Annotated in this window: 48 protein-coding genes, 3 pseudogenes and 1 other annotated feature (2 of these 52 running past the window's edge); of the genes and pseudogenes, 30 read left to right on the plus strand and 21 right to left on the minus strand. The window is 62.1% G+C overall.

The window, feature by feature from the left end; translation table 11 throughout:
• From P9292_RS00830 to P9292_RS00850, 5 genes are all read right to left on the minus strand, one after another.
• Nucleotides 1-1,545 carry the 5' portion of an AIDA repeat-containing protein gene (locus tag P9292_RS00830; RefSeq protein WP_409015113.1) on the minus strand. It extends 2,442 nt beyond the left edge of the window, so the window shows 1,545 of its 3,987 coding nt (coding positions 1-1,545); its start codon is at nt 1,543-1,545; its stop codon lies beyond the left edge, outside the window.
• Nucleotides 1,436-7,228, minus strand: coding sequence for an AIDA repeat-containing protein (locus tag P9292_RS00835; protein ID WP_309957799.1), 5,793 nt, complete (start codon nt 7,226-7,228; stop codon nt 1,436-1,438). Before P9292_RS00835 ends, P9292_RS00830 begins: the two co-directional genes overlap by 110 nt.
• Nucleotides 7,229-7,309: 81 nt before the next feature.
• Nucleotides 7,310-8,653 (minus strand): autotransporter strand-loop-strand O-heptosyltransferase, encoded by a 1,344-nt coding sequence (locus P9292_RS00840; protein ID WP_309852529.1) that lies wholly within the window; start codon nt 8,651-8,653, stop codon nt 7,310-7,312.
• Between the two features lie 1,166 nt (nt 8,654-9,819).
• Nucleotides 9,820-11,007, minus strand: a complete 1,188-nt coding sequence (locus P9292_RS00845) for an IS91 family transposase (RefSeq protein WP_309851504.1) — start codon at nt 11,005-11,007, stop codon at nt 9,820-9,822.
• Nucleotides 11,008-11,015: 8 nt separating this feature from the next.
• The gene (locus P9292_RS00850; protein WP_309957801.1) at nt 11,016-11,891 is read right to left on the minus strand and encodes a tyrosine-type recombinase/integrase; all 876 of its coding nucleotides are present in this window, start codon (nt 11,889-11,891) and stop codon (nt 11,016-11,018) included.
• A gap of 378 nt (nt 11,892-12,269) precedes the next feature.
• On the opposite strand from P9292_RS00850, the gene P9292_RS00855 reads away from it, so the two are divergent.
• Genes P9292_RS00855 through P9292_RS00870 form a run of 4 tightly spaced genes read left to right on the plus strand, consistent with a single transcriptional unit; the run spans nt 12,270 to nt 16,305 of the window.
• On the plus strand, nt 12,270-13,253 hold the full coding sequence (locus P9292_RS00855) for an acetoacetate decarboxylase (ADC) (protein ID WP_309854080.1): 984 nt from the start codon (nt 12,270-12,272) through the stop codon (nt 13,251-13,253).
• A 31-nt stretch (nt 13,254-13,284) separates the two neighbouring features.
• Nucleotides 13,285-14,718, plus strand: a complete 1,434-nt coding sequence (locus tag P9292_RS00860; protein ID WP_309957804.1) for a coniferyl aldehyde dehydrogenase — start codon at nt 13,285-13,287, stop codon at nt 14,716-14,718.
• Nucleotides 14,715-15,245 (plus strand): MerR family transcriptional regulator, encoded by a 531-nt coding sequence (locus P9292_RS00865; protein ID WP_309854086.1) that lies wholly within the window; start codon nt 14,715-14,717, stop codon nt 15,243-15,245. The genes P9292_RS00860 and P9292_RS00865 overlap by 4 nt, the downstream gene beginning before the upstream one ends.
• Nucleotides 15,226-16,305, plus strand: a complete 1,080-nt coding sequence (locus P9292_RS00870; RefSeq protein ID WP_309957805.1) for a saccharopine dehydrogenase NADP-binding domain-containing protein — start codon at nt 15,226-15,228, stop codon at nt 16,303-16,305. The genes P9292_RS00865 and P9292_RS00870 overlap by 20 nt, the downstream gene beginning before the upstream one ends.
• Before the next feature lie 67 nt (nt 16,306-16,372).
• On the opposite strand, the gene P9292_RS00875 is transcribed toward P9292_RS00870, so the two are convergent.
• Entirely contained in the window at nt 16,373-17,209 is an 837-nt protein-coding gene (locus P9292_RS00875; protein WP_309854092.1) for an alpha/beta hydrolase, read from the minus strand.
• A gap of 157 nt (nt 17,210-17,366) precedes the next feature.
• A pseudogene (locus P9292_RS00880) lies at nt 17,367-18,304 on the minus strand (SDR family oxidoreductase).
• 105 nt (nt 18,305-18,409) lie between these two features.
• Between P9292_RS00880 and P9292_RS00885 the strand changes: the two are divergent.
• Nucleotides 18,410-18,859: a MerR family transcriptional regulator gene (locus P9292_RS00885; RefSeq protein ID WP_309854095.1), complete on the plus strand. Its 450-nt coding sequence runs from the start codon at nt 18,410-18,412 to the stop codon at nt 18,857-18,859.
• Nucleotides 18,860-19,006: 147 nt separating this feature from the next.
• Nucleotides 19,007-19,699 carry a type 1 glutamine amidotransferase domain-containing protein gene (locus P9292_RS00890; RefSeq protein ID WP_309854098.1) on the plus strand — a complete coding sequence of 231 codons (693 nt, stop codon included), beginning with the start codon at nt 19,007-19,009 and terminating at the stop codon, nt 19,697-19,699.
• Nucleotides 19,700-20,066: 367 nt separating this feature from the next.
• On the opposite strand, the gene P9292_RS00895 is transcribed toward P9292_RS00890, so the two are convergent.
• Nucleotides 20,067-20,231: a MerR family transcriptional regulator gene (locus tag P9292_RS00895; RefSeq protein WP_309854101.1), complete on the minus strand. Its 165-nt coding sequence runs from the start codon at nt 20,229-20,231 to the stop codon at nt 20,067-20,069.
• A 228-nt stretch (nt 20,232-20,459) separates the two neighbouring features.
• Between P9292_RS00895 and P9292_RS00900 the strand changes: the two genes are divergently transcribed.
• The 4 genes from P9292_RS00900 (at nt 20,460) to P9292_RS00915 (ending at nt 24,135) form a co-directional block, all read left to right on the plus strand.
• The gene (locus P9292_RS00900; RefSeq protein WP_250466559.1) at nt 20,460-21,236 is read left to right on the plus strand and encodes an alpha/beta hydrolase; all 777 of its coding nucleotides are present in this window, start codon (nt 20,460-20,462) and stop codon (nt 21,234-21,236) included.
• A 35-nt stretch (nt 21,237-21,271) separates the two neighbouring features.
• Nucleotides 21,272-21,649, plus strand: coding sequence for a hypothetical protein (locus P9292_RS00905; RefSeq protein WP_309854106.1), 378 nt, complete (start codon nt 21,272-21,274; stop codon nt 21,647-21,649).
• Nucleotides 21,650-22,063: 414 nt separating this feature from the next.
• Complete coding sequence (locus P9292_RS00910) at nt 22,064-22,939, plus strand: tyrosine-type recombinase/integrase (RefSeq protein ID WP_309957801.1); 876 nt, start codon at nt 22,064-22,066, stop codon at nt 22,937-22,939.
• Nucleotides 22,940-22,947: 8 nt separating this feature from the next.
• Nucleotides 22,948-24,135 (plus strand): IS91 family transposase, encoded by a 1,188-nt coding sequence (locus P9292_RS00915; RefSeq protein ID WP_309851504.1) that lies wholly within the window; start codon nt 22,948-22,950, stop codon nt 24,133-24,135.
• Between the two features lie 705 nt (nt 24,136-24,840).
• Here the strand turns inward: P9292_RS00915 and P9292_RS00920 are convergent.
• Nucleotides 24,841-26,733, minus strand: coding sequence for a methyl-accepting chemotaxis protein (locus tag P9292_RS00920; protein WP_309851896.1), 1,893 nt, complete (start codon nt 26,731-26,733; stop codon nt 24,841-24,843).
• A gap of 314 nt (nt 26,734-27,047) precedes the next feature.
• Here P9292_RS00920 and P9292_RS00925 point away from each other — a divergent pair, with 314 nt between their 5' ends.
• The 9 genes and pseudogenes from P9292_RS00925 (at nt 27,048) to P9292_RS00960 (ending at nt 35,824) form a co-directional block, all read left to right on the plus strand.
• Entirely contained in the window at nt 27,048-28,514 is a 1,467-nt protein-coding gene (locus P9292_RS00925; RefSeq protein ID WP_309851899.1) for a diguanylate cyclase domain-containing protein, read from the plus strand.
• A 21-nt stretch (nt 28,515-28,535) separates the two neighbouring features.
• Nucleotides 28,536-30,299 (plus strand): sensor domain-containing phosphodiesterase, encoded by a 1,764-nt coding sequence (locus tag P9292_RS00930; protein ID WP_309851902.1) that lies wholly within the window; start codon nt 28,536-28,538, stop codon nt 30,297-30,299.
• Between the two features lie 523 nt (nt 30,300-30,822).
• Nucleotides 30,823-31,056, plus strand: a complete 234-nt coding sequence (locus P9292_RS00935) for a hypothetical protein (protein WP_309851905.1) — start codon at nt 30,823-30,825, stop codon at nt 31,054-31,056.
• A gap of 413 nt (nt 31,057-31,469) precedes the next feature.
• Complete coding sequence (locus tag P9292_RS00940; protein ID WP_309851908.1) at nt 31,470-32,558, plus strand: hypothetical protein; 1,089 nt, start codon at nt 31,470-31,472, stop codon at nt 32,556-32,558.
• Between the two features lie 389 nt (nt 32,559-32,947).
• A complete protein-coding gene (locus P9292_RS00945; protein WP_309851911.1) occupies nt 32,948-33,577 on the plus strand; it encodes a hypothetical protein in 630 nt (209 codons plus the stop codon).
• Nucleotides 33,578-33,592: 15 nt separating this feature from the next.
• Nucleotides 33,593-34,833: pseudogene (locus P9292_RS00950) on the plus strand (IS3 family transposase).
• Nucleotides 33,895-34,011: a sequence feature (AL1L pseudoknot), on the plus strand. It overlaps the preceding pseudogene by 117 nt.
• Before the next feature lie 185 nt (nt 34,834-35,018).
• The gene (locus P9292_RS43050; RefSeq protein WP_409015107.1) at nt 35,019-35,243 is read left to right on the plus strand and encodes a hypothetical protein; all 225 of its coding nucleotides are present in this window, start codon (nt 35,019-35,021) and stop codon (nt 35,241-35,243) included.
• 19 nt (nt 35,244-35,262) lie between these two features.
• A complete protein-coding gene (locus P9292_RS43055) occupies nt 35,263-35,421 on the plus strand; it encodes a hypothetical protein (RefSeq protein WP_409015108.1) in 159 nt (52 codons plus the stop codon).
• Between the two features lie 202 nt (nt 35,422-35,623).
• Nucleotides 35,624-35,824, plus strand: coding sequence for a hypothetical protein (locus P9292_RS00960; RefSeq protein WP_309851913.1), 201 nt, complete (start codon nt 35,624-35,626; stop codon nt 35,822-35,824).
• Nucleotides 35,825-35,857: 33 nt separating this feature from the next.
• Here P9292_RS00960 and P9292_RS00965 read toward each other — a convergent pair whose 3' ends face one another.
• Nucleotides 35,858-36,166, minus strand: coding sequence for an HU family DNA-binding protein (locus P9292_RS00965; RefSeq protein WP_309851217.1), 309 nt, complete (start codon nt 36,164-36,166; stop codon nt 35,858-35,860).
• 630 nt (nt 36,167-36,796) lie between these two features.
• Here P9292_RS00965 and P9292_RS00970 point away from each other — a divergent pair.
• The 4 genes and pseudogenes from P9292_RS00970 to P9292_RS00985 all read left to right on the plus strand — a co-directional run bounded on the left by P9292_RS00970 (nt 36,797) and on the right by P9292_RS00985 (nt 40,318).
• Nucleotides 36,797-37,678, plus strand: coding sequence for a site-specific integrase (locus tag P9292_RS00970; RefSeq protein ID WP_309851916.1), 882 nt, complete (start codon nt 36,797-36,799; stop codon nt 37,676-37,678).
• A 5-nt stretch (nt 37,679-37,683) separates the two neighbouring features.
• Nucleotides 37,684-38,886 (plus strand): annotated as a pseudogene (locus P9292_RS00975) (IS91 family transposase).
• 878 nt (nt 38,887-39,764) lie between these two features.
• Nucleotides 39,765-40,022: a type II toxin-antitoxin system ParD family antitoxin gene (locus P9292_RS00980; protein ID WP_053572633.1), complete on the plus strand. Its 258-nt coding sequence runs from the start codon at nt 39,765-39,767 to the stop codon at nt 40,020-40,022.
• On the plus strand, nt 40,019-40,318 hold the full coding sequence (locus P9292_RS00985; RefSeq protein ID WP_309851919.1) for a type II toxin-antitoxin system RelE/ParE family toxin: 300 nt from the start codon (nt 40,019-40,021) through the stop codon (nt 40,316-40,318). The genes P9292_RS00980 and P9292_RS00985 overlap by 4 nt, the downstream gene beginning before the upstream one ends.
• Nucleotides 40,319-40,367: 49 nt before the next feature.
• Here P9292_RS00985 and P9292_RS43060 read toward each other — a convergent pair whose 3' ends face one another.
• Entirely contained in the window at nt 40,368-40,793 is a 426-nt protein-coding gene (locus P9292_RS43060) for a DUF4148 domain-containing protein (RefSeq protein ID WP_404989480.1), read from the minus strand.
• 587 nt (nt 40,794-41,380) lie between these two features.
• On the opposite strand from P9292_RS43060, the gene P9292_RS00995 reads away from it, so the two are divergent.
• Both P9292_RS00995 and P9292_RS01000 read left to right on the plus strand, forming a co-directional pair.
• Nucleotides 41,381-42,175 carry a hypothetical protein gene (locus tag P9292_RS00995; protein ID WP_309851921.1) on the plus strand — a complete coding sequence of 265 codons (795 nt, stop codon included), beginning with the start codon at nt 41,381-41,383 and terminating at the stop codon, nt 42,173-42,175.
• Nucleotides 42,176-42,350: 175 nt separating this feature from the next.
• Nucleotides 42,351-42,596, plus strand: a complete 246-nt coding sequence (locus P9292_RS01000; protein ID WP_309852014.1) for a hypothetical protein — start codon at nt 42,351-42,353, stop codon at nt 42,594-42,596.
• Between the two features lie 167 nt (nt 42,597-42,763).
• On the opposite strand, the gene P9292_RS01005 is transcribed toward P9292_RS01000, so the two are convergent.
• The 3 genes from P9292_RS01005 to P9292_RS01015 form a co-directional block, all read right to left on the minus strand.
• The gene (locus tag P9292_RS01005) at nt 42,764-43,087 is read right to left on the minus strand and encodes a hypothetical protein (RefSeq protein ID WP_309851923.1); all 324 of its coding nucleotides are present in this window, start codon (nt 43,085-43,087) and stop codon (nt 42,764-42,766) included.
• Nucleotides 43,088-43,247: 160 nt separating this feature from the next.
• Nucleotides 43,248-44,486: a hypothetical protein gene (locus P9292_RS01010; RefSeq protein WP_309852009.1), complete on the minus strand. Its 1,239-nt coding sequence runs from the start codon at nt 44,484-44,486 to the stop codon at nt 43,248-43,250.
• Nucleotides 44,487-44,611: 125 nt separating this feature from the next.
• A complete protein-coding gene (locus P9292_RS01015) occupies nt 44,612-45,052 on the minus strand; it encodes an SET domain-containing protein (protein ID WP_309851926.1) in 441 nt (146 codons plus the stop codon).
• A gap of 153 nt (nt 45,053-45,205) precedes the next feature.
• Here P9292_RS01015 and P9292_RS01020 point away from each other — a divergent pair, with 153 nt between their 5' ends.
• The gene (locus tag P9292_RS01020) at nt 45,206-45,352 is read left to right on the plus strand and encodes a hypothetical protein (protein ID WP_309957808.1); all 147 of its coding nucleotides are present in this window, start codon (nt 45,206-45,208) and stop codon (nt 45,350-45,352) included.
• A gap of 29 nt (nt 45,353-45,381) precedes the next feature.
• Here P9292_RS01020 and P9292_RS01025 read toward each other — a convergent pair whose 3' ends face one another.
• The 3 genes from P9292_RS01025 to P9292_RS01035 form a co-directional block, all read right to left on the minus strand.
• Complete coding sequence (locus tag P9292_RS01025; protein WP_309851932.1) at nt 45,382-45,660, minus strand: HU family DNA-binding protein; 279 nt, start codon at nt 45,658-45,660, stop codon at nt 45,382-45,384.
• Between the two features lie 80 nt (nt 45,661-45,740).
• On the minus strand, nt 45,741-46,016 hold the full coding sequence (locus P9292_RS01030) for a hypothetical protein (protein WP_309839577.1): 276 nt from the start codon (nt 46,014-46,016) through the stop codon (nt 45,741-45,743).
• Between the two features lie 84 nt (nt 46,017-46,100).
• Nucleotides 46,101-47,111, minus strand: a complete 1,011-nt coding sequence (locus P9292_RS01035) for a DNA-binding protein (protein ID WP_309957810.1) — start codon at nt 47,109-47,111, stop codon at nt 46,101-46,103.
• Nucleotides 47,112-47,245: 134 nt separating this feature from the next.
• Between P9292_RS01035 and P9292_RS01040 the strand changes: the two genes are divergently transcribed.
• The 4 genes from P9292_RS01040 (at nt 47,246) to P9292_RS01055 (ending at nt 49,998) form a co-directional block, all read left to right on the plus strand.
• On the plus strand, nt 47,246-48,472 hold the full coding sequence (locus P9292_RS01040; RefSeq protein WP_309851938.1) for a tyrosine-type recombinase/integrase: 1,227 nt from the start codon (nt 47,246-47,248) through the stop codon (nt 48,470-48,472).
• Nucleotides 48,473-48,514: 42 nt separating this feature from the next.
• Nucleotides 48,515-48,784 carry a DUF1488 family protein gene (locus P9292_RS01045; RefSeq protein WP_309851941.1) on the plus strand — a complete coding sequence of 90 codons (270 nt, stop codon included), beginning with the start codon at nt 48,515-48,517 and terminating at the stop codon, nt 48,782-48,784.
• A 225-nt stretch (nt 48,785-49,009) separates the two neighbouring features.
• The gene (locus tag P9292_RS01050; RefSeq protein ID WP_309851945.1) at nt 49,010-49,306 is read left to right on the plus strand and encodes a hypothetical protein; all 297 of its coding nucleotides are present in this window, start codon (nt 49,010-49,012) and stop codon (nt 49,304-49,306) included.
• Nucleotides 49,303-49,998 carry a 4'-phosphopantetheinyl transferase superfamily protein gene (locus tag P9292_RS01055; RefSeq protein ID WP_309851948.1) on the plus strand — a complete coding sequence of 232 codons (696 nt, stop codon included), beginning with the start codon at nt 49,303-49,305 and terminating at the stop codon, nt 49,996-49,998. Before P9292_RS01050 ends, P9292_RS01055 begins: the two co-directional genes overlap by 4 nt.
• Before the next feature lie 137 nt (nt 49,999-50,135).
• On the opposite strand, the gene P9292_RS01060 is transcribed toward P9292_RS01055, so the two are convergent.
• The 4 genes from P9292_RS01060 to P9292_RS01075 all read right to left on the minus strand — a co-directional run.
• Nucleotides 50,136-51,173: an acyltransferase gene (locus tag P9292_RS01060; protein ID WP_309851952.1), complete on the minus strand. Its 1,038-nt coding sequence runs from the start codon at nt 51,171-51,173 to the stop codon at nt 50,136-50,138.
• A gap of 47 nt (nt 51,174-51,220) precedes the next feature.
• The gene (locus P9292_RS01065) at nt 51,221-53,722 is read right to left on the minus strand and encodes a penicillin acylase family protein (protein ID WP_309851955.1); all 2,502 of its coding nucleotides are present in this window, start codon (nt 53,720-53,722) and stop codon (nt 51,221-51,223) included.
• A gap of 84 nt (nt 53,723-53,806) precedes the next feature.
• Nucleotides 53,807-55,453, minus strand: coding sequence for a cyclic peptide export ABC transporter (locus P9292_RS01070; RefSeq protein ID WP_309851958.1), 1,647 nt, complete (start codon nt 55,451-55,453; stop codon nt 53,807-53,809).
• 58 nt (nt 55,454-55,511) lie between these two features.
• Nucleotides 55,512-57,671 carry the final stretch of a non-ribosomal peptide synthetase gene (locus P9292_RS01075; RefSeq protein ID WP_309936340.1) on the minus strand. 5,784 nt of this gene lie beyond the right edge of the window, so 2,160 of the gene's 7,944 nt are visible here — the last part of the coding sequence; the start codon falls outside the window, past its right edge; the stop codon is at nt 55,512-55,514.

The raw sequence follows: 57,671 nt of genomic DNA on the forward strand, positions 1-57,671 counted from the left end.
GCCCGCCAACACGCTGAACACGCCGCCGTTCTCGATCAGCATGTTCGAGCCGACGTTGCCCGCCACGTTGAACATGCCGCCGGTGTTCGTGCCGCTGACCGTCGCCGACGTGTCGGTGACAAGCGCCGCGCCGCTTTGCTGGCTGATCGTCGCGCTGCCCGCCCCGGTCACGGTCGTCAGGCCGCCGTTCTGCACGGTGACTTGCCCCGCCGCTCCACCGCTGGATACAGTCAGCGCACCGCCGCTCTGCACTAGCGTGCCGCTCGTCACGCCGCCCGTCGTCACTGTCTGCCGGCCGCCGCTAGATACGACCGCGCCGGTAGAGCGGCCGCCCGACGACACCGCCTGCGCGCCACCACTGGATACCATCGTGCCGCTCGCGGTCCCGCCCGCGAGCACGGTCTGCGTGCCACCGTTGGTCACGGAGACACCATTGGCCACCCCGCCCGATGAAACATACTGATTGCCTCCGCTGCCGAGCGTGACCGCGCCTGCGTTGCCACCGGACGACACACGCTGCGCGCCGCCTGCGCTCACCAACGTGCCGGTGGCGGTGCCTCCGGAAGCGACCTCCTGCACGCCGCCGCTCGCCACGGTCGTGTCGATGGCGGTCCCGCCGGTCTGCACGGTCTGCGCGCCGCCATTGGCCACTAGCGTCGCCACCGCGCTGCCTCCCGCCGTGACGTTTTGCTGGCCGCCCGACAGCACGCGGGACGCCGAGGCGACGCCGCCCGAGAGCACGGCCTGCAAGCCGCCAGCAAACACCGCCGTGCCGCTCGCCGATCCGCCCGATGCGACGCTTTGCATGCCGCCGCTCGACACGCTTGCGTCTCTCGACACGCCGCCCGATGCGACCGTCTCCACGCCGCCCGCGGCAATGGCTGTCGCGCTCGCCAGGCCGCCGGAACGCACGGTCTGCGAAGCGCCGTTGTTCAACACGGTGTCGCTCGCCAGACCGGCCGAAGCGACCGTCACCGCGCCGCCGCTGCCAACGTGGGTCGCGAACGCACTGCCGCCCGAGCCGATGGATATCACGCCCGCACTGCGCACTTGCGTGCCGCTCGCGATGCCATCCACCGCGATATGGCCGCCAGTGCCGATGATGCTGCCCACCTCGCTCCCCCCCGACGCGACTGTCTGCAAACCACCCGCAAGCACCGACGCGCCGGTCGCCGTGCCGCTGACGGTTTGCACGCCGCCCGACACGATCGAACCGGAAGCAATGCCGCCGACCGCAACAGTCTCCACCCCGCCGATACCGACTTGCGTCCCCGAAGCCTGCCCGCCGGAAAGCACTGTGAAGCTGCCGCCACGCTCGACGAGTACGCTGGATGCAACGTTGTTCAGGACCGAGAATGCGCCCGATGCGTTGTGGCCGTTTGTAATCGTGGCCGACGTATTGGCGATCAGCGCCGCGCCCGCTTGCTGATCGACGTCATCGAGTGCCGCGCCTGCCGACACGAACAGTGTGCCGCCTGACATAACGGTCGACGAAGTCGCACTGCCGGAAGCGCCGATGGTTTGAACGCCGCCCGCGCCGATCACGCTCGAACTCGCATGTCCGCCGCTGAGCACCATCTGCGTCGTACCTGCACCAATGTTCGACGATGCTGCCGTGCCGCCCGATCCCACGCTTTGTTGACCGCCGGAAACGAGCGTCGTGCCGAGCGCGAGCGCGCCAGCACCCGAGACATTCTGCACGCCGCCGGCGACGATCATGCCGTCGGCCTCGCCCGCCACGTTTTGTGTTCCGCTCACGCCGATCGTCGTGCCGCTCGCGTAGCCGCCGGACGCGACCGTCTGAACCGCGCCATTGCCGATGGCGCCGCCGATCGCCACGCCGCCGGATGCGACCAACTGCGTCGCGCCCGACGCCGGCGAGCATAGTGTTATCGACATTGCCGTACACCATCTGCGTACCCGACACGACCGTATCGAACGCACTGCCAGACACAACCTGCGCCGCGTCGACCTCGACCGTGGTGCCAGACGCCGTGCCCCCCAACTGCACGAGCTGCGAAGCGCCCGCGCCGATCTCGCTACCGGATGCAATGCCGCCGAAGCTCACGGTCTGCGTGCCGCCCGACTGCACGACAGTCCCGATGGCAACGCCGCCAATGTTCACTGCTTGCGATCCGCCCTGAAGCAGGGTGCCGCTTGCAACGCCATTGAAGACTTGCTGCGATCCGCCTGCGATCACCGCCTCAAAGGACGCGCCGCCGTTGATGACCTGCACGCCGCCCGAGGCCACGGTCGCGTTGCTCGCAATGCCACCGAGCACTTGCTGCGATGCGCCGGATCCGACGCTCGTGCTGGTCGCCACGCCGCCACCGCCGATGCTCTGCGTGCCGCCCGTGAGTACGGTGTCGGTTGCGCTGCCCATGACGGACTGGATGCCGTCGGTTACCTGTGTGCCGCTCACAAAACCGCCGGCCATGACGTACTGCGCGCCGCCTTGCAGCAACGCGCCGCTGGCGCTCGCGCCCGACGACACGGACTGCTGGCCGCCAGCGATGACGGCGTCCAGCGACACGCCGCCGGACTGCACGTTCTCCGTGCCGCGATCACCGATATATGTGCCGCTGGCGGCGCCGTTCGACGTCACGGTGAGCCGTCCGCTGTTTTCAACGACGACGTTGGTCGCCACATTATTCGCGATCGAAAATGCCCCGTTGGCATTCACGCCCGCGACGTTCGCGCCTGTATCCGTGATGAGTGCGGCGCCCGCGCGCTGATCGACATCGCTTGCGTTCGCGCCCGCGGAGACGACCATCAGCGCACCGTTCATCAAGGTCGATGACGACGCGCTCGCACCGGCGAGCAATTGAATCTGACCACCGTAGCCGACGTTCGTCGCGCTCGCCATGCCGCCCGACGTAAGCAGCACCGCGCCGCCATTGATGGCCGAAGTGTTCGCCGCAACACCGCCGCCGCCCACGAGGACCACGCCACCCGACGCGTACGCCGAGTTCAGCGTGCCGCCCGAAGAGATGGTCACCATGCCGCCCGAACCGACCACGGTCGTGTTCCCAACGCCGTTGCCGGAGATGGTTTGCCTGCCGCCCGAGAAGACGGTCGTGCCGTCGGTCGTACCGCCCGCCACGTTCTGCACGCCTGTGCCCGTGGCCAGCGTGTTGCTGGCCGAACCGCCCGCGACGATGGTCTGCACGCCACCGGAGATGACCGTACCTGTGGCCGTTCCCTGCACGTTCTGCTGCCCCGACAGTATCGTGGTGCCCGCAGCTGTTCCGCCCGCGAGCACGGTCTGCGCGCCGCCACGGATGCTTGCGTTCGTAGCGAGCGCGCCGCTCGCCACGGTCATTACGCCGAGGGCCTGCACGATGGTCCCTGAAGCCTGAGCATCACTATTCAAGTTTTGCGTGCCGTTTGCGAGGACGATGGTCCCGGACGCCACGCCATCGACGTTCTGTACACCGCCGATCGTCGCCGATACGGCGCTCGCCCCAGACGCGACCGATTGCACGCCGCCCAGATCGACGCGCGTCCCCGTGGCGACACCGCCCGCCGCTACGATCTCGCCGCCTGCGCTGGCCACGCGCGTCGCAACCGACGAGCCGCCCGACTGCACGGTCAACTGTCCGCCGTTGGCCAGATAAACGTTCGATGCAACGTGATTGGAGATGCTGAATATGCCGTTCGGTCCGCTTCCGCCGATCACCGTGTCGGTATCCACGACGAGCGCGCCACCCAGGTTTTGCACGATGCCGAGCGCCGAGCCGCCCGCCTGCACGGTGAGCTTGCCCAACGCGTTGAGCGTCGTGCCCGAGGCGACGCCGCCCGCATCGACTTCTTGCGTGGCGCCAGCGACGATGGTGCTGCCGGAGGCATGCGCACCCGCGAGAACCTGCTGTACGCCGCCGCGCAGCGTCGCACCGTTCGCGGCGCCACCAGCGCTCACGATCTGCGAACCGGACCACACCACGGTGCTGCTCGCCACGCCGCCGCCCTGGATCGATTGCACGCCGCCCCGCACGGCGCCGCCATAGGCCAGGCCGCCATTCTGCACCGTTTGCGTACCGCCCGACGATATGATCGTTGCGCTGGCGACGCCGTTCGCCTGCACGCTCTGGACGCCGCCCGAGATAACCGTCGCGCCTTGCGCCACGCCGCCGCTCGCGATGGTCTGCGTGCCACCGGAGACGACATCGTTGTATGAGGTGCCACCCGAAACAATGCTTTGCGCGCCGCTGCTGCCGATGCGGTTGCTATACGCGGCCCCGCCGGACGAAATGGTCAGACTGCCGCCGCTCAGCACATCGGTGCTGGTTGCAGTCGACCCGGACGAAACAGTAAGCGAGCCGCCCTGCAGACTTGCGCCAGCGGTCGTTGCGCCGTCGCGCACCGTGACCGCGCCACCCGCGAGCACCGTCGCGCTGGTTGTACGTGCGTTCACGCCGGTGACCGTTTGATTGCCGCCTGCCGAGACTGTCGCACCGATGCTCGAACCGCTCACCACTTCGTTGCCGCCGGCCTTGATCTGCGTCGCCGAAGCATACCCATACACGCCGACGGTTTGCGATGCGCCGCTGCCGACGAACGTCAGGTTCGCGCGTCCGCTCGTCACGACTTCCGACGCGCCGCCCGCCAGCACGGTGCCGACGGTCGTACCGCCTTGTACATCGACGAGCGTTCCCGCCGCAGCCGCAGTGCCCGACGCCACCCCGCCGCTCACGATCAACGTGCCGTTGTTGAACTGCGTGCCGTAGGTCGTCCCTGCCGAAACGAGTTGCGTGCCGCCTGCGACGACGACGCCGCTGGTCGTGCCGCCTTGAACCGTTTCGGTCGCGCCTGCGGAGATGACCGTGCCGCTCGCAGTACCGCCGTACACTTGCTCCCGTGCGCCGCTCTGCAATTGCGTGTTGGTCGTCACGCCCGTGCCCGTCACGGTAACGACGCCGCCCGAGTTGACGGTCGTGTTGCTCGTCAGCCCGCCCGAGGCGACCAGCGAGCCGCTGTTGTTGACCACCGCGTCGTTCATCACGCCGCTGGCGGTCGTTATACCGATGCCCGCCGAGTTGATCGTCACGCCCTGGGCCACGCCGCCCGACACCGTGACGAGTCCGCCGCTGCCCGCGGTCGTCGCGTAGGCCGTGCCGCCGTCGAGCACGGTCATCGCGCCGCCGTTTTCTGCCACCACGTTCGAGGCGACATTGCCGTTGATCGAGAACGCGCCCAGCCGGTTCGTGCCGTTGGTGATCGTCGCCGATGTGTTGGTGACGAGCGCGCCACCCGACGCGACGTTGACGGTATCGGCCGCGGCGCTGGCATCGACTTCGAGGCGGCCGGAATTGGCCACCGTCGTCGAGACTGCGTAGCCGCCGCCCTGTACGGTGGTGTTGCCGCCTGTGCCGATGGTCGTCGACGTCGCCGAGCCGCCGTTAAACACCGTCAGACTGCCGCGATTCTCCAGCACGAGATTCGATGCGACGTTGCCGACCACCGAGAACGCACCCATGCGGTCCGTGCCGTTCGTGATGACCGCCGAGGTATTGGTGATGAGCGCCCCGCCCGAGCTCTGCGCGACCTGGTTCGCTGAACCGCCCGCATCGACCTGGAAGATGCCTGCCGAATGCAGCGTGTTGCTCGCCACGCCGCCGCTCATCACTTCGAGATTCGCGGCGCTGCCGTCGAGCATGACGCCCGATGCATAGTTGTTCGAAACGAAGAAGGTGCGGCCTGAATCCGTGAGGCCGTTCGTGATCGTCGCCGATGTGTTCGTGACGATCTGACCACCCGCGCCCTGATGCACGGTATCGGCGGCGCCGGCCGTATTGACCTGAAAGATGCCGCCCGCGGAGTAGACCGTGTCTTGCGCCGCGCCGCCCGACAGTACCGTCAGATGACCCGTGCCGACGATCTGCGTATGCGAGGCGACGCCGCCTGAAATGGAAAAGCCTGTGCCGTCGGCACGCGTGTTGACGCCCGCGAGCACCGTCGAGGACGTGGTCGCAACCAGTCCGCCGCTCGCCGCTTGCGTCACGCCGACTGCGGTTGCGCCGGAATCGATCGTGAGCGTGCTGCCCGAACTGACCACGGCTGCCGTTGTGCTCGCGCCGGACTGCACACGGACCTGACCGCCGTTGATCGCGACGACGCCATTGGTCTGCCCGCCCGAACTCACCAGCTGCGATGCATTCGTGCCGTTGACCGTCGTGTTGTTGGCGACGCCTCCGGCCAGCACGGTGTCGGTAGAATAGGCGCCGACATTCGTGCCGGTTTCGATGCCCGCGACGCTCTGCTGTGCGTAATACGAGCCATTGCCCGACAGGATCGAACCGCTTGCTGCGCCGCCGGCGGCGACGCTCACCGTTGCGCCGCCCAGCACGCTCGCCGCCGCGACCGACCCGCCGCTCGCCACCGACACACTGCCCGCCGAGTTCACCGTCACGCCGGATACCGCGCCCGCCGTCGACAGCGAAGTGCCGCTGTTCACGGTCGTGGCGGCTGCCGACCCGCCCGCCGCCACGGACTGCCGCCCGCCCGACGTCAGGGTCGTGTTGCTGGCTACGCCGCCCGTCTGGACGTTTTGCATCGCGTTGCTCGTGACGGTTGCGTAGTAGGCCGATCCGGCTACGTTTTGCGTGCCGCCGCTCGTCGCCAGCGTATTGACCGCGCGCCCGCCTGCATCCACGTTCAACGTGCCGCCCAGCACTTGCGTGGTGCTTGCCACACCGCCCGCCAGCACTTCCAGCTGACTTTGACTACCGAGCTTGATTCCGCTGGCCACGTTGCCGCCGACATTGAACGTCGAGCCGTCCATGTTCGTGCCGTTGATCGTGCCCGAGGTCGTCGCCACCAGCACCGAGCCGGATGTCATCGCAAGACCCGTCACCGTCGCACCCGCGGCAATCGTCTCGCGGCCGCCAGCGGAAACGGTTACGCCCGTCGAGCGTCCGCCCGAGGCGACGTTCTGCGCGCCATACACGGTCGTGGTCGATGCGGAGCCGCCGTCGAGAACATTCTGCGTCCCATAAACGGTCGATGCGTTCGCATAGCCGCCGCCCGAGACGTTCTGCGTGCCGGCGACCGATTCGCCAGTGACGGTCGTGCCGCTCGCGACATCCGCGGTATAGGCCTGCGCGGCAGGCATCAGCGCGGCCTGAAGTCCCAGCAATGCGAACATGCCCGAGAGGAGACGCGACAACCCGCGTCGGCGGCTACCGAACACATGCAGACAGAACTTGCGGCGATAAGTAAGCGGCTTCATTTCTTCGTGTCGGTATGAGTGCGCCCTTCACGCTCTTCATCGAAGGCGCGATGGCAAAAAATTTTGATTAACGCGGGTTGATCAGGAACGGGTAGCGGCTTGCTTCAGACCTTCGCCGAAACCGGGAATGCGCTGCAACGTGCGCTTCACCTGCTCGGGCGTGATAAGTCGCGTGCATTCGAATTGACGCGATGTGTCCTTATGCCTTGGACACCAGAAGAAGTCCTGATGATCGAAGCGATGACGCACATCGTTCCAGCAGCCCGTGCAGGCGTGATAATTGATGACGCGATACGGCGTCGCGAACTCGTTGTTCTCTGCGGTGAAGCCACTGATCATCGCGACCGGCGTGTTGCACGCCCACGCGAGCCATGCGAGCCCGCTCGACAGTCCGACGAAGAAGTCGGCATGCTTGAGCCAGCGTGCACGTTCCTCCAGAGGCCGGTCGCCGGTTTCGTCTTCCGCGCCATGCGGGATATGGTTCCAGACGATGCCCGAGCCATGCGTCGCCTTCTGATCGATGCAGATCACGCGATAACCAGCATTCTTCAGAAACGCGACGATCTCGCGCCAGCCGGTCGGATGATTCCAGTACTTGCATTGCGTCGAGCTTTGCACCGCGATGACGACATAACGCTCGGCGATGGGCCGGGTGTCGTCCGCGAGCACGATGTTGGGGCGCATCTCTTCCGGATCCACGCCGAGAATGTGACCCGCGGTGCGATGCAGCCCGACATGACGGAAATCGGCGGGTTGATACGTGTGCGCTTCATCGTCGAAGAACAGGCCAATGTTGTAGGTCGCGTAATAGCGCTCCGGCTTCACGTCCTCGTGCGTGATGAACTCGATGTCCGGATAGGCCCGGCGAAACAGCGGCGCGATCAGCGCGGACATCGCGCACGTCAGCCTACAGTTGTGCTTGCGCTGAAACTTGACTGCGTAAGGGAACCAGCCCATCAGATCGCCCAGCGTGCCGACCGGAAACTGGATCAGCACCTCGCGATCGTTTGCGTCGAAGCGGTGAATGAACGCGGCATCGGCGTGCTTGCCGCGGCTCTGGACTTGCAGCTCGAACGGGACGAAATACTTCTTGCCGCTCGCAACCGCGCCCACGCCGATATCCGTCTGGAACAGCAGGTTGTCCGTCTCGTAGTCGCGCAGCACGACTTGCCATTCACCTTCGGGCAGGACGACGCGGCACCCATCGTTGAAGTCGAAGCGCACGCCGTGCAAGGCTTCTTGCGTCGGCACTGCCGCAGGTGTGGGAAACGGCGGTTTCGCTGCCCCATTCGTCGAGACGGGGCGAGGCATAAGCGCGATCGGCGCGACAGACGCAGCCGTCTGCCCGGCAGGAGCGGCAAGGATGTCGTGAGGAATCGAAGCGGTCATCGTGAAAGCGAGGTCGAGCTTTGAACCGGCAACCATGTCGAGTCGGGCCGGGCTGATAGTTGAGCTCCAGCCCTGTTAGGTAAGGGTCGAAAGCTCTATTACTTCCTGCTTAACGACACCTGCTTGCTCTACTGAACCGTAAGCTCCGGAAAAATTTTGTAATATGGGTGATAATCAGTAATACTTTCCGCAAAATGATGAAGTGATCGAGATGTCGTGCGCCTGGGTCGCCGACATCAGTGGCTATACCCCCGTCCGCCGTATGCGCCGCCCTTTGAGTTCAGGGATCAGCTCAGGTGCCCGCGCGTTGTTTGTATCTATGCGGCGGTAGAGGACGCCCTAGCAACGAACGAATAATTCTCTGATGCTATGTGTCCACGTGGGCGGCTGGGATCAGAGCCCATAGATGAAAATCGAAACGTGCGCAGTCGCCTGTTAGTCGGCGCCACGCGTGATGGCCGCAGAGAACGCGACCCGCAAGTTCGCAAGGTAATGAATTCAGCTGGGCATGAAGCCGCGCGTTTCGATCACGCGTACGGCGATGGAATTTGGCTTGAACCCGAACCTTCTACGTGGATGGATCACGCGCCACCAGTAAGCACATGCTGGTGTGAGTTCCGAATAGAGCGGGTTCGAACGATCACGCATCGTACCGAACGATGTCACGCTGCCAGTAATGCGGACTTACGCACCAAAGATCCCGTCACCATTCGTGCCTGTCGTTCGGGAACTGATAACCGATGGCTGACATCAACAGGAGCTCTGACTTTTCCGGAAGAGCGACGTCGATTCGTCCAGCAGCAGTCACACCCAATGACCATGGTTCAGCAAAGCCAATGTCCGATAGTGTTTAGGGTTGTAGGACGCCTGCCCCGATCCATCGGCACGTCAACTCGCCCAGACGCCCGCGGGCAGGCGTCCTACAAGCCCCAAGGGAGGAAACCGCGGAGTGCCCCGACGTGGTCTGAACCTTTCACCGCTATGGCGATTCGTTCAGTCCCATTGAAGGCACGGCGGATAAAAACGCGGGCAAATCAGAGCTTGGGCAACCGCGATCGCATCAGCGACGCTGCTGGGCATTGCTATATGCCGGACCGACCAGCACCGGATTGCCTGCGGGGAGTCGTAGGCGCAAGCGTCCCCTATGAGCTCTCTTTGCCGAAGAGCCGACAGTTGACGTGTGCATCCTGACGCGATGGCTTTCATGCGTGGGCTCGCTCAACAGGCGGTGCCCGGATAGGTCTGCTGCGCTGGAGCAGGTCAATGATGATCATCGGCGAGCCACAATGCCGGCAAACGAACGCCGGCGACGCTGCGACTGTAGCGAAATCGTTCGCACTGCCGCCGATAGTGGTGGACGCAGCGCCCAGCAACTCGCGTATCTTCGCGAGATTCGCGCGCCGCGATGGGTTGGCGAGCAGGCCGTAATGGCGGATGCGGTGGAAACCGCCAGGCAATACGTGTAATAGGAAGCGACGCGTGAACTCACCTGTTTCGAGGGTCATGGTCTTGTTGCGGGTGCGTCCGTTCACGCGGTAGTCCTTCCAGCGGAAGGTAACGCCGTCTTCGTCGAGCGCGACCAGGCGTTGGTTGGAGATTGCGACGCGGTGGGTGTAACGCGACAGGTAGGCGAGCACCGCTTTAGGTCCGGCAAACGGGCGCTTGGCATACACGACCCACTCGGATGCGTGCATTGGCGCGAGCCACTTGGCAAAGGCTGCGATATCGTTGAGCCCGGCGTATTCGCCGAAGAACCGCAACTGCCCCCGGCGATAGGTCACTTCAAGTTCTTCGAGGAAGCGCCGGCGAAACAGGCGCGAGAGTACGCGCACCGGAAGGAAGAAGCCCGGCCTGCACGCTATCCACCGGCTTCGGTCCGGCGATAATCCGCCACCGGGAACGATGCCGTGCACATGGGGATGATGGGTGAGCGCCGAGCCCCACGTATGCAGAACGAGCGTGGCGCCGATCTGCGCTCCAAGATGCTTCGGATCAGCGGCAATAGTGCGCAACGTTTCGGCCGCGAGATCGAACAGCAGCCTGTAAATGACGGGCTTGTTGTAATACGCAATCGCGCTGATCGCAGCGGGTAGCGTGAAGACCACGTGGTAGTACTCGACGGGCAGGAGATCGGCCTCGCGCGCTTCCAGCCAGCGACGCGCCGCGCCAGCCTGGCACCGTGGGCAATGTCTGTTGCGGCACGAGTTGTAGGCGACTTCGATCGCCGCGCATCCTTCGCAGCGCAGCAGGTGCCCTCCCAGCGCCGCGGTGCGGCACTGTTCGATTGCGGACATGACCTTCAACTGCCCGAGGCTCAGATTAGCGGAGCGATGCCACGCTGGACCAAGAGAGCGGAAGACGTCTGCGACCTCAAGCGCGCGATGCGCCACGATGAGAGCTACTCAGTACGCAAACTCTCGAGAGGGCTGACCACCTCGCGCAGAATATCGGTGGCAACCTGGGCATAAAGCGCTGTGGTCTCAAGCTTCTTGTGTCCGAGCATGACCTGGATCACCCGGATATCGACCTTCTGCTCGAGCAGATGCGTGGCAAAGCTGTGCCGCAAGGTATGCATGGACACGCGCTTGTCGATTCCCGCAGCCTCGGCTGCAGCATGAACCGCTCGGTTGAGCTGACGGGTGCTGAGCGGTTCGATCGGGTTAAGTCCGGGAAACAACCAGCCTCCGTCGAGCATCTTTCCCTGAGCTCGTGCAACCCGCCACCAGACCCGCAAACGCTCAAGCAGGATCGGCGACAGCATGGCATATCTGTCCTTCTGGCCTTTGCCCTGCTCGACGCGCAGCGTCATACGCTCGCTATCGATGTCACCGACCTTCAGGGCTGTTACCTCGCTGGCGCGTAATCCCGTTCCGTAGGCGAGCGCCAGCGCCGTTTGATGCTTCAGGTTGGTCGCCGCCGCGATCAGCCGCCCAACTTCTTCGCGGCTGAGTATGACCGGCAAGGTACGCGGGAGATAAATCGGACGCATCTTCGCCATCAACGCTTCTTGAGCGAGCGTCGTACCGAAGAAGAACTTCAGGCCGGTGATCGCGGCGTTCAAAGAAACTGGCGACACGCCGTGATCAACCAGATGCAGTTGATAGCGACGCAAGTCTTCTACGGTGGCAGTGTCGGGCGAGCGTCCGAGGAAGACGGTGAACGCTCGTACCACACGAAGATAATTGGCTTGCGTGGTTGGTGCGAGGCGGCGCATGCGCATGTCGTCCATCATGCGCTGACGCAACGGACTGGTAACTTGGACGGGGGATGTCATGGCCCGGTTCCTCCTGGGTAACGAGGCGGATCGCCTCATCACTCAACATAGGAAACTAGGAAACCGGCCGGCTTTACTTTATCCCAACCAATAACTTTGAACGGAGCACATACCGCGCGAGCGGTTTAGTCCAGTGGCCTAATTCGGAAGTCCGCCGGAGGCGCCTCGCAACGGATCGCTTTTACCGGCGAACTTCCGTACTCGACCCTGCGCGGGCCTTCACATTGCCCAAGGGCGGTCGTTCAACAGGTGTGGTTGGCGGCAAATTGTCGACGCGGCGTGCCCCATGACGCATGGAGTGGCCCGAGAGGCTTGACCTTGAAGTTAGCTTAAAGCTTACGCTAAGCGGCGATGCCATTTCACCGTCGAGGCAAGAGCATGAAAAGCACGTCGCTGCCCCCCTCTGTCGACTCCTCCCTGCCGGCCCGAGCCACGGCCGCTCCGGCGGCTGCCGAAACTGTTGTGATCAAGATCGGTAGCCACGATGTCCCCGTGGTAAAGGGCGGGCTGTATGACCGCTTTCGCTCCAGGCCGCCGCTTTCCGTCATCGCCGGCGAGTCGCCGGCCACCGACCTGAGCTGGTTCAAGGGGATCATCAAGGCAAAGGTGGACATCGGCTTTGAGAGCTGGTCGCCGAACTTCTATTACGAGAACAGCCGTGTAACGGCCATCTTCACCGCCGATCTCGCACGGCTGCGGGAATTGATCCCGCCCAAGGTGCTGGAGCAGGTGCAGCCGCTGCAGGTGTGGCCGGGCAGAGGCGTTATCGCGCTGACCGCTTACGCCTACCACTACTGTGACAACGACAGCTACAACGAGATCGGCCTATCCGTCGTCACCAACAAACCCGGTTCGTCAAACCGGGGGCCGCTTTCCTTGATAAGCCAGTCGTTTTCCGACGATTTTTGGGGCTATGTCCTGAAGCTGCCAGTCGATACCGAGCTGGCACGAGTGCGCGGCGTGGTGGGCTACAACCTGCCCAAGTGGCTGACGCGCATCGACTACAGCGAGGGTACGAGTAACGTCGTCGTCAAGGTCTTCGACAGCCAAACGCAAGCGCTGGACGTCACGTTTCAGACGCGAAAGCTCGACGTTTCTTCCAGCAAGGAAACACTGGTGACTAACAGTTTCACGACCATCGACCCGCGAGGGCGGTTGACCACCGGCTACACCACCTCCCGACAGCTGCGGCACGCCAGCACGTCCAGCGCGAATGCCGTGAAGCTGACGCTGACGGACGGCAGCCTCTCGCGCTTCATCGCGTCGCTGAAGCTGGGCAAGATGGTCAAGTACGAGTACGTGCCCGAGTTCCAGGCTGCGCTGTACGCACCCCAGCTGCTCAAATCCGACGCCGGGCATTAACAGCCGTCGTCCAGAAACCGGGAGAGAGCGTATGACTGAAAACAACACTCGCATGGCCGACCTGCTTATCCGGCAGCGCAACGCATTCCTCCACGATGGGCCGCCGGACCTGGCGTTGCGCAAGGTCCGGCTCGCCCGGCTTCGTGCCGCCGTGCTTGCGCACCGCGAAGCAATCAAGGATGCGGTCAGCGCCGATTTCGGCAACCGTTCGCGCCATGAGACCGACATCATGGAGCTGTCCTGCGTCATCCAGGCCATCGACTACCTCTCCAGCCACTTGCGCCGCTTCATGAAGCGCGAGCGCCGCCACGTGCATTTCTTCTACCGCACGGCGCGCGCCTGGGTCGAATACCAGCCGCTGGGCGTCGTGGGCGTGATGGCGCCGTGGAACTACCCCGTCTCCCTCACGCTGGTGCCGCTGGCAACCGCGTTGGCCGCAGGCAACCGCGCCATGCTCAAACCCTCGGAGCTGACCCCGCGCACCAGCGAGGCGCTCCGGCATATGCTGGCCGGGGCTTTCGCGGAAGATGAGGTGGCCGTGGTGCTGGGCGGCCCAGAGGTCGGTGCCGCGTTTAGTGCACTGCCATTTGACCATTTGCTGTTCACGGGTAGCACGCAGGTCGGTCGCAAAGTGATGCGCGCTGCCAGCGACAATCTGGTGCCCGTGACCTTGGAGCTGGGTGGCAAGAGTCCGGCCATCGTGGCGCGTGGCCACGTCAACGACCGCGCCGTGCAAAGCCTGGTGTACGGCAAGCTGTCCAACGCCGGCCAGACCTGCGTGGCGCCGGATTTCGCCATGGTGCACAGGGAAGACCTGGAAGCTTTTATCGCCCGGTACACCGCCACGGTTCATCGCTTTTACCCCGCTGGTCCGGCTAGCCGCGACTACACGACCATCGTCAGCGATCGTCACTATGACAGGCTGTGCGCGCTGGTCGACGACGCGCGCCGCAATGGCGCCCGCGTGATCGAGGTGGGCGAGCGCCCTGCCAACATGCCCGGGCGCGAGCGCACCCTGGCGCCGACCCTCGTCGTCAATGCGGGCGATGAAACGCCCCTCATGCAGGAGGAGATTTTCGGCCCCATCCTGCCGGTGCGTACCTACGGCACCATCGACGAGGCCATCGCCTATGTGAACGCGCGGCCCCGCCCGCTTGCGCTCTACTACTTCGGCGCCGAAGACCGCGATTGCGCCAGGCTTCTGGCGCACACCACATCCGGGAACGTCGGCATCAACAACACCCTGATTCACGTGGCGCAGGATGATTTGCCCTTTGGCGGCGTCGGCCCGAGCGGCATGGGGGCCTACCACGGCATCGAGGGTTTCCGTGCGATGAGCCACGCCAAGGGCGTCTTTGTGCAGGGCCGCTGGAACTTCCCCGGTCTGCTGCATGCGCCCTTCGGCAGGCTTGCCGACATGGCCGTCTCGCTCACGTTGGGAAAAAACAAGGCGTCATCGACATGAAGATCGGAGAACTCGCCCTGCGCACGGGCCTTGCGCCGTCGCGTATCCGCTTTTACGAGCGAATTGGGCTGCTGAGGGTCGTGGAGCGGCAGGCCAACGGCTACCGCAGCTATCCCGAAGGTGCGCTTCTCGTGCTCCAGTTGATTACGACCGCGCAAAAAGCAGGCTTCCGCCTGGATGAGCTACGCGCGCTACTACCTGACGATCTGGCCGCCTGGAAACATGGCGACCTGATCGGCACCCTGCGTCGCAAGGTTCAAGACATCGAGGTATTGCAAGTGCAGCTTGCCGGGAACAGAGCGCACTTGCTCGCGCTGCTGGCCCAGATCGAAGCCAAACCTGCCGACATAGATTGCGCCGCGAATGCCCGGCGCGTGCTGTCAGAAATGCAACGGGGCACGCAGTCAGGGCAGCCGGCCAACCTCCAGTCTGAGCCGCCAGGCCTTGGGCGGCCAATGACGGTTCCCCGTCAGACCACGATTCCATCTCCTGAACAGGAACGATGCAATGAGCAAGCAAAGCGGTAGTCCCGAGCGCATTCGCTGGATGATCTACGGTGCGAACGGCTACACCGGGGAACTGATCGCCCGCGAAGCAGCGCGGCGGAGACTTAATCCCGTACTGGCGGGGCGCAGGCGCGAGAGCGTCGAGACGCTGGGGCGCACGCTGGAGCTGGAGGTGCGTGCCTTCGACCTCGATGACGTGGTGGCGCTCACTGAGCAGATCCAGGGCCATGCGCTGGTGCTGAACTGCGCCGGCCCGTTCTCGGCGACCGCAGCGCCGATGATGGAAGCCTGCCTGCGCGCCGGCGCGCATTATCTGGACATCACCGGCGAGATCGCTGTATTCGAGCACGCGCAGTCGCTCGATGCCCGCGCACGGGACGCCGGTGTGGTGCTGTGCCCCGGCGTGGGCTTCGACGTTATCCCAACCGACTGCGTGGCCGCAGCGCTGAAAGCGGCGCTACCGGATGCCACGCATCTCGCGCTGGGCTTTGACTCACGCTCGGGCTTCTCGCCCGGCACCGCCAAGACCTTGGTCGAGGGACTGGCCCAGGGCGGCAAGGTGCGCCGTGACGGGAAGATCGTCACCGTGCCACTGGCCTACAAGGTGCGCCGCATCGACTTCGGAGATGGAGAGAAAGAGGCGATGACCATCCCCTGGGGCGACGTATCGACCGCCTGGCACACCACCGGCATTCCGAACATCGAGGTGTTTATCCCCGGCTCGCCACGCATGATCACCAACGCCAGGCGTGCTAACTATATCCGGCCATTGCTGGGACTACCGTGGGTGCAAAAGCTGATCAAGGCGCGCATTGCCAGGACAGTGAAGGGCCCCAGCAAGGAAAAGCGTGCAAAGATGCCCACCTTCGTCTGGGGGGAAGTCACCAATGCACGCGGAGAGAAAAAGACGGCGTGCATCCGCACCGCCAACGGCTATAGCCTGACCATCACCGGCTCGCTGGCCGTAGTCGATCACCTGATGGCGGCCCGCCCCGCGGGCGGTGCCTACACACCGGCCAGACTGGTGGGCGCCGATCTGGTCAAGCGCCTTCCAGGGTCGGGGCTGCTGCGGATCATCTAGCCCCGCTGGTCAAATCGTTCCACCAGCCAGGCGCCGGTCACCACCTTTCCGAGCGTCGACCGGGAGGCTACGCGCGGATGAACGCAAGCAGGTCGGCGTTGATCACGTCCGCATTGGTCGTATGCATGCCGTGCGGGTAGCCGGGATAGATCTTGAGTGTGTTGTGGGCGAGCAGTTTGTCCTGAAGGATCGCGGCGTTCTTGTAGGGAACAACCTGATCGTCGTCGCCCTGCATGACAAGCGTTGGTACCGTGATCGCTTTCAGATCCTCGGTCTGGTCGGTCTCCGAGAAAGCCTTGATGCCTTCGTAATGGGCTTTCGCACTGCCCATCATGCCCTGGCGCCACCAGTTCTGGATGATGCCCTCTGAAACCTTTGCACCAGCCCTGTTGAAACCATAGAACGGCCCCGTCGGAACATCGAGATAGAACTGCGAACGGTTGGCGGCGAGCGCTGCGCGGAATTCATCGAATACCTCAACCGGTGTGCCGCCGGGGTTGCTATCCGTCTTGACCATCAGCGGCGGTACCGAGCTGACCAGCACCGCCTTCGCCACACGGCCCTGGGGCTGGCCATACTTCGCGACGTAACGCGCGACCTGGCCTCCCCCGGTCGAGTGGCCGATGTGAACGGCATTCTTCAGGTCCAGGTGCTCCGCAACCGCCGAGGCATCCGCCGCGTAGTGGTCCATGTCGTGCCCCTCGCTGACCTGGGACGAACGGCCGTGGCCACGGCGATCGTGCGCCACGACTCTGAAACCCTGGGCGAGGAAGAACAGCATCTGGGCGTCCCAGTCATCCGCGCTCAGGGGCCAGCCATGATGAAACACCAGCGGCTGCGCGTCCTTCGGGCCCCAATCCTTGTAGAAGATCTGAACCCCATCCTGGGTCGTAACGTAGGTCATGATTTCGACTCCTTGCTTGCTGGCTGCAGGTTGAAGTGAGAATCGAGCGGCGGCTTGCACGGTTTGAAAAGAGTCGTGCCAGCCGAATCCGCCTGATCAGGACATCCTTTAAACCATAACGTTGAAGTGTAGTTCAAGGTCAAGCGATAAGTGATGCTCATGGCACCGTACCCGAACACTCCTTACGGACCAGTTCCAGTCCCTGCCGGTAGGTCGTCACCGCGAACTCGGGAAACCGGCGCTTGAACTTCGTGGAATCAAAAAGATTGTCCTGCTCGTAGCGGGGCAGCAATTCCCTTAGCTCGCGCACCTGCTTCGAGAACAGCCCGACAGCGGTCAGAGTCCACTTGCTGATAACCGAAAGGTCGGGCTCGCGCCCAAAGACCTGGCTGGCCATTACGACAAACTCCTTGTACGTCGGCCGGCCGTCGCTGCATGGCAGATGCCAGGTCTGGCCAAAGGCATCGGGAGCATTGCCCAGGGTCACCAGCGCCCGGCTCGCGTCGGGCGTCCAGATCAGCGTACGCCGCGTATCGTCGCGCACGGGCACGCGCGGCTTCTTGCCGGCCTGGAGTTTTCGATGACCAGCGCGTTCGTGAAGCTCTGCGTCTTGCCTGGGCCATAGAATTCGGGCGCCCGGCCAATGAGCACCGGGATCTCGCCGCAGGCCATTTCTTCGAGCACCATCGTGGCCATCGCCGCGCGTACCTTGCCCTTGCGGCCCACCGGGGCAAAGGGCGCTTCCTCGGTCAGTAGCCGCGCATCCTGCGGATACATGTAGGTGTTATCGAAATAGGCGAAGCTCGCGCCCGCCACGCGGCAGGCATCCAGAGCGTTCTTCAGCATCGTGGGGAACTGCGCTTCCCATGGCGCCGTGTCTGGCGGCAGGCCGGCCGTGAAGTAGACGATGCTGCTTCCCTTGACCGCATTCAGGGTCTGCTTCGCATCAAGAAGGTTGGCGGACACCAGCGTGTCGGTGTCGTTGACCTTGCGCGGATTGCGGCTGACGAGCCGCACGTCGCTGGTGTATTTGCGCTTTAGCTCCCGCGCCAGTTCTACGGCGATCTGACCGTTCGCCCCCAATATTGTCTGCATGCAGTCCACCCTTATGAAATTGCACCTGTTGGTGCGATGGACTCAAGGTTAACTTTGAAGTAATGTTTAAGGTCAAACCCTGTGGGCACTCGAAGCACCTCGATCATGAAAATTGGAGAACTTGCAGAGCGCACCGGCCTGACAACCTCACGCATCCGTTTCTACGAGCGCGTTGGCCTGCTCAAATCGGTCGAGCGCCAGATCAACGGCTATCGCAGCTACCGCGACGATGCGGTATTGATACTCAAGCTGATCGCGACCGGGCAGAACGCGGGCTTCAGCCTGGACGAACTGCGCACACTACTGCCTCGCGACCTCGCCAACTGGGAGCATGGCACCCTGCTCGACACGTTGCGCCGCAAGGTGCAGGACATCGAAACCATGCAGGCACAACTTGCACAAAGCAAGGCTCAACTGGTTGAACTGATGGCGCAGATCGAAGCCAGCCCGCAGGACATGGATTGTGCGGCCAACGCGCGGCGTGTTCTGTCGGAAATGCGGCTAGTGGAGGCCGAAAAGCCCCCGACCAGCACGAAGGCCCGTCGCCGCCGTTAGGGAGGGATCGTACCCAGGTGCCCATACCGCTTGACATTGAAGTTATATTCAACGTTAGAGTTCATCCACGGTTCCTTACTGGAAGGTATACGAGATGGACAGGCATTTCACACAGGCCTAGTTCGCGTCACACACGGGAGACTGCGCATGACCAGGCGAATACTTCACGTCGTCACCAACGTCGCTCACTACCAGGATTCGACGCAGCCAACCGGCCTCTGGCTATCGGAACTCACCCATGCGTGGGAGGTCTTTGCCGCCCATGGGTACGAGCAGCGCATCGTGAGTCCGCTGGGTGGCCGATCGCCGCTGGAGCCTCGCTCGCTGAAGTGGCCGCTCGCCGACGCGTCCGTGAAGGACTGGCTGGCCGATCCGGCGCGGATGGCGCTGCTGTCATCCACTACAAGACCGAATGAGATCAATCCGATGGAGTTCGACGCGATTTACTTCACCGGCGGACATGCTGTCATGTGGGACTTCCCCTGCAGTGAGGAGTTACAGCGCATCACCCGCACCATCCATGAACGCGGCGGCATCGTTTCATCGGTCTGCCACGGCTATTTCGGACTACTGAATACCCGGCTGGATGACGGCTCGCTGCTGGTAGCCGGGCGGCGTATCACGGGGTTTTCGTGGCGGGAAGAGGTGTTGACAGGAGTGGCTGTGAAGATGCCCTACAACGCCGAGGAGGAGATGAGACAGCGCGGCGCGCGCTACGAAAAGGCATGGCTCCCTTTTGTTTCGAATGTCGTTGTCGACGGCAGGCTCGTGACAGGGCAAAATCCCATGTCGGCCAGGGCGACCGCTGAGCACGTGGTAGCGATATTGAAATCCTCATGAACTGTTGCCAGTTAGACCCCTTACGAGGTACGTGACGGCTTCCTCACGGGAAGCGCTTTCGCCCCTCCGCATTTCGCCAATGAAGAGTTACAGTTCGATTCCAGACTCACTGCTGCTTCGGGAAAGCCGCCATCTTTCAGCCAGCGGCTTACAGTGCGGCCTGACTAACAAAAATTGCCCATACAGAGGCACGGTCAGGCATCCGACCTTTCTCGTTCAATGCTTGAAGCGACTTCAAATACCGCGCGGTCATATGGTTGGATTATGGACGGTCTATGCCACTGTGTCGAACGCCTCACACTGGCCGTAGTTCACCGGCAGCAGGTGACAGATCTGATCGAGGGAGAAGCCATCGTGATGCGCACTTTCAATAATTCCGAGGCACGGATACTGCTGTGGGCGAAAAGTGCCGGTAACCATTCGAGGTCCGCTCGACAGCGCTGTCCAGGCCGCTTGTTTCATAAAAACTGATGCGCGACGCCGAAGGCCCCGACAACGGGGCAAGTTCACCTAGGTTCAGCGACCCTTTCAAATAAGGTTGACCTTGAAGCGGGCTTTAATCCTATAGTGGTCTACGGTCTTGATGTACCTTGGCTCGCGCATCACAGTCACGGCCCATGAACGGTTGTCGCTCGCCCGCAGACCGACGCGGCTGACGGGTTGGTGCCGATGCGACGGCCAGGCAAGGCATCTCGGCTCGCCCGTTTTCGCCGAACACGCGGTCACGTCCATTTACTGAAGCAAAGGTAAGGAGCTCAGCATGCCGAGAATCGTTTTTGTACACGGAATGTTTCAGAACCCTAAAAGTTGGGAAAAGTGGGTTGCCTATGTCACGTCCAAGGGCCACGAATGCATTGCGCCTGCCTGGCCGTTGCACGAGGGCGAGCCGCGAGCGCTCCGTGAGAATCCTCCTGAGGGCCTGGGCGATCTCAAGCTGAGTGACGTAATTTCGGTCATTGAACGGGTCGTCTCCGCCGAATCAGAAAAGCCGATCTTGGTCGGTCATTCGGTGGGGGGGCTCATCACGCAGATCCTGCTCAACCGCGGCTTGATTGCCGCCGGGATAGCTATTGATTCAGTCGCGCCGAACGCTATGGTCGACCTCGACTGGGGGTTCATCAAGAACAGCACCGTCATCGCTAACCCGCTGAAAGGGAACGAACCGATTTTAATGGATGCCAAGACGTTTCATGGCTCCTTCGCCAATACTCTCACCGAAGAGCAGGCTGCGCGGGAATTTGAGACGACGGCGACACACGACAGTCGCAACGTGCTGCGGGGCTGCATGGGACCGGACGGCAAGGTTGACGTCGATGCCGCGCACGGTCCGTTGCTGCTGATCGGCGGCGAGGAAGACCAGATCGTGCCTGCCCACTTGACTGAGAAGAACTTCAAGGCGTACGCGGACCGAAACAGTGTGACTGAGTTCCAAAGCTTCCAGGGGCGCAGCCACTATATTTGCAATGAGCCTGGCTGGCAGGAAGTGGCCGACGTCGTCCTGTCGTTCATCGAGCGCAACGCGTCGCTCATTGTTTGACGCCTCGATTCTATGAGACCCGGTACCGGGGCTTCATGACCGACGCGTTGAACGAGCCGCCGTCGTGCAAGGTCGTGGAACGCATCCCGCGCGGCTCCGCCAGCGTTCACACGCTGAGTTCGGCCCACCTCGGCTGCGTCGGCATCAACGGCGCGCTGGCCTGTCCGGACGACGCGAAATCGATTCGCCGCGGATGCGTGCGGCGCCGCGCTGCCTCGCAACAGGCGCTCCGGCAGCGGCTGGAGCGCGCGCAACGCGAAGAGGATCTGCTCGCCACGGCGGACAGCGCGACCCGGGCATCCTTCGTGATGGCGGTATCGCAAGGCATGGCCGTTCAGGCAAAAGGGGGCGCTTCGAGGAAGGCGCTCGAACGGATGGCCGTTTACGTTCTCAGTACCTGGCCTTTCTATTGACGTTCAGATGAAACATCAGTGAGTGAAATTGCCGTACCGGTTGGGGCCTCGGTCGCTCTAGACCCATCGGGTCTGCTGCGGTGCATGCCTAATCCCGCCTTACGCCTACGTTCAACGACTGCTCTCCGAGCTACAACGGACCTTGCAACGGTGCGAACTCAAGGCTAGCGAGTGGCAGAAACTGGCCGTCACCACCCGTTGAATTAGCGTGCCGCCATGCTGATGTTGGAAGTCTCATTGCTGACGTCTTGACGTTCGTGCAAGCGGGTACTACCGGCCACAGGACTAAACCGCTCGCGCGGTATGTGCTCCGTTCAAAGTTATTGGTTGGGATAAAGTAAAGCCGGCCGGTTTCCTAGTTTCCTATGTTGAGTGATGAGGCGATCCGCCTCGTTACCCAGGAGGAACCGGGCCATGACATCCCCCGTCCAAGTTACCAGTCCGTTGCGTCAGCGCATGATGGACGACATGCGCATGCGCCGCCTCGCACCAACCACGCAAGCCAATTATCTTCGTGTGGTACGAGCGTTCACCGTCTTCCTCGGACGCTCGCCCGACACTGCCACCGTAGAAGACTTGCGTCGCTATCAACTGCATCTGGTTGATCACGGCGTGTCGCCAGTTTCTTTGAACGCCGCGATCACCGGCCTGAAGTTCTTCTTCGGTACGACGCTCGCTCAAGAAGCGTTGATGGCGAAGATGCGTCCGATTTATCTCCCGCGTACCTTGCCGGTCATACTCAGCCGCGAAGAAGTTGGGCGGCTGATCGCGGCGGCGACCAACCTGAAGCATCAAACGGCGCTGGCGCTCGCCTACGGAACGGGATTACGCGCCAGCGAGGTAACAGCCCTGAAGGTCGGTGACATCGATAGCGAGCGTATGACGCTGCGCGTCGAGCAGGGCAAAGGCCAGAAGGACAGATATGCCATGCTGTCGCCGATCCTGCTTGAGCGTTTGCGGGTCTGGTGGCGGGTTGCACGAGCTCAGGGAAAGATGCTCGACGGAGGCTGGTTGTTTCCCGGACTTAACCCGATCGAACCGCTCAGCACCCGTCAGCTCAACCGAGCGGTTCATGCTGCAGCCGAGGCTGCGGGAATCGACAAGCGCGTGTCCATGCATACCTTGCGGCACAGCTTTGCCACGCATCTGCTCGAGCAGAAGGTCGATATCCGGGTGATCCAGGTCATGCTCGGACACAAGAAGCTTGAGACCACAGCGCTTTATGCCCAGGTTGCCACCGATATTCTGCGCGAGGTGGTCAGCCCTCTCGAGAGTTTGCGTACTGAGTAGCTCTCATCGTGGCGCATCGCGCGCTTGAGGTCGCAGACGTCTTCCGCTCTCTTGGTCCAGCGTGGCATCGCTCCGCTAATCTGAGCCTCGGGCAGTTGAAGGTCATGTCCGCAATCGAACAGTGCCGCACCGCGGCGCTGGGAGGGCACCTGCTGCGCTGCGAAGGATGCGCGGCGATCGAAGTCGCCTACAACTCGTGCCGCAACAGACATTGCCCACGGTGCCAGGCTGGCGCGGCGCGTCGCTGGCTGGAAGCGCGCGAGGCCGATCTCCTGCCCGTCGAGTACTACCACGTGGTCTTCACGCTACCCGCTGCGATCAGCGCGATTGCGTATTACAACAAGCCCGTCATTTACAGGCTGCTGTTCGATCTCGCGGCCGAAACGTTGCGCACTATTGCCGCTGATCCGAAGCATCTTGGAGCGCAGATCGGCGCCACGCTCGTTCTGCATACGTGGGGCTCGGCGCTCACCCATCATCCCCATGTGCACGGCATCGTTCCCGGTGGCGGATTATCGCCGGACCGAAGCCGGTGGATAGCGTGCAGGCCGGGCTTCTTCCTTCCGGTGCGCGTACTCTCGCGCCTGTTTCGCCGGCGCTTCCTCGAAGAACTTGAAGTGACCTATCGCCGGGGGCAGTTGCGGTTCTTCGGCGAATACGCCGGGCTCAACGATATCGCAGCCTTTGCCAAGTGGCTCGCGCCAATGCACGCATCCGAGTGGGTCGTGTATGCCAAGCGCCCGTTTGCCGGACCTAAAGCGGTGCTCGCCTACCTGTCGCGTTACACCCACCGCGTCGCAATCTCCAACCAACGCCTGGTCGCGCTCGACGAAGACGGCGTTACCTTCCGCTGGAAGGACTACCGCGTGAACGGACGCACCCGCAACAAGACCATGACCCTCGAAACAGGTGAGTTCACGCGTCGCTTCCTATTACACGTATTGCCTGGCGGTTTCCACCGCATCCGCCATTACGGCCTGCTCGCCAACCCATCGCGGCGCGCGAATCTCGCGAAGATACGCGAGTTGCTGGGCGCTGCGTCCACCACTATCGGCGGCAGTGCGAACGATTTCGCTACAGTCGCAGCGTCGCCGGCGTTCGTTTGCCGGCATTGTGGCTCGCCGATGATCATCATTGACCTGCTCCAGCGCAGCAGACCTATCCGGGCACCGCCTGTTGAGCGAGCCCACGCATGAAAGCCATCGCGTCAGGATGCACACGTCAACTGTCGGCTCTTCGGCAAAGAGAGCTCATAGGGGACGCTTGCGCCTACGACTCCCCGCAGGCAATCCGGTGCTGGTCGGTCCGGCATATAGCAATGCCCAGCAGCGTCGCTGATGCGATCGCGGTTGCCCAAGCTCTGATTTGCCCACGTTTTTATCCGCCGTGCCTTCAATGGGACTGAACGAATCGCCATAGCGGTGAAAGGTTCAGACCACGTCGGGGCACTCCGCGGTTTCCTCCCTTGGGGCTTGTAGGACGCCTGCCCGCGGGCGTCTGGGCGAGTTGACGTGCCGATGGATCGGGGCAGGCGTCCTACAACCCTAAACAACAAGAGACGTTCGGACTTGCGCTTGATGAGCGGCTGAGTAGGGTCGTCAAGACTCATTCGCCTGTCGAGAAGCCGACGTTTCCCGGCGCCGCGTCGTGAATGACAGCGATGCGGTGAGCAGCCGCCGCACGGCTGCTTAACGCGGAACGTCCGCAAAGGCCGAATCCCTGCATCGACAGATTTGTGCGCCCCGTCGAGAACTATCCGCTCCCAGGAACGTTGATCGGCTGATTGAGTTCGAGGAAGTTATCGCCCTGGCGATCCCCAAAGGGAACCCCAGCCCGGTTGCCAGGCGAATCAGCATTCCAAGGCGACGAGACGGGCGGCCTAGACGGTAATGGATGCTGCCTCAAAGCGAAACTGAATCTACGATGCTCTCATCGAGCTGGAACTTTGCGACGATTCGACTTAGCACCTCCGCCTGTTGCTCCATCGAAGTCGCCGCAGCCGCGGCCTCTTCGACCTGCGCCGCGTTTCGCTGGGTGTTCCCGTCGATCTGCATGACTGCTTGGTTGACCTGTCCGATGCCGTCGCTCTGCTCGGCGCTCGCGTGGGCTATCTGAGTCATGATGGCGGTGACGCTTTCAACGGCCGAAACGATGTCGACCATCGACTGTTGAGCGTGTGCAACTTGACGGCTTCCCGCCTCGACGCTTTGCGATGAACCGTCGATGAGCGCCTTAATCTCTTTCGCGGCACCCGCACTTCGTTGCGCAAGAGTCCGAACTTCCGACGCCACCACCGCGAAGCCCCGGCCTTGCTCGCCGGCGCGTGCTGCTTCGACTGCGGCGTTGAGCGCGAGAATGTTGGTTTGGAACGCAATGCTGTCGATGACAGAGATGATGTCAACGATCTTGCGTGAGGATTCGGTGATCTCGTTCATGGTGCCGACAACGTCGCTCACGACGACGCCTCCTTGTCGTGCCCGCGTCGAAGCCGCAATCACTAGCTGATTGGCTTCGTTTGCGTGGGCGGCGTTCTGCTGCACGGTTGTGGTCAGTTCCTCCATGGCAGCGGCGGTTTGCTGAAGATTGGAGGCTTGTGCTTCGGTTCGCGCGGACAGGTCAAGGTTTCCCGTCGAAATCTGCCGGGATGCCGATGAAATCGCAAGCGTGCTCGCGCGCACCTCACCGATGATGTGGTTGAGCGATTCGATGAAGCGGTTGAAGGAAGCAGCCAGCACACCGACTTCGTCTTCCGTCTCGACCGGCATACGTCGCGTCAGATCTCCATGGCCCTCCGCAATTTCTCGGAGCATGGCGGCGGCACGGCCCAGCGGACCTGAAATGGACCCGCTCACGAAAATAATGATCACCACGCCGATGCCTCCGCCTACCAGCGCGGCAAGCAGCGCGGAGATCGTAGAGGTCCGCGTAATCCCGCCGAGTATTTCCGACTCGGGCACTTCGGCTACCACATAGAGATTCAACTCGGGCACGAACGAAGTGGCGACGACATGTTTTCCGTCTGCGGCTGAATAGATCGAGTGGTCGAAGCGTTTGCCACTCAACAGTCCAGACACGATCTGTTTGGTTAAGCCGCTGGCTTCCCCAAAGAAATGTCGTCCGTCGGCAAGCGCGGCGTCGGGATGGATAACATACGCGCCGTCAGGGCTGACAAGGTAGACGAAACCGTGCTGTCCGATCTTGTAACTGCGGATCGTATCCGCCAGGTCGTTCACTGACAGGCCAATCGAAGCGACGCCCGTCTTTCCGTTGGCATCGAAACGGACGTTGATAAAAAGGTTATAGGCCGGCGAAGCCTTGTCCTTGTCCAAGTCCAATTGATAAGGCTTGCCGCTGGCAAGGAAGCGATAGAACCATTGATCGCCCGGGTCGCTTCTGGATACTGTGCGGGAAGCGCCGCTGTCGCTCAGATACTTGCCGGTGGTTTCAGAAACCCACGAAATCGTTGCCGCCTTCGCTTCACGCTTGATGCGCATGGCATAGGTCTTCCAGGCATCGATACCGTTGTCTGGAAGACCTTTTTCCTCGAAGTCGAGCATAAAGGTATTCGCCGCGATTCCCTCGGTGAGCGCAAGCGGCCCCGCGATCTGGCGTAGTATGTCGTTTCGAATCTCGCCTACCGCCGCAGGCAAATCTTGCTCGACAGCGCGTTGCTTCATGCTGTTTCCAGTCAGGAATACGCTCAACGTCGTCGAAGCCATCACGAAGACCAGAACGGATATGCCCATCGAGATAATGAGCTTTTGACGAACGGAGAGACGTCTCAGGAATGTCATGAAATAGGATGTCGAGGGTAGGGAATGAGATGTTGTCAACCATGGGGCCAGAACCGGTGCTGGCCGGCGACAAGGACGCCGAAGCCGATGACCTCAGTTACGGCCGAGCAGAATCAAACTTGAGGCAGTGAGTTGCGAATTTGCGCGCCAGATGCAGCAGTGCGCGCGGCGATAGCGGCTACAGCACGCGTGCGTCGAAGGCAGGAGCATGCGCGCTCAAGTTCGGTCGCATCCGGTCGTTATACGTTATATCTCCACAATGCCAGTCTGTTCAAGAAAGCGGTCCTTTCGCACCTGGTCGGCCACCGTGTCCTATGAAGTTGCTTTCAAAAGTCAGCGCGATTTCGGTCGCGTTTGCGATAGCCGCGAGCTTCGGCATAGCTCTGACGCATGCGACATGGGGCGTGAGCAGCATCTGGCCCGCTAACGGGCTTATCGTCGGCATGCTGTTCCAGCGGCGGAAGACGCCATGGCGCGAAATGATCGGGGCTGTCGCGATCGGCGGCGTCGCCGCGAACCTTTGGCTTCATATCGACGCCGCAACGGCATTCATCTTCGCTTCGGGCAATGTCGTCGAGGTTGCCATTTTGTCGGTCGTTCTGGGAGGACACTTCGCGCCGGTGTCCCCTGTCGTGCATCCGAAGGGACTGTATCAGTTCCTCGCGCTCGCCGTGCTTGCTCCGGCGGCGGTCGCGGGAGCACTCATTGGGTTACTGTCGCATGTGCTATTGAGCTGGCCAGCCCTGACGATAGCTTTAACCTGGCTCCGCAGTGATGCGCTCGGCCTCGCGGTGTTTTTGCCTATCGGTTATATGGCAAGACGGGCATTTCGCGGACAGATACATCGATGCATATGGAATAGCACGCGACGACGTTGCGCGAGAGGACTGCTGGCGCACGGTATTGTGCTTGCCGTCAGCGCGAGCATCTTTGCTCCGAAGCATCTCATCTCGCCGTATTGGGCCCTTCCTTCCATCGTACTGGCGGTACTGTGGGCGGGCGGCTATGCCGCCATTACAGGCACCTTCATTACCGCCGCGTTCGCGGTTGTCACAACGGTCAACCACCCGGTGCAAAGCACGTTCGGGTCATTTCGCTTTCCTACGGGCGCGATTCTCGAAGTTCAGGGATTCACGCTTGCGTGCACGGTGGCGTCGTATCTCATGGCGGCGGTGTTATCCGATAGGCAACGATTCTTTCGACAGGCAACACGGGGCCATAAGAAGCAGCTTGAACTGGCGGCCAGTTTGCTCGCTGTCAATGAGGAATTGAAGGTCCTCGCGCGACTCGATCCACTGACTGGCCTGGCTAACCGGCGCAGTTTCGACGGATCGTTGAGCGACGCCCTCGCCAAGGCACGAGCAGGCGCAAGCGCAATCGGCGTGATGTTCGTCGACATCGATTGGTTCAAACGCTACAACGACCGCTACGGGCACGGGAAAGGAGATGACGCTCTGGCCGAGGTTGCGCGCGCGCTGCGCACGGTCTTTCCGGAAGGCTCTAGTATTGCCAGGCTCGGAGGCGAGGAGTTCGCGGTCATCGTGCCGGAAGGCGACGCGGCAGCACTCGTTGAGCTGGCCACAGCCGCTGTGCAGCGCATATATGATCTTTCCATCCTTCACGGTGATAGTCCTTATGGATGCCTGACCATCAGTGTCGGGGTGGCGACTTCAAGCGTCCCACCAACCGATGATGGCGCGCAATTGCTTCGCCAGGCGGACGCCGCGATGTACCGGGCAAAGCGTGACGGTCGTAACGGATATGCGACGCATCTTGAATAGGTGCATTAGACCGAGGAAGCCATGTTCATACCGCCGTATCCTGCTGACGAAGCCGAACGACTGAGTGCGTTGCGCTCCACTTACCTGTTGGACACCCGGCCTGAGTCGTTCTTCGACGACATCACGCGGCTGGCCGCCGAGATGTTCGACGTTCCGATTTCATTGGTGACGCTCGTGGACAAAGAACGGCAGTGGTTCAAGTCACGTGTAGGCTTGAAGCTCGCCGAGAGCGCCAGGGAGATTTCCTTCTGTGGCCACGCGATTCTGTCGAAAGAGCCCACCGTTGTTCTCGACGCGAATCTCGATGAGCGCTTCCACGACAATCCATTGGTCACGGGTGAGCCGAGTATCCGCTTCTATGCGGGAGCGCCTGTCGTAACCGACGACGGGTATGCCATTGGAACCCTTTGCATCATCGACAGCGAAAGCCGGCCTGTTTTCGGTGACAGCGAGCAATCGCGTCTCTCGGCGCTCGCCGGACTCATTGCACAACGAGTCGACGCATTACGCTCGAATGCATACCGCGACAACGTGACCGGTTTGCCGAATCTTGCTCGCTTCACGGACGACACCGCCCTCAGCTGCGCTTCGGCGCATGCCGTGCTCCTGGACGTCTGCACGCTGGACTACATCAATAGAATGGTTGTAGCGGTCGGACTGGAGACCGTGAACGCCGTAGCAGTGGCGACGACAAGCAGACTGATGAGGGCGCTCGGAACGGGCGTCACCCTGTACCGTATCGGCTATGCTCGTTATCTGTTCGTCACTGAAGCGTCTTGCGGCGAGATCAGCGAGATGGTTCGGAAATGCGTGAGGGCATTCGAAAGTCCCTTGATCGTCGGACGAGACTTGCCTATTGATGTCACACCGTCGGTCGGCATTGCACGAATCTGCGACACTTCCGGACCTTCCGACCTGATAGCAGCATTGATCTTCGCTTCGGAACGGGCGCGTGAAAGCCACGCAAATGCAGTTGTCTATGACCGTGAAATGGGTCTTGGCAGACATAGGACGTTTTTGCTGCTCAACTCGTTCAAAGATGCACTCGCCCGAAACCAGCTTCGGCTCGTTTATCAGCCGCGCGTGCGCCTGATCGATGGGGTATGTGTCGGCGCTGAAGCACTGGTCCGATGGCGGCATCCGCAGTTGGGCGAAATCTCTCCAGGTGAATTCGTCCCACTCATCGCGAACACCGCATTGATCAATGCACTCACGGATTGGGTACTGGCGACGGCGCTGCGGCAACTCGCTGAATGGCACATACAGCATCCGGGGCTCGTCATCTCAGTCAATGCCGTTGGCTCGGACTTGTCACGCGCCGACTTCGTGGAGCAGGTGAACGTCGCGCTTCAATCGGCCGGCGTCAGTCCACAACGACTGGAGCTCGAAGTCACGGAGGGCTCGCTCATGCTTCACACCGAGAGAAGCGCCAGCAACGTGAGCGCGCTCCGGCGGCTTGGCGTGTCCCTGGCAATCGACGACTTCGGTTCGGGATTCAGTAACCTTACGCAATTGAGTTCGCTAGACGTAGCGGCAGTGAAGATCGATCAAGCGCTGGTCAGGGCCATCATGACGAGCCCGCGCGACGCGACGATCGTGCGTTCGGTCATTCGACTGGTTCACGAATTAGGGTATAAGGCCGTCGCGGAAGGTGCGGAGACCGCCGAGATACTTGGTCAGGTCCGTGATTGGGGATGCGACGAAATCCAGGGCTACTTCATTGGACGCCCAATGGAAGAAGACGTCTTCGCGGCATGGCTCGCGGGGTCAGTCTGTCAGCTTTAGCCCTAGCTACAGCGCGCATCGGCGCATGTGCAATGGGCCTCCGGGGAAAGCCTTATCAGCGATCGGCGACTGCCAAGTGGAAAGACCGGAAGGAAGCGGATAGCAGCCGGAACTCCACCAGAACTTTGACGTCCGCAAAGGCCGAACAGGGAGCAGTGCCGCCTGCTTTGCTTCGCCGGTCCCGTTGACAGCGGTCGTCCACTCAGGCTGACGACGTTCCAACGCAACTCTGCGTCGATCCATCGACTGCCGAAAGCGACGTTTTTCAATGCGCTCAAGTTCGCCGACGCCCGAATAGGCGTTCAGTCCGCGGGGCAACGCGGCGCGCGCCACAGTAACACGTCCAGTGGCCTGATATTATTTCCCCGCACCCGTTGAGTACACTTTCTTTCCGTCTTCGCCGATGTCATCCCGCCGCCCCTCCGCGCGAACTGCCCGGTCGCTGTTTCGAAAACCTCTCAGCAAAGAGATGTTGCTTCCCCTCCCTTCGTCAGCGGCACGGACCGTCGCATTATCGAACCACTTGACGTTCGCGGCGTGTCAATCCGGCGCTGGATCGGCGTATCTCTTCAATGAGCTTGTCCAACTCCTCTACGTCACCTTCTTTGTGCAAGATGCGGGCTATGGGGACACGGATTTAATCATCTATGCACGCGCTGAAGCAGTTCTCGAGCGCGGCTTGCAACGCGCCGAAGTCGAGCGACTGTGGGAACTTGAGGCGGCCGAGCTACCGTCGTTTCAAGCGGTGCTGCAATAGGCCGACCGCCAACTAGCAAGCGCGCCAAAGTACGTTCATGCCGATGCACGAGACCGGCTCAAGCGGTTTGCCGCCAGCGGACGCGCCTCGCCGCTCAAGTCCACCGCGTCGCGCCACTGACGGCGATAAGGTCATCCAGTAACGAACGCGCCATCACCTCGCCCCTACCCGCGATTCACGAGAGTCGTTCACGTGGAGGACGGCCGATATAATAGTTGCCGGAATCTTACGCATTGCATCGGAGTTCTCCTATGAGTCAAACCCGCGGACCAAATGCGGGATATCGGGGCAAGCCAAACAGTCGACGCCAACCACATCACCTGGCGAGTCCAAATCGCGCACCGCGAGACCAACCTCCTTTAAGAGCGCGTGACGACGGGCCCACGCAGGCGTCCATTATCAAGACTCGTTCGTTGAAATTCCTCGTCGATGCAGTCGGCGCGGAGAATATTGCTTTGGCACTTGAGTCCAGCTTGGCCCGAATCGCAGAACTGCTACGAGGAGAGCGATTCACGCCCGAGACCGCGTTCCACATGGAAACTACGCTTGGGCTACCGTCCGGCTTTTTCGACCAATCTCATCCACTTCTTTCGTCGGAGACGATTGCGCGCCTGAAGGTGCCGCTCGAGTTCGTCCATACGGACGAGTTCAGCCACGAAGGGGACGTCGGGGAAGCACCCGTCCTTCCAAGTGCGCAGAAGCCTTCGCTGCTTGCCAGCAGTTTGTCCGAGGACACCACAATGTCGTCTAAGAGTTCGAAAGAAGTGTTGGGCGCGCCCAAGACCCGCGCCCAAAAGCTTTCAGAGCGGGAAAGCGGTCAACCTTCCGGAGAAGGAAATTCGCCCAAACCGCACCGATCGCATCAAGCGGCCGGGCGGAAGCAGTCCCAAGCGAGCGGCGGTGCGACAGTAGAGAGTATCAGGCAGGCCAACCTTCACGTTCTTACCACACGCAACGGTTCAAAGGTCAAGCTCGGCGCAGTCTTGGGTCTAGGCGGATCGAATATGGCGCACCGACTGCACGGAAAGAAGCGCATGGATGATGCTGAAGCCGAGCGCTTCACCGCGGGGCTCGGTTTGCCTGCGGGCTGGTTAGACACACCTCGCTCTGTAGCCGACATTCCCGAGTCCGTCGCGCTGCTGCTTGCGCCCGCATCACGCGTGCGCGCGCCCGGTCGAGCACCCGCGCCAACCGCCGCGGTACCGTATGAGGACACCCAAGCCACCGCCGCTCCGACCGACGAGATCGACCGCGCCCTGCCCACCTCTGCGAGCAGCCCGAACAGTGAAGCATTGCCAGCCGATACCGCGGGGACGACGGCGCAGCACGCGTTCACAACGAAAACGTCATCAATTCATCCGTCACCCGCGACGACGGTTTCGTCGAACGCGCCGAGCCAGGAACGCCAGCAGCCATCGCCGCACCGGCGGAGTCCCTGCCCGCATTCTCGATGGCAAAGCCTACAGCCACGCCACCCTCCGCCACTTTGGGAACCAGCTTAGCCGGTCTTGACGGAATCGCACCTATCGCAGAGGCGCTCTTGAAGACGCTCGCGGGCAAGGCACGCTCCGGTCGCTTGGACGAACTGAAAGCGTTGGAGCTATTGCAACAAGCCGTCCTGCTATAACAGGGACGTCTGGAACTATCGTCTAGCCACGTCGGTAACAGGCGGTGATCGAGCTGACGGCCGAGCAGTTGCATTGGCTGCTCGACGGCATCGACATGGACGCAGTACGCCGCCGTCCGATGCTGCGGTACCGTCACGCGAGCTTGATGCCGATACCCGTGCTGTCGCCCTTCAAACTTCGAACCACACAGGTCGCTTGCGCAGCCGGCATCCGGCTAAAATATCGCCTTGGTTTCGACTCCCGCGACAACCGGAAGCTCTCTCATGACCAAGGCGATCCGCCAGGCCGTCAGCATCGCGCCGGGCCACAACCAGGCTAGCCTGTCCCGGGGACAGAAGGCATTCAACACCCTGATCAGACAGATCGAGAAGCGCCGTGACCGTCTGCGGGCGTGGGAGACCGTCATGCCGGCGTTCCAGAAAAAGTACATTGACGAACTATTGCCTCTCGAACGGGAATCGACGGATCTGCACGTCAAGATGGTTTATCGGCTCGATGGTGCCTTCGACCAGAAAGGACTGACCAAGGCCGAGCGGCGCACCATCTCGGAGCTGATCGCCGGCCTGGCTGGCGATCTGATCGAGGAAAGCGACGATGCGCAGTTGAAGGTCATTTACAACAGACATAGCCAATCCGACTACGATAGCGAAGCGGCGGCCGAACTCGAGGATATGAAGTTGGCGCTCGAGGCAATGCTCGGCGTTGAACTGGGTGACGACATCGACATGAGTTCGCCCGACGAAGTCTTGCAGCGCGCGCATGCCAGAATGGAAGAGCAGCACACGCAGGAAGCAGCCGCAAATCAGGCTCGGGAAGCGCGACGCGCCAAACGGAAGAAGTCGGCAAAACTGAACCGCACCGGGAATGTAGGAGACTTCGGATCTTGGCTGTAATTGGAGATTTGAAGTATGGAAAACGAAAGCAGGGCAAGGAAGCCCACCGGGACGCGATATTCGGATGAGGTCCGTGAGCGAGCGGTGCGAATGGTGTTCGAGCACCAATACGAGTATCAAACGCAGGGGGCGGCGATCCGCTCGATCGCCTCGAAGATGGGGATGTCGCGCGAGACGCTTCGCAACTGGATCATTCAGGCTGAGCGCGACCGTGGCCAACGAGCGGGCGCGACAACTTCGGAGCTAGCGCGTCTGAAGGAACTGGAGCGCGAGAATCGTGAACTGCGCACGACCAACGAGATCCTGCGCAAGGCCTCCGCATATTTCGCGCAGGCGGAGCTCGACCGCCGATCGAAGCCGTGATCGCGTTCATCGACGAGCATCGCGACGTCTACGGTATCGAGCCGATCTGCCGCCTGCTGCCGATCGCGCCGTCGACGTATTACCGCCACGCCGGGCGGCGCAGCGATCCGGAGCAATGGCCAGCACGAGCGCGTCGCGATATTAAACTGAAGGCCCTCATCCGGGCGGTCTGGGACGAGAACTTCGGCGTGTATGGAGTGCGCAAGGTCTGGCGCCAGTTGTTGCGCGATGGCGTAAAGGTCGCGCGCTGCACGGTTGCGCGCCTGATGAAGGTGATGGGCCTCGAAGGTGTGCGGCGTGGGCGCCGGATCAAGACGACGCAGCGCGACGATGCGGTGCCGTGCCCGCTGGACCGGGTCAAACGTCAGTTCCGGGCCGAGCGGCCTAACGCGCTGTGGGTCGCAGATTTTACCTACTGCTGGACATGGTCGGGCTTTGTCTACGTGGCCTTCGTGACCGATGTGTTTGCGCGCCGTATCGTCGGCTGGCGCGTGTCGGCATTGATGAAGACTGACTTCGTGCTGGATGCGCTGAATTAGGCGTTACACGATCGCCAGCCACCGCCCGGGCTCATTCATCATAGCGATCACGGGTCGCAATATCTCAGCATTCGGTACACCGAACGTTTGGTGGACGTGGGCGTTGAGCCATCAGTCGGAACTGTCGGCGACTCTTACGACAACGCTCTGGCCGAAACGATCAACGGCTTGTAAAAGACCGAAGTCGTGCATCGCCGTTCATGGCGTACGCACCAGGATGTCGAACTCGCCACGCTCGAATGGGTGCACTGGTACAACCACCATCGGTTGCTCGGCCCGCTCGGGTACGTATCGCCTGCGGAAGCAGAGGAAGTCTACAATCGGAATCTGGTGCGCTCCGCTCGCGCGGCGTAGCGCCGAACTCGGCGGTCTCCGACAAAGCCGGGGCGGTTCAAAACAGCTCGCCGCGCAGGCCAAGCAGGAAGCAGAGCAGGCAGAGTTGAGCCAGTCTATCCGCGAGGTCTATCGAAAACTCGCCAGCGCTTTACATCCTGATCGCGAAGCGGATCCTCAGGAACCGCGAACGCAAGACCGGGCTGATGCAGCGGGCCAACCAGGCTTACGGCAAAAACGATCTCCTGAAATTGCTGGAATTGCAACTGGAGCTCGAGCACATCGACCAGCGCGCCATCAATGTCATCAGCGAAGATCGACTAAAGCATTACAACAAGATCCTCAGGGAGCAGCTCGGCGAACTGGACCAGGAAATCCTGCACGTCGAGGCCAGGCTTCAGGCATGCCTACGGAATTCCTCCATTCGCTGAAGTATCTCCCGGGACCGTCTTGCGCAATCTCTCGAATGACATCGTCGGGCTCCGGCAAAGCATGCGCGATCTGGAAGCAGATCTGCATGTGTTTGAAGACCTCAAGCAATTCAAAAGCTGGTTGAAGCACCTGAAACGTCGGCAGGCCGCGCTCCATTTCGACGAGATGCCATTCTGACATTCATGCGTTTCGCATGAATATGCCCGTTGTGGGGTGAATGGAGCGCTTGCGCTGACCGCGAACACACTGCGAGCCGTGGACGAAGGACGACCGGATGGCAGTCGGCGGCTCGGTGCGAATCTGAAGAGACAAGAACAAAAGGGTCGCGGTGAATCGCGCAACGTTGGATAATCGGTCAAGCCCGTATTGCAATACGCCTATGCCCCGCTCCGCTGATCGCCCTATCAAGCGCAAGCCGCCTCGCGGCACACTGGCTCACTACCGAGACCGGATCGTTGAGGTGCTCGGCGAAGCGCGCGGGCAACGCGTCATGATCCGTTCTGTCCACGAGGACGGAACCGAGCGACGCACGGCGATCAAGCTCGTGAATCTGTTGCCGTTGGACAGCCAGCTTTTCTGACGAACGGGGCGGAGCCTCCTCGCCCCGTTTGCCTTACGCGCCGTTGACTGCGTCCTTGAACGCTTTGCCGGCCGTGAACTTCACCGTTTTCGCGGCAGCGATTTGAACCGTCTCGCCAGTCTGGGGATTCCGGCCGGTCCGCGCCGCACGCGCGCCGGTGGAGAAGCTGCCAAACCCGATCAACTGAACCGGCTTCCCCTCGGCCACTTCGCGCGAGATCGTGCTCACAACGGCGTTGATCGTCTCTTCCACGGCGGCCTTGCTGGTTCCCGCCTGTGCGGCGACCGCGTCGATCAGTTCCTGCTTGTTCATTCGGCTTTCCTCTTTGGAATCGACTGTCATCTTACCGGACGCGGGCGAGCACCCAGGTCAACGCGTGTAACGATTGATACATGCGCGCCGTGAGGCGCATCGAGGCGAAGTGGCTAGAAGGTGCACGGCTATGGTTGGCGTGTGCAGATGGCCCAGGGTCGTCACCCACGTTGAGGTAAGCGTCGCGCGGCGCCGCGGAACAATTACGCTGCGCGGAGGCAGCTACCAGCTTGCGGTTTGCCGACCCTCCGGCGCAACGCCACGCTAATCAAATGAACTGCCGCGGCTAGGCTACGGCCTCGGCGACCGGCACCGACGACGCGCGGAATCGCCTGTCGCGCCGACGCAATCCGTCTGTCTAGCACTCGATCTCCGCGGTTCGCTTAAGAAAGGGGCACAGCGGGCAAAGGAACGCCAGATATGTTGCCCGGCAACGCGATTCGGACTTGCAGGCCCCGCGGAACGACGCAAGCCGACCACAATCAGCGCCGTCTCAGCGCTTCCCATGCGTGATAAGTCGTATTGAACTAACCCGCTGACGCGGGAGGAGGCGGTCGGCCAGTCGCATTGGCTGCTCGAGGACCGTTGGCGCGGCATCTCCGTTCGGGTGGACCATGGCAGGGCAGTTTGCTGCCGTGCCCATTTTCAGCGGAGTCCACCATGACACCCCTACGTCGACGCATGATTGAGGATATGCGTGTGCGCAACCTCGCCGCCAACACGCAGCGCGCTTACCTTCAGCAGGTGAGCGCCTTTGCCCAGCACTTCGGGCGTTCCCCTGAACTACTGGGCCTCGAGGAGGTGCATCTCTGGCAAGTGCACCTGATCGAGGTGCAGCGGCGCTCATCTAGCACCCTGGTGGTGGCCACTGCAGCGCTGCGCTTCCTGTACAACATCACGCTCAAACGCGATTGGTCAGTGGACGAGATTCCCATGTCCAGGACGCCGCGCAAGCTGCCGGTGATCCTCAGTCAGGAGGAAGTCAGCCAATTTCTCGAAGCGATCCGCAGCGTCAAGCATCGTACCGTGCTGATGGCGGCCTACGCCGCGGGCCTACGTGTCTCGGAGGCCACCCAGCTGAAGGTCAGCGACATTGATAGCGAACGCATGACGCTGCGTGTCGAACAGGGCAAGGGGCATGCCGACCGCTACGTGATGCTCTCGCCACGACTGCTGGAAATTCTGCGCAATTACTGGTGCATTGGTCGGCCCCAGTGCTGGTTGTTCCCCGGCCGCTTCCCGGATCAGCCCGTGGGTGCCGACGTGATACGGAAGGCCTGCCAGGACGCTCGCCGCCGCGCCGGTATCAGCAAGCCCATCACGCCGCATTCTTTGCGTCATGCGTTCGCCACGCACCTGCTCGAATCCGGCACCGACGTGCGCACCATACAATTGCTGCTCGGTCATTGCAGCCTCGCCACCACCTCTGTCTATCTGAAGGTCGCAACCAGCACCGTCTGCGCGACGACCAGTCCGTTCGATCGACTGCCTCAGCAACCCACCACGCTCGTCTGCCCCGAGCCATCGCGCACGACCGACTGAGTGCGATGATGCGCGCCGCGCTGGAACTAGCGGACGTTCTGCGTCGTCACGGCCCCGCCTATCGGGAAGTGCACGCCGCCTCGCTTAGCCGCGAGCAGCATCGCGTCATGGCCGCGATCGAGCAATGTCGTACGGCCGCGTTGGGTGGCCACGTCGAACAGTGTGACACCTGCGGGCATCAGCGCATCGCCTACAACTCTTGCGGTAATCGGCACTGTCCGAAGTGTCAGTCGTTCGCCCGCGCACAATAGCTCGAGGACCGCCAAGCTGATCTGCTGCCTGTGCCGTACTTCCACGTTGTCTTCACGCTTCCCGAGCAGATCGCGTCCATCGCCTTCCAGAACAAGCGGGTAGTCTACGACCTCCTGTTCCAGGCCACCGCCGAAACACTGCACACGATCGCAGCCGACCGACACCATCTCGGCGCGACGATCGGTTTTATCGCGATTCTGCACACTTGGGGGCAGAATCTTGTGCATCATCCTCATTTGCACTGCGTTGTCCCGGGCGGTGGCCTCGCTTCCGACGGCGCCCGCTGGGTGGCGTGCAAGCCAGGTTTCTTCTTGCCCGTGCGGGTGCTTTCGCGTCTGTTTCGACGACTGTTCTTAGAGCGGTTGCAGCATGCCTTCGACATGGGCGAGTTGCGCTTCTTCTCCTCGCTCGCGCACCTCGCCGAACGGAGCGAATTCGCTCGCTATCTCGCCGGTCCGCGGCGCGCCGAATGGGTGGTCTACGCGAAGGAGCCGTTTGGCGGCCCGCAGCAGGTCCTTGATTATCTCGGACGCTATACTCACCGCGTTGCGATCTCCAACAACCGCCTCATCGGTTTGACTGACGGACGCGTTACTTTCCGCTGGAAGGATTATCGCCATCCGGGCCGGTCACGCGTGATGGGGCTGGACGCCCACGAATTTATTCGACGCTTCCTGCTGCACGTGTTACCGCGCGGGTTGCAACGCATCCGTCACTATGGGTTGCTCTGCAATCGCTTGCGTGAGGCTAAGTTGAGTGTGTGCCGCCATCTCCTCAACGTCGAGCCTGTTCGCGTGACTTGCCACGCACCAGAACCCGACTATCGCGACCGCTACGCGAAACTCACAGGTCGTTCGCTCGACGTCTGTCCTGTATGTTCGCGCGGGCGCATGCTCTGCATCGAGCGCTTATTACTTGGTGCGCCACCGCGAGCACCCCCAGCGAATCGTCGATGAATCCCGATCCGCTCACATCCAACACCGATTCCCGTGCGTCCCGCGGACGCCGGTGGAATCGCTCGGCCAAAAGCCGTCGACCGTCTCATGAAGCACCTCGCATCGCCTGTTTATCGCGTGCGCTGCGCGGGCTTCTCTTCACTAGAATTGGCCGAGAGCGATCCGTCCCGGACGCTGCGAATACTGTCGGCTCGTACATCGCATACGCACTTCGATTCAATACTCATAGCCCCCCGTCTGCGGAGCGGCTTAGCTCAAAGAATTCTTAACGAAGTACAGACGGCCCTTACGTTGTGCCAATGCGGACCCATTGCGCCGTCTGTACTTCGTTAAGAATCCTCTGCATTAGCAGGAATAGCTTTAATGCCGGTCTCCGATGTCAGTGCCATCGCCGTGAATAGACCGTCCGCTAAGGCCGATTAGCGAGCAGCGGGGCCCTTCTCTTTGCCCCGACTTCGTTGACGGGCCGGGAATCGCCGCAAAACCGGCAAGCAATGAGCCTTGTGATGGTTGCCGCGCCGCGGTTCAAGGCCGCCCGTCATCGCGGATCTGGTCTGTGGAGACACACGCCGACAGCAGATTGTCACCGTCTTTGCCGATCCGGCTGCTTGCCTCATCAATGCCAACATCGCGCACGGAGTGCGCGAACGCTTTCCGCTAGGCCTTGCAAGGTGCAGGTTCGCGGGCGATCGCGGAGCCGGTGGACTTCTACAACCGTATCGTCCCACTCCTCCTGAGCGGTCTGTTTGCTAAAAACATTGACACCGGCCTCCTGCGCCGTTGTCTGAGCTGTCCTTTGCAGCAGACGGTGCTGACTACGCTTGATAATAGTTATTAAGGGTTATACTGTGGGGGTGACTTGCCTGGAGGACAGAACCATGATCAGTGCAGACCTTGGACAACAGCTCGAGGGATACATTACGAAGCTGGTCGAAACCGGACGGTACGGCTCGAAGAGTGAAGTGCTGCGCGAAGGCGTGCGATTGATTCAGGATCGCGAGACGCAGCTTGCCGCGTTGGATGCCGTGATCGAGCGAGGCATCGCCGATTCAGAGGCTGGCCGAGGACAACCCGGCCAAGAAGTGTTCGACCGACTTGAAGCTAAGTATCAGGCGATGATGAACGGCAAGGCATGATTGTTCGCATTTTACCGGCCGCCGAGGCCGAGCTTGAGGCCATCGGCGACTACATCGCCCGCGACAATCCGCGCCGCGCCTTAAGCTTCGTTCGTGAGATGCGTGACAAGTGCATGAGCCTTGCAGACATGCCCCTCGCCTACCCGCTCGTGCCTCGATACGAAGATCGCGGCGTGCGGCATCGGGTTCACGGCAGCTACCAAATTTTCTACCGCGTCACGGGTCAACCCGAGCGCATCGACGTCATTCACGTCCTGCATAGCGCCAGAGACATCGCCGCTATCCTTTTCCCCTAAACACCCACGAAGAAAGCTAGAACGAGTTAAGTGCTGGGCAAGCCATCGGCTACGCCGGTGGCGGAGGTGCAATTAAGCAAACTGGCCGTCTGCGGTACCACCACACCGGCCAGTTCTTCGAGCAGGAGCCTCGTAGCTCTCCGTCGGGCGAACAATGACCGAAATAGTCAGGCGCGCTGCTATCGCCGGTGTGAGCCGGGGCGCCCGAAGCCGACGCAGTGTCAGCCACGCCGCCGTAGCTCGTTTGCCCGTTCTGCGCCGCGACCTTCGCTTCGGCAGCTCGGATCTCGGCCAGATACGTCACGCGATCCATGCTCGGGCTATATGCAGCGCGTTCGAGTTGGACCAGTTCTGCCTTTACCTGCGCGCGGGTCAACGGCTCCCTCCCGTCTTCAGCAGCGCAGCCTGTCGCCTTGTTGAACCACTTGACGTTCGCCGCCTGTCGGGCCGGTGCTGGATCGGCGTATCTTTTCAACGAGCTTATCGAACTCGTCTACGTCACGTTCTTTGTGCAAGATGCGGGCTATCGGAACACGGATGTAAATATTCATGCACGCGCTGAGGCGGCTCTGGAGCCCGGTTTGCAGCGCGCCGAAGTCGAGCGGCGATGGGGGTTTTAGGCGGCGGACCTGCCGTTGTCCGAAGCGGTGTTGCAACAGGCGGACCGACAACTAGCGAGTGCGCCAAGAAATGTTCACGTTGCGGCACGCGTTCGCCGCTAGGCGGACGCACCTCGCCGCCCAGGCTCACCGCGGCACGCCACTGATCGCAATCGGTCCACGCTGCGCGAACGCGTCCTTTACCGCGACACCTACGCGTGCGCGGGCATAGTCGCTCGGATCGAACGACGGCCGATATAATGGAACGCGCAAATTTCACGCAGCGCACCGGAGTTCTCCTATGAGTCAAACCCGCGGACCGAATGCGGGATATCGGGGCAAGCCAAACAGTCGGCGCCAACCTCAACACTTGACGAATCCGAAGCACCCACCGCGAGGCCAACCTCCTTCAAAAGAGACCAATGGCGGAGCGACGCCGGCGTCGATTATTAAGACTCGTTCGTTGAAGTTCCTCGTCGATGCGGTCGGCGCGGAGAATATCGCGTTGGGACTTGACTCCAGCATGACCCGGATCGCCGAGCTGATGCGCGGAGAGCGATTTACGCCCGAAACCGCCTTCCATATGGAAACGACGCTCGGGCTACCTTCCGGCTACTTTGACCAACATCATCCGGCGCTCTCGCCGGAGACCATTCCGCGCCTGAAGGCGCCGCTCGTGTTCGTCCATACGGACGAGATCGTCGATGAAGGTGACATCGACGCAGCACCCCTTCTTCCAAGCGTGCAGAAGCCATCGCTGCTTGCCAGCAGCTTGTCCAAGGATACGACCATGCCGTCTAAGAGTTCGAAGGAAGCGTCGGGCGCGCTCAAGACCCGTGCCCAAAAGGCTTCTGCGCAGACAAGCGGTCGAGCTGCGACAGCTGAAGATTCGCCGAAATCGCACCGGTCGCATCAAGCAGCCGGAAGGAAGCAGGTCCAGCCAGACGGCGGTGCGACCGTAGAGCGGATCAGGCAGGCCAATCTTCACGTTCTCACCACCCGCAACGGTTCGAAGGTCAAGCTCGGCGCGGTCTTGGGTCTTAGCGGTTCGAATATGGCGCACCGACTCCACGGTAAAAAGCGCATGGATGATGCCGAAGCGGAGCGCTTCACCATGGGGCTCGGCCTGCCTGCGGGCTGGCTCGACACACCTCGCGCGGAAGCCGACATTCCCGAGTCAGTCGCGCAGTTGCTCGCGCCCGCATCACGCGTGCGCGCGCCTGGCCAAGCACGCGCCAACCGCTGCGGCGGCCTATGAGGATACGCAGGTCGCAGCCGCTCCCACCAGCGAGATGGATGGAGCGCTGCCTAGCACTTCTAGTAACCCGCACACCGAGCCATTGCCAGTTGACGCGGCGGGCGACGGCGACAGCATTGGGAGTCCTCAGCACGAGAACGTCAGCAGTGCCGTTGCAACCCGCGCCGACAGCCCCTTGGAGCGCATCGAAAGCCACGCCCCCGCCCCCATCTCTGCGCCCGGGGAGTCGCTGCTCCCGTTGTCACCGTCGCAATCTACAGCAACGCCGCCCTTCGCCGCTTTGGAAACCAACTTAGACGGTCTTGACGGTATTCCACCGATCGCCGAGGCACTCTTGAAGACGCTCGCCGGCAAGGCGCGCACCGGTTGCCTGAACGAGTTGAAAGCCTTAGAGCTTTTGCAACAAGCCGTTCTGCTATGACATCGACGTCCGGAAAGCTCTATGAGTCGGGCCTCACGGACGGACTCGCCGAGACGCCGCCCGTTGTCGAGAGGCAGCAATCGAGCACTGAGGCTTCGCCGCGGCAAGCGGCAAACTCAACCCGTTTGAGACTCGAGTTCAGAGGCCCCGAGGCTTCGAGGACGTCGCTACGCCACGCGGCGTTCGTCGCTCGTGCCGACGTCCACCTGCTTCCTTGCGAGCTGTTCGACGTCAAGCTGTTCGACGTCAAGCTCAAGCGCAGACAGCCGGGCAAGTTGGACGGGCAGCAACGCGTAGGCGACGCGTAGCTCATGCAGACGTGCCCTCCAGTACCGAACGCTTATCGCCAACGGAGCTGATGTTGCACGCACTACCGTCGCCACTTTGCGTATATGAGCGAGTTCGCGTTCAGCTTCCAGGGAAGTCCGCTTGAGCACGCCGGGCGACGTACCGGGGACGTGATGTTTTCGGTCGACTGCGGTTGTCTTCATACGCTGTGCATCTCCTGATTGGTTGAGACCAGCGTATTCAGATTCTCGGGAAGTCAAGGAAGCATGCGGGCGCGCAGCCGGCCGGTCTTTGGGCCTTGGCTGCGAACGATCGGACCGTGCCGGATTTACGCATAGAAGTGCGCGACGCCCAAGGGCTGCATCAGCCGATACCCTTGCTCTTTTCTTCTTTTTTAGCGCCGGGCGCTTCCATGCGCATGTGCAACGCTCGCCCCACCAGCGAATTTGCATTGCGAATCAGGCTTCGCACACAGCCGTCCACCGCGGCCTTCGTCACACGACCGACGAGCGCCGCGGCAAGGAGGGCATCGTAGGCATCGATGACGTCAGTCGCCGAGATTTCGTAGCCATAGCCGGCCTCCATCCAATGCAGCGCGGAGACGGCACACTCCATCGCGAACTGCGGCTGCGTCGTCTCGTAATCTCGCGCCGCGCGAATGAGCGTTTTCGGATCGGTGGGACTCTGCCTGGACAGCGCGACCGCCTGATCGAAAAGGCGGGCGTCTTTTGCGGCGGCGAACCACTTGCCTTCCGACCCGGGCTCGCTGCGCACCAGGTCGGACAAGATGGTTTCCTGCGATTTTTCAGGATATTTTTTGGCGATGCCCCGGAACGTTGCGAGGTACGTGCCTGAACGATTCGCGGAAATGGCGTAGCGCTCGTAGGCTTCGTTTCTCATGCCGCACCCGAGAAGAATCGTCTCGCACGCTCGCGCGATCGCGTGCTCGGGCGCGTTCAGCCCTCGACTCGCTTCAGCCAGACGAAGCGCATCGCCCGGACGTCCGAGGGAAACCAGCGCGTCAACGGCCCACCGTCGATACCACCAGGACTTCAGCCGATCACGCTGGGCGAGCTCAACAAGCTCCGCGAAGCGGCCGGCAGTGAAAAGCGCACTCAAGCACGGCACCGTACCGACGAAGTAGTTGAAGCCTTCGGCCTGAAGCACGTGCGTGACAAGCGGCAACAGCCGATCCGCCCATTCCGACGCCAACTCGGGCGTCACGCACAACGCGCCCCAGTGATCACCCAGATGCTCGATGTAGGGCGTCTGATCGTCTTGCAAGGCCTCAAATAGCCTGTCCAGCCAGCGTCGGCGTACAGCAAGCGTCACGTCGGCCGCTACGATCACCGGCACAAGCGCGTCGATCGTGCGATTGACTGCACTGCCCAGGGCGCCCGAGGAACTGTCGACCTGCTCGAATGCGGGTGATAGCTTTTCAAGCAGCAGAACGGCCCCCTTGGCGGCGAGCGCGCGATCCGTACGCGCGACCGAACGAATCTCAGACACCGCCTCCTTCAGGCGTTGGATCGGTAGCGACGACCGCCACCCGAACGCATTGCGTCTAAAGCGTGAAGCGAATGTCCATTTCGGTGAGGGCATGACAGTCACGTTTCATCAACAGGGTGCACCGTCGACGCCGTCGCGGTCGGGCAGGTGCGATGGTCGAGGTGCGATTGGTGAAGTTCGATAGTTGTTGGCGCGTGCGCATCATTTCATCGGCGGTTTCAGGACAGGTCCAGCATCGTCCCTCGACAGGCGTCGGACCCGCAGCGACACGCATAGAGCCGCTTGAGCGCAGCAGATTTTCGCCCTTCCACAAAAAGCCGATAGTCGATAAACAACTCTTCGCCTGGCGCGATGTCGCGCAGCGCGTGAAAGAACACCCGACTGCCGTCTTGCTCGGTCTCGCAGTTCGGCGCGCAACTGTGATTAATCCATCGCGCCGAGTTGCCGCCCTGTGCACCGTCGATCACGCGCCCGTCGTCGAGATCGAAGTAGAACGTATGGCCGTCTTCGGCGGCCGAGCGCGCAAACTGGCGCTGCGCTTGTGCCCACGACACCCGCTTGCCCTTGTATTCCAGGATCGTCTCGCCAGCACCGATCTGGGTGAGCGCGAATACGCCGCGTCCGTGGACCGGCGAAGAACGTACAACGATGCGGCGCATGCTTTTGCCCTTCCCTGTTGCTGTGACCTGGTGAGCGACACGATGTGCCGCCGCGGCATCTGGGCATGATACGATCGCCGCACGCCCGTCGATACCCCTATGCCTTCTTCCGGTCGCAGCCGCATCAAACGCAAACCGCCCCGCGGTACCCTTATGCGGTACGACGATCGCATCGTTGAGGTGCTGGGCGAAGCGCGTGGCCGACGGATCATGATCCGCTCGATTCATGCGGACGGCACGGAACGTCGCACGGCCGTCAAGCTCAATAGCCTGCGGCCGCTTGATGCGCAACTCTTCTAAGTCGGTGGCGCGACGGGCGCCGCCCTCGCTCAGGCTTGGTTGACGGCGTCCTTGAACGCCTTGCCCGCGGTGAATTTGACCGTCTCGCCTGCCGCGATCTCGATCGGCTCACCGGTCTTCGGATTGCGACCGGTGCGCGCAGCGCGTTCGCCGGCGCCAAACGAGCCAAAGCCGATCAGTTGAACGGCATCGCCTGCCGCCACCGTCTTCGCGATCGTCTCAAACACGGCATTGATGGCTTCCTCGGCGGCGAGCTTGCTCGTACCGGCTCCGGACGCCACTGCGTCAATCAGTTTCTGCTTGTTCATTAAAACCTTTCCTTTCGGTTAGAGACAAACCCGTTCATACCGAACGCTGGCGGCGCATCGGAGCGCGGACCCTCTGCTCTCTACGAGTCTGCGTCGGTCACATCCAAGTCGAACAAATCCGAAGTCGCGCTGCGCGCGTCAAGCAACTCAGGGAAATCGCCCTTTCGAACCTTGGCAAGCGTCTGTGGCGACAGCCAGATTTCCTCCATGGCCTCGATGCCCTCTTCAATCATCCGCTGCAGAAAGAACGATTGTTTGCGCCCCGTGGCCTCGGCCAGCACCCGCAAGCGCTGCTCGATGACGGGGTCGATGCGCACTGCTACCACCCGCAACTTGTTCTCTGCCGATCTTCTCATCTGTTCGCTCCTTTGGCCGACCACGCGCATGGCGCGCCATCGGCCTTGGATTGCGCCTACCCGCGGGCGCGATCCGATCATGATTTACGGACGACCTTTCGCGCTCGCCCTTTTGCCTGCTGCTCCCGCCTTTCGGGCGACTCGCCCCGAACGGTCTTCGCGAGCGGGCCCGCGCGTCGACGGCCGCGCCGCGGTGCGCAGCGACTTCGGCTGGTCCTGAAGCGCGTGATGGGCCGCTTCGAGCGCGGCGAGCTTGCCTTGCAGCACCCCGTTCTGGTGGCGCGTGTCGCCCTGCTGCGCCTGTAGCGCGTCGACGGTGCGACGATGCTCGGCCTCTCGCTTTTCCGCCCGCTTGGCGGCCTCGGCCAGTTCTTTCTGCGCCTTCGCTGTGGCGCTGCGTTCCCGATCGATCTCCAGGAGCGCGCGCTTCTCGGATGCCCGTAGGCGCTCCTCGGCACGGCTGGCGGTTTCCCGTAGCTTCTCTAGGTCGCGCGAGAAGGTGTCGCGCACATTTTCGAGTTCCCGCTCGCGCGTCACCGCTTCCTCAGCAAGACGCTGGATCTGCGCCTGCAGCGCTTTACGCGTGGCGGCCTCTTCCGCCTGTTGCCGCTCTAATTCCCGTATCTCGACCTGCGCCGCGAGCAGTGCCGCGGTGCGTTGCTCGAGCGCCGTTTCCGTGCGGCCCAGCTCCTCCCGGGCCGTGAGAACCTCTCGCTCAGCCTCGGCGCGCTGCGCTTCGACTTCGTCGCGCAGCGACGTCAGTTCGGCCTGGGCAGACGTCGCCGCGCGCGTCCACAGCGTCCCGATCAGCGCGCCCGCCGCTTCGCTCAGGTCCTTGGGCAAGTCCGGATGTTCGATGCGCACCCGGCTCTTCTCGCGCAACTCCGCCCAGAACTCGCTCAAGACCGACGCCGGTGTACTCATGGTGCCGCGCCGGACCAGGTTGTAGAGGCGATTCGCGGTCGGGGCGACGCCGAAGCGAAAGAACAGCAACGCGCAGACCTCGCGATAGAGCTCGCGTGTCTTGGGAAATTCGACTTTGAGGCGTTCGATGTCTGCCGCCAGGCGGGTTTCATCGGAAAGGACGTCGGACATAGATAAAAAGGCCTAAGCGATTCGCTCATATTACAACGTAATACGCAATATATCTAACTCTACAACGCCCGTGATTTGACATTAGTTCTATAATGTTGATTTAATGCCAGAATCGCTGATTCGGAAATCATTCGATGTTAAAGTCCGACCTGCCCTTTTCCTCGGCGCGAGCAATGCAGCCTATGCCGCTAGAAATGCTCGTTGTCCCGTCGGAACTCGACGGTGGCGCGGGTGCTAATCGAGCGTTGTCAGGACGTGCCCAGATTGCAGCCACCAACGACCTGGATGCGATCCGCGCGTGGCTGTCGCGCTTTGCGGATAAGAAAACGACCTTCGAGAATTACCGCAAGGAGGCCGAGCGATTGTTACTCTGGTCGCTTGCCACGCTCAGCAAACCCATTTCCTCGCTCACTCACGAAGACTGCCTGCGCTATCAGCGCTTTTTGCTCGATCCTCAACCCGCCAGCACCTGGGTCGCTGGTGGCGGTCGCAAGCACCCCCGCACCGATGCGCGCTGGCGCCCGTTCTACGGTCCGCTGTCACCCGCAAGTCAGCGGCAGGCGATCGTGATCCTCAATGCGATGTTTTCGTGGCTCGTGCAAGCGGGTTACCTCGCCGGCAACCCGCTCTCGCTGTCGCGCCAGCGGGCTCGTCAGAATGCGCCACGCATTACACGCTATCTGGAACCCGGCATCTGGCAAGAGGTGAAGGACAGCATTGCAGCGATGTCGCGAGAGACCGCGCGCGATACCGCGCACGCCTACCGGGTGCGATGGCTTTTTACCCTCCTCTATTTGGGCGGGCTACGCATTGCCGAAGTCGGCAACAACACAATGGGCCAGTTCTTTATGCGACGCGATTCGGATGGCGCAGTTCGTTGGTGGCTCGCGGTACGGGGCAAAGGCGACAAAGAACGATTGGTACCGGCCACACGCGAAATGATGACTGAATTGTCGCGCTACCGGCAGCACCTCGGCCTGAGCGCGCTACCATCCCAAAGCGACGATACGCCTCTGGTATTGCCGATCGGCGCAACGTTCGAAAATGGTGGCGTCCAAACGCGTCCTGCGTTGACCCGTGCCGCGCTACACGCGATCGTCAAAGAAGTGTTTGCCCGTGCGGCAGCACGATTACGTGAACGCGACGCTTTGGCTGGCGCCCGCGCAGACCTGCTCGAAAAAGCCTCCGCTCACTGGCTGCGGCACTCGGCAGGATCTCACATGGTCGATCGAAAGGTCGATCTTCGACTCGTGCGTGATAATTTCGGGCACGCGTCGCTCACCACGACGAGCATGTACCTGCACCTTGATGACGACCGACGCCATCAGGAGACGGATGAAAAGCACCTTATAGACTGGTAGGACTTGCTTCATCGGTTTCCTGATGTCCGCGCGGCAATTTTTATGAAAGCACATTCACCAGACCCACAAATCTCCGCCGATAAGCGCAGCGTCACATTCATCATGATCTGGCAAGGCGAACCGGTGAAATGCGTGGTCTCTCGCGCCGCACTCGAAACGTACTTCTGGCTCGCTCCGGATGCGGATGATGCTCGAACAATTAGGGTATTCAACAACGGTTTCCGCCGCATTCACGCCGTGGCTGAGCGCAAGTTGCGAGCGCGTGACTCGAAGCACCTTGAGCTATCAACCTCAAATTTCGCAAAGAACTAAGGCACGTCTGCATGTGACGCGTTGCTGACGCGCTATTGGCTGGCGGTTTTCTCTGGCGAAGCTTTCTAAAGCAGAGCGGTGCGCAGACTATTAGTTGCATCTGTGCCTTGCTCGATTGTAGCCGGGGTCGGCTTATGGAGAGAGCATTTCATCACCACCGATTGGATTACCTTGACGGCGACGGAACCAGCGATTGCGGGGCGATGAGCGCATTGGAGAAAGCTCATGTCCCAGCTCTGTCGCATGTTCGCTTTTGCGCTAACTGTTTCAAATTGCGCTGCCGCGCCGCCTTCCGGTTATGGCGATCCGGCTTATCTGCCGGGCAAGATTGCATCTTGGGCTTCTGTTGTTTTCGACGAATCACCAAAATACTGTGCGGCCGGTAGTCGGGAGATGCGCTTCGTGCAAAGCAAGAAGTCATTCAGGGCCGCCGTTCACGACCGCCGCGTAATAACATCCGGTGGTGTCGCCACGCTTCAGACGTTTCGATCTAAGCTCTGTTTAAAGCATCGTCATCTATGATCTTTCTTCCTGCGCAAATCGACTCCCTGCCGCTTCCGCCTGATGTTCCGGACGACCTTCAGGTCTGGGCCGTTTCGATCGATCTTTCGGCGTCGTTCGCAGAGGCTCAAGCAGATGTTCTCAGCCCCGCTGAACGCTTTCGCGCTAAAAGCTATCTTCGACACGTTGATGCGATGCGTTTCGTCACAGTGCGCGCCGCGTTGAGGATTGTGTTGTCTAAACTGACGAACCAAGACCCTGAAAGTCTGATCATCGAAAATAACGAATTCGGACGGCCGACGCTTCGCACTACCGTCGGCATCGACTTCAACGTTTCGCACTCTGGGTCATACGGTGCAATCGCTCTCTCGACGAAACGGCGCGTGGGAATTGATTTAGAGCAGAAAAACATGTCGCTTGATTGGCGAGAGCTGGCGCCCAGTGTGCTGGAGTCGGCGGACTATACAGTCGTCAGCGCCCTCCCCGAGGACAAGCGCATAGAAGCATTCGCGACCACGTGGGTCGGCAAAGAAGCCATTTTGAAAGCGCACGGGACTGGCATCGCAGCACCCGATCTTGCTATGGAGACTTTCTCGGTATTGCCGATTCACGGAGGGGCATATTCTGTCTCAGCTCCGCTGCAGGACTACGCTGCTATTGAGTTGGGGGCGCCGGAGCACTACGTCGCGGCACTCGCGTGGTCGATAAAGTGATGGACGGTCGCGCTCGAGCACAACGCCGTCGACTTTATCGCCACAGGGGGCGATTGTGTCCCGGCATGGCTGTGATCACGCTGAAGCAAGCGTAGTGTCGTGCAGCGGCTGCAACCAGCCAGTGGTCCAGGTCAGTACTATTTGCTACGGCAAGCGCCTGCTTCAGGCACCGCAGGATGCGGTCTAGTCGGCTTGAACCTCAGCATGCGACTTTCGATCCCGTGCCATGAGAGCCATGCCAGGGCCAGCGTGAGCGGTAACGAGATCAGACCTCCGATTACCGGTGATGCCGTTTCGCCCTGGAAGGAAAGAACAATCTGCTGCAGCGGAAAACCGCATATATACACGCCATACGACAGATCGCCGTAGCGTCCCGCATGGCGCAGACCCACGGTCGACATCGTGGCGATTGCGATGACCATCCACAGAAGGAGCACAGCGAACGCGAGGTATGCGTGCCCTGCCTCGTACGCGCAAACAGCAAGCGTGCCGAGAAGAATGCCGAACTGCAGCCTGCGGGCCGCATATAACGCGCGGTACACCCACAGCAGCGTCCCGCCGATGAACATCAATCCGAACTCGAAGAAGAACATCCGCGGCACGTTGGGCGCTTCCTCGCGTTCGATGATGAAAAGCCAGAACGCGCACGCGGCCCAAATGACCGCGACCGCGTGCCGCGACATCCGCATGACCGTCGCGCCCGCGACGGTCAATAGCACATACCAGCCGCATTCCAGCGGTAAAGTCCAGAGCGGCCCGTCGACTTTCTGCATCGGGTTGGCATCGAATACGCCCGGCAGCACTTCGGTCGGCATGAGCACGAGATGCCCGAGAAAGCGCCACGTTTGCAGGTCCCGCAGATAATCGGCGACTCGCCACGACGTCATGAGCGGGTCGACGACGAAAGTCAGCATCAACGTGACGACGGTCAGTCCCGGCCAGATGCGCAGGCAACGGCGCATCAGAAAGCGGACGACATGCGGATCGCGCTCCCAGCTTCCCGCTACGAGATAGCCGCTGAGCGCGAAGAACACCATGACGCCGCCCCATCCGAGATCGAGGTAACGCGTGACGGGGATGAGCTGCCCGTTCATCAGGAACAACTGGTGTGAAACGAACACAGCGAGCGCTGCGACGAGGCGGACCGCATCGCAGTTGTCGTGATCAGCGTTCATACGGTTCCGAACGGGCGCGGCGATCGCAACGCACGAAAAATGCGCAATCAGTAAATGGCGCTGCGCGGCCCCGACAGCACGGACGTGACCGTTCGCGGCGACGCGTCCAGCGCACGCGAAGTAAACGGAAAGCGCGTCCATGTCTTGCTCGCATAGGCGCGCGTCGTCTGCCGGTAATACGGCGATGCGGGATCGTCGGATACGCCGGTCGTGAGCATCGTGTCGGCTTGAGGACCATCGGCGTCGAAGCTCACCACTTGCATGTAGCTGTTGCCATGCGCGTCCTGGTCGAGCGCGTAGCCGTCGCGATCCAGCGGCTGCATCGCGCATGCGACCGTGAAGTAGCCCTCGCGGTCGCAGCCGCCGTAAAGCGGCACGCGCGTCTCGCCTTTGCCGATGCCGAGCATCGCGCCACGCATCAAATCGGCTGCGAAGCCGTTCGCCTGCAGCGCGAGCACCGCGCCGCCAAGCGCATTGCCGAGCGCCCGTACGACAGCGGGGTCGGCCGTATCGATGCCTGCGGGCGTGGTCAGCGGATGGCTCGCATCGAACGGCGTGGTGTAGCGCTGCAATTCGGGCATTGCGCTCGCGCGGTTCCAGAATTCGTCCCACAGGTTCGCGCCGCGCGCGTTGACGTTCGCCGTGCCGTCCCACGATCGCAGGACGGCGCACGCGGGTCCGATCTTCACGTCTTGCGTCCTGGCGGGCGTGGCCGAATCGAGCGTGACGCGCACCGTGTCCGCTTGGCACACGGCGTCGGTGACAGGCTGCAGATACAACTGCGCGGACATCGACGTGCTCGCGAGCACCGCGCGCTCCAGCGCGTCGCGCCGCACGCCGCCCGGCTCAGCGATCAGTTGCGCGGCGATGGCATGCCCCAGCCGCGTGCGCAGCGATTGCTCGATCCCCGTCTGCCCGACGACTTGCGGATAGCCCGTCAGCGGCGCATGCGGATTCGTCAGCCAGTAGCTGCCATTGAAATTGCCGACGTAGTCCGCGCGCTTCAGGCTCGGCATGGAGTCGGCCGGCAAGCGCCCTGCCCGCGTCGCGCCGGCGAGCGTGTGCGTGGTCCACGCGCACGCCGCGCGCGAGCCGTCGAGGAACGGCACGCCGGGCATGCGCGCATCGGCGACGCGGCCGGCGGGCGTGGTGCAATCGGCGGCGAGCTTGTCGGTGACGCCGGGCATCGCGCCGATATCGGCAAACCACACGTCGGGATCGTTGCGTCCGATCGCGAACGTATTCACCCAGGGCATGGCCGCTTCGCGCTTCTGGATCGCGATGAAATCGTCCAGCGAACGCGCTTGATCCCATTGCAGGAAGTTGGAGAACGTCTCGGGGTTGTCCGCGTTCACGTCGAACAGCGCGAACGCTTGCTTGTCGTTCCAGGCCAGCGCGGGCGAGAGCGAGGACAGATCGACGACCGGCCCGAAGCGCGTGCGATACATCGTGCGCGTGACGGGCGCGAGCGTGCCGGTGGTCATGTCGCGCACCTGGACCGTGACGAGCACGGCGTGCATCGCTTCGTCCTGGCCGTCGTAGCGATAATGCGTCGGCGCACCGGGCGCGAGCGTCAACTGGAAAATGCCGAAGCGCCGCGCGCTCGACACCGTATGTGTCCACGCGACGTTCTGGTTGAAGCCGATCATCACCATCGGCACGCCCAGAAACGATGCCCCCGCGACATCGACTTGGCCGCCGATACGCAACTGCATCTGATACAGCCGGTCCGGGCCTTGCCAGAACCAATGTGGATTGCCGAATAAAACGCTCTGGCCATCCTGCGTCGCGGCCGCGCCGAATGCGAGTCCGTTGCTGCCGATGCCCGCCCGGCCTCCCACCGACAAGCGGTCGGCAATCGTCCGAGGCGCGGTTTGCCCGCTCGTCGATGCCGCGCTCGCGGCGCTTCCCGGGAGTTGCGCATGCGCGATGCCGCGATGGAACGGCATCGTGCCGCCCGCAAGGTTGGCTGCGATCAAGCGGCGGTACAGGTCGTCGGCGCTGATATGCGCGACCCAGCGATCGCCCGAACAGGCGGCATGCGCGCCGGGAAAGCGTCCCGCGTGCAGATCGTCGACATAGCGGTTGTAACCGTCCGCGTAACCCGTGATCAGCGCGCGTTCGCGCGACGGCTGCGCGCTGCGGAAACGTGCCACCGCCGCATCGTCGATAACGGATCGGAAGAAGAAATCGGCGTCGAGATTATCCGGCTGGCCGAAAGTCGATGGCGTCGATGGACGGCCTTTTGGCCCGAATACCGCCGAGCGTTCGCCGCGCCAGGTGACGAAGCCGTCGGACAGCGTGCATAGCGCGTCTTGCGCCTGCGCGTATCCGACCGCGAAGCCCAGGCTGCCCCAATCTGCCGCGTCGATGTGCGGTACGCCGTCCTGCGTGCGTTTGATCGTCACCTGATACGGAGTATCGGCCGAATGGGTTTCGGCCGATGCGGTGACGGGCGTATGACACGCGCCGAGCGTCAGCACCACCGCGGACAAAAAGCATGCGGCCGCGAGCTTGCGGCCGCATTTCGAAGCAATCAAACCGAACATGTCCACCTTTGCGTTGTGTTTCGTCGAGTCCTACGGGCTGCCATCGCGCGCTTCGCCTCAAGCGGTTCAAGCGGCTCAAGCGGCTCAAGCCGCCGCGTTGAGCGAATGCTGTTCGAGTTCGCGTCCGTCGCCCGTGGCGACGATCTGGCCGTAGTCGAGTTTGATGTAGCGATCCGCCAGCGCGAAGTAACGGTCGTCGTGCGTGATGACGAGCACGGTCTTGCCGCGCGCCTTCAGATCGGGCAACAGCCGGCGATAAAACACGTCCTTGAAGGTCGGATCCTGATCGGCCGCCCATTCGTCGAACACGTAGAACGGACGATCCTCCAGATACGCCACCAGCAGCGCGAGCCGCTTGCGCTGCCCCTGCGACAGATCCGTCGTCGAGAACTTGCCGTCGCGGATCGTGACTTTGTGCTCCAGATGCAGCAGTTCGAGCAGCTCTTGCGCCTGCTTGTCGAGGCCGTCGATGGCAAAGCCGTGCAGTTCGTCGAAAAGGAAGAAGTCGTTGAAGACCACGGAAAAGTGGTGGCGATAGCGGTCGCGGTCCGCTTCGTTCACTTGTCTGCCGTTCAGTTCCACGTGTCCGCCTTCAGGGATATACAGCCCGACGATCATCTTGGCGAGCGTGGTCTTGCCGCTGCCGTTGCCGCCGATCAGATACACGAGTTCGCCCGGCCTGAACGCGAGATTGACCGGCCCGAGCGTGAAAACTTCGTTTTCCTTCTCGCGAAAGTAGCTGTGCGTGACGTCCTTGAGCGCGATGTTTTCGAACGACGTGGCGGACTCCGCCGGTTCCACGTTCTCCTTCGGCAGATCGCGATTGACCCGGTCGATACGCTCGAGCGCCACCTTGGCGGAACTGAGCGATGGAATCGACGACAGCAGGCCTTCGATCGGCATGATCATGTACAGGAACACGACCGCGTAGCCCGACAGCACGTGCACATCGACCGTGTGGAAGCGCGTCAGCACGAACAGCACGCAGCCGATGAAGGCCAGTAGAATCATGCTGCCCCAGCTTGCGGCAGCCGTGTACAGCACGTAGCCGCGCGTACGCTGCACGCGCACCGCTTCCACATTGGCCGCGATGGAATCGTTGACGAAAGCGTTCTTGCGGCGACGGTGCAGCTTCAGTTCCTTCGCGCCGTCGAAGAGTGCGCGGAAATCCTTTACCAGATCGTCCTCGCGGTCGCGCGAGGTGCGCAGATGAAACATCGCCCGCGTGTTCGCCAGATGAAAACCGAGCGCGCCCGCGACCACCGTTATGACAGCGAACACCAGAACCTGCCAGGAAAGATAGCCGAGATAGGCCAGACAGCCGAGCACGACCGCGCCGTTCATCGCGAGCGACGGCAAGCTCAGAAAGAACACGACAATGGTGTCCAGATCCGAAGTCAGCACCGTTAGCGCGCTCGCTGGACCCTGCCGATCGAGATTCTGGTACGACGCATCGGTCACGCTGTGAATGGTGCGCATGCGCAGCGCCGCCTTGGTGTTCTGGCCGAGCTTCACGAACGCTGTCTGCGACAGCGTGCGCGTGATCAACACCGCGACGGCCAGCAGCAGGAATTGCCAGCCGAGCGCCGGCAGTCGCTCGGGGGTCGTGCCCAGCGCCTGGTTGATGATCGCGACGAGGCCCGCGTTGGCGAAGCCGCCCACGATACTGATGATCAGCGCCACCAGCAACATCCAGCGAGATTGCCGGATCAAATTCAATAGCAGAGACATGTGAATCCTTTGTAGCGTGTTGTCTGTGTCGGCGTAGCGGAGTCGTGTGCGTGCATCGTCATAATTGAGCAAGGATATCGCGCATTGCGTTCGCCATCGCGGCATCGTCGGCAACGGGACGCTGCAGCGACGACAGTGCGAGCGCCAGCTCCTGCAACGGCTGGTTGCGCATCAGGTCGGCAAGCGGCGCGTCGATACCGAGTTGCGCGCGGATCGCCGATTGCACCTGCATCGCCGCGAGCGAATGGCCGCCCAGTTCGAAGAAGCGGTCGCGGCGACGAACCGGCGCGACCTCGAGAACGCTCGACCAGATGCCGGCCAATGTCGTTTCCATCTCGCCCTCGGGGCATTCCGCAGGATCGGCGGATGCCGATACAACCGGCGCCGGCAACGCCCGGCGGTCGATCTTGCCATTCGGGTTCAGCGGCATCGCCTCGAGCACGACCACGGCCGCCGGCACCATGTAGTCCGGCAAACTCGCCGCGAGGGCTTTGCGCAGCGCGTGGCCGTCGAGCGTCGCGCCTTCGGCCGGCACGGCATACGCGAGCACGCGCAGTCCGCCCACGCCGTCGCGCGTGATGACCGCCGCTTCGCGCACGCAGGGTTGCCGTGCGAGCGACGCCTCGATCTCGCCCAATTCGATGCGAAACCCTCGCACCTTCACCTGATGATCGGTCCGGCCGAGATAGGCCAGCGTGCCATCGGGATTCCAGCGCACGATATCACCCGTCCGATAGAGCCGCGCGCCGGGCGTATCCGCAAGCGGATCGGCGATGAAGCGCGACGCGGTCAGCCCCGGGCGGCCGAGGTAGCCACGCGCGAGCAGCGTCCCGCCGATGCACAACTCCCCTGCCACGCCTAACGGCGCGGCGTTGCATTGCGCATCCAGCACACGCAGCGCGCGGCCATCGAGCGGACCGCCGAGCGGAATCTGCGCGGGCACGTCCACGTCGTGCTGAAGGTAAGGCGCGCAATCGAACGATGTCGTCGTGACCACTGCCTCGCTGGGGCCGTATGTGTTCGCCAGCGCTATGTGCGCGAGGCCTGCCGTGCGCCACGCGCGCACGCCATCGGCGGGCATCGCTTCGCCGCCCGCGTGCACGCGTCGAAGCGTTAGGCAGGCATTGCGCACGGCGTGCGGATCGCGTGCTGCGAAATCCTGCGCGAGCGCGTTCCAGTAAGCCGTCGTCAGATCGGCGACGGTGATGCGTTCGCCGGCCACTTCCGCGAGGAAACGCTCGCTGCTCCACAACTCGGGTCCGCGCAGAATCAGCGTCGCGCCGACGGCGAGCGTCGGAAAGACCTGTTCTACGAAGCCATCGAAATTGAAGGTCGAGAATTGCAGTACGCGATCCCGCGACGTCACGCCGAACAGATCAATCGACACCTCCGTATGACGCGCCAGCGCATCGTGCGTGATGCCGACGCCTTTCGGCCGTCCCGTCGACCCCGATGTGTAGATCACATACGCAAGCCGCGTGGGCGACCACGCGCAATCCGGCTCGGGCTGAGTATCAGGCGGCGGCAGCAGGTTCACATCGAGCGTCGTGACGCCGAGCCGCGCGAGGGACTCGACCGGCACGCTGGAGGTGTCGGCACTCGGCGCGGTCAATGCCACCGCTATGCCGCTGTCCTCGATCATGAACGCCAGCCGTTCCGCCGGATACGACGGATCGAGCGGCACATACGCCGCGCCCGCCTTCAGCACGCCGAGAATCGCGACGATCATCGCGATGGAGCGCTCGATCGCCACGCCGACGCGTGCTTCGGGACCGATGCCGGCCGCGCGCAAGGCGTAAGCCACCTGACTCGCGCGGCGATCAAGCGTGCGGTAATCGAGCGCCACGCCGTCGAGCACGAGCGCGCTTGCGTCGGGCCGAAGCGACGCCTGCCGCGCGATACGCACATGAACGGGCTCCACCGCGGGCACTTCCGGCGCGTGGCCAAGCCGGACTAATTGCGCGCGTTCGTCTGCCGGCAACATGCCGAGCGCGCCGAGCGGCACATCCGGTGCGGCGACGAACGCATCGAGCAAGGTGGACAGTTGCGCGGCCATGCGCTCGATCTGGGCGGCGTCGAAGGTGTCGCCCGCATAATCGAAGTCGATGCGCAGGCTATCCGCGCCGCTCTCGCCCTGCCTGCGCCCCTGCGTGACCGATAGCGTCAGCGGATAACTCGTGCGATCTTCGTTGCGCAAGTTCGAGAACCGCAATTCGCC

It is taken from the genome of Caballeronia sp. LZ001, assembly GCF_031450875.1.
Lineage (GTDB): Bacteria > Pseudomonadota > Gammaproteobacteria > Burkholderiales > Burkholderiaceae > Caballeronia.

Excerpts from the sequence above, each read along its gene's own strand:
- P9292_RS00840 (WP_309852529.1), bottom strand. The coding sequence starts at position 8,653 with ATGGTTGCCGGTTCAAAGCTCGACCTCGCTTTCACGATGACCGCTTCG.
- P9292_RS01035 (WP_309957810.1), bottom strand. The coding sequence starts at position 47,111 with ATGTCCGACGTCCTTTCCGATGAAACCCGCCTGGCGGCAGACATCGAA.
- P9292_RS01050 (WP_309851945.1), top strand. The coding sequence starts at position 49,010 with ATGTCCCAGCTCTGTCGCATGTTCGCTTTTGCGCTAACTGTTTCAAAT.
- P9292_RS00980 (WP_053572633.1), top strand. The coding sequence starts at position 39,765 with ATGATCAGTGCAGACCTTGGACAACAGCTCGAGGGATACATTACGAAG.
- P9292_RS00890 (WP_309854098.1), top strand. The coding sequence starts at position 19,007 with ATGACCAGGCGAATACTTCACGTCGTCACCAACGTCGCTCACTACCAG.
- P9292_RS00960 (WP_309851913.1), top strand. The coding sequence starts at position 35,624 with ATGCCCCGCTCCGCTGATCGCCCTATCAAGCGCAAGCCGCCTCGCGGC.
- P9292_RS01070 (WP_309851958.1), bottom strand. The coding sequence starts at position 55,453 with ATGTCTCTGCTATTGAATTTGATCCGGCAATCTCGCTGGATGTTGCTG.
- P9292_RS00945 (WP_309851911.1), top strand. The coding sequence starts at position 32,948 with ATGACCAAGGCGATCCGCCAGGCCGTCAGCATCGCGCCGGGCCACAAC.
- P9292_RS00905 (WP_309854106.1), top strand. The coding sequence starts at position 21,272 with ATGACCGACGCGTTGAACGAGCCGCCGTCGTGCAAGGTCGTGGAACGC.
- P9292_RS00970 (WP_309851916.1), top strand. The coding sequence starts at position 36,797 with ATGACACCCCTACGTCGACGCATGATTGAGGATATGCGTGTGCGCAAC.
- P9292_RS00835 (WP_309957799.1), bottom strand. The coding sequence starts at position 7,228 with ATGAAGCCGCTTACTTATCGCCGCAAGTTCTGTCTGCATGTGTTCGGT.
- P9292_RS00865 (WP_309854086.1), top strand. The coding sequence starts at position 14,715 with ATGAAGATCGGAGAACTCGCCCTGCGCACGGGCCTTGCGCCGTCGCGT.
- P9292_RS00925 (WP_309851899.1), top strand. The coding sequence starts at position 27,048 with ATGAAGTTGCTTTCAAAAGTCAGCGCGATTTCGGTCGCGTTTGCGATA.
- P9292_RS00870 (WP_309957805.1), top strand. The coding sequence starts at position 15,226 with ATGAGCAAGCAAAGCGGTAGTCCCGAGCGCATTCGCTGGATGATCTAC.
- P9292_RS00920 (WP_309851896.1), bottom strand. The coding sequence starts at position 26,733 with ATGACATTCCTGAGACGTCTCTCCGTTCGTCAAAAGCTCATTATCTCG.
- P9292_RS01055 (WP_309851948.1), top strand. The coding sequence starts at position 49,303 with ATGATCTTTCTTCCTGCGCAAATCGACTCCCTGCCGCTTCCGCCTGAT.
- P9292_RS00910 (WP_309957801.1), top strand. The coding sequence starts at position 22,064 with ATGACATCCCCCGTCCAAGTTACCAGTCCGTTGCGTCAGCGCATGATG.
- P9292_RS00965 (WP_309851217.1), bottom strand. The coding sequence starts at position 36,166 with ATGACAGTCGATTCCAAAGAGGAAAGCCGAATGAACAAGCAGGAACTG.
- P9292_RS00900 (WP_250466559.1), top strand. The coding sequence starts at position 20,460 with ATGCCGAGAATCGTTTTTGTACACGGAATGTTTCAGAACCCTAAAAGT.
- P9292_RS01020 (WP_309957808.1), top strand. The coding sequence starts at position 45,206 with ATGCGGTACGACGATCGCATCGTTGAGGTGCTGGGCGAAGCGCGTGGC.
- P9292_RS00875 (WP_309854092.1), bottom strand. The coding sequence starts at position 17,209 with ATGACCTACGTTACGACCCAGGATGGGGTTCAGATCTTCTACAAGGAT.
- P9292_RS01045 (WP_309851941.1), top strand. The coding sequence starts at position 48,515 with ATGAAAGCACATTCACCAGACCCACAAATCTCCGCCGATAAGCGCAGC.
- P9292_RS01005 (WP_309851923.1), bottom strand. The coding sequence starts at position 43,087 with ATGAAGACAACCGCAGTCGACCGAAAACATCACGTCCCCGGTACGTCG.
- P9292_RS00930 (WP_309851902.1), top strand. The coding sequence starts at position 28,536 with ATGTTCATACCGCCGTATCCTGCTGACGAAGCCGAACGACTGAGTGCG.
- P9292_RS01040 (WP_309851938.1), top strand. The coding sequence starts at position 47,246 with ATGTTAAAGTCCGACCTGCCCTTTTCCTCGGCGCGAGCAATGCAGCCT.
- P9292_RS43050 (WP_409015107.1), top strand. The coding sequence starts at position 35,019 with ATGCAGCGGGCCAACCAGGCTTACGGCAAAAACGATCTCCTGAAATTG.
- P9292_RS00850 (WP_309957801.1), bottom strand. The coding sequence starts at position 11,891 with ATGACATCCCCCGTCCAAGTTACCAGTCCGTTGCGTCAGCGCATGATG.
- P9292_RS00885 (WP_309854095.1), top strand. The coding sequence starts at position 18,410 with ATGAAAATTGGAGAACTTGCAGAGCGCACCGGCCTGACAACCTCACGC.
- P9292_RS01010 (WP_309852009.1), bottom strand. The coding sequence starts at position 44,486 with ATGCCCTCACCGAAATGGACATTCGCTTCACGCTTTAGACGCAATGCG.
- P9292_RS01025 (WP_309851932.1), bottom strand. The coding sequence starts at position 45,660 with ATGAACAAGCAGAAACTGATTGACGCAGTGGCGTCCGGAGCCGGTACG.
- P9292_RS01060 (WP_309851952.1), bottom strand. The coding sequence starts at position 51,173 with ATGAACGCTGATCACGACAACTGCGATGCGGTCCGCCTCGTCGCAGCG.
- P9292_RS01015 (WP_309851926.1), bottom strand. The coding sequence starts at position 45,052 with ATGCGCCGCATCGTTGTACGTTCTTCGCCGGTCCACGGACGCGGCGTA.
- P9292_RS00855 (WP_309854080.1), top strand. The coding sequence starts at position 12,270 with ATGAAAAGCACGTCGCTGCCCCCCTCTGTCGACTCCTCCCTGCCGGCC.
- P9292_RS00985 (WP_309851919.1), top strand. The coding sequence starts at position 40,019 with ATGATTGTTCGCATTTTACCGGCCGCCGAGGCCGAGCTTGAGGCCATC.
- P9292_RS01030 (WP_309839577.1), bottom strand. The coding sequence starts at position 46,016 with ATGAGAAGATCGGCAGAGAACAAGTTGCGGGTGGTAGCAGTGCGCATC.
- P9292_RS00860 (WP_309957804.1), top strand. The coding sequence starts at position 13,285 with ATGACTGAAAACAACACTCGCATGGCCGACCTGCTTATCCGGCAGCGC.
- P9292_RS01065 (WP_309851955.1), bottom strand. The coding sequence starts at position 53,722 with ATGTTCGGTTTGATTGCTTCGAAATGCGGCCGCAAGCTCGCGGCCGCA.